Raw genomic sequence first — 57,671 nt, 5'->3', positions numbered from 1 at the left:
TCTTTGGGTAGCAGTCGGCGGAGAAGATTCTTCCAGGGCTGATGAAAACTTCCTCTTAGATGTAGCACTTTATGCTCAAGAGTGGGGTGCATCCCGCTTCCGCTTCTGCGACACAGTAGGAGTTCTCGACCCCTTCACCACCTACACCAAAGTCCAAAGGCTGGTTTCCGCGTTGACGATTCCCCTAGAAATCCACACGCATAATGATTTTGGTCTGGCAACTGCCAACGCCCTTGCGGGTATCAAAGCCGGAGCTTCATCAGTGAATACCACAGTCAACGGATTGGGTGAACGGGCAGGAAATGCAGCATTAGAAGAAGTAGTCATGGCGATCAAACGCATCTACGGCGTTGATTTGGGCATTGACACACCCAGCTTGCTGGAACTGTCTCAACTAGTTGCAGCCGCATCAGGAGCCGATGTACCACCCTGGAAAGCGATCGTTGGCGAAAATACCTTTGCTCACGAATCTGGCATCCATGCTCACGGGGTATTGCAAAATCCCATCACTTATGAACCATTTGCACCCGAAGAAGTCGGTTGGGAACGGCGTTTAGTAGTAGGTAAACATTCTGGACGGCATTTAGTTGCTAACTTGCTAGAACAGCATGGAATTTTCTTGAACTCTCAAGAAACCCAATCTGTTTTAGACGCAGTGCGCCATCAATCGGTACAGAAAAAACGCAGTTTGACGACAGAAGAACTGTTGAATTTGGTCAGAGAACAGAGGTACTCTCATGCAACGCGATGAATTAGAACTAAACTTGCCACCCGCTTTTGAAATTGGTGAAAAAGTCAGAGTTCGTAAACTGCTAAAAAACGATGGTACCTTTCCCGGTAAGGAAGTCGGCCAAGTTTTGGTAAACAAGGGAGATATCGGTTACATAGCGAGTATAGGCACATATTTGCAGACTTCCTATATATATGCTGTGCATTTCTTGGAAACAGGGTTTGTCGTCGGCTGCAAGAAAAAAGAACTAGAATCGGTTGAGGAATCTCATGAAAGTAATGCTACGGATGAATGATGCCGGCACTTTAGTAGTTTACGTTGCTAAAAAAGACCTAGAAGAAGAAGTCGTCAAACAAACTGATGGAAGTGATGGCAAGATTCTCACCCTAGCAAATGGTTGGGAATTAGAATTTCGTGATTTGCCAGATACAGCAAATTTACCTCAAACAGTAGAAGCTAAACGCCTCGCTTAAAAAATGGGGAGTAAAGAAGGGAATAGGTTATAGGTTACAGGGTACAGATTATTCCCTATAACCTGTTACCTGTTACCTGTTACCTGTCACCTCTCCCCTCTCCCCCAATCCCCAATAACTTTTTATCAATCATGGGTAATAAGTATTTAACGTTATCAGAATTGAATCTTGAGGGACAGTTACTAGGTTTTGTTGGTGGTGAACCAGGAAAATATAAATACTTGCAATTGGCAGTTCCATCTGGAGATGTGGAAATTAAACTGCCTAAAGAGTTACGTCGTTTACTAAGTTCATCCTTAGTTCCTGGTCAGCAACTTCGCATTTGTGGTCATAGTAAGATAGACTCACGCACAAGTAAAATAAAAATTAAAGCCTATCGAGTGACACCAATTGATGGGTGTCCAAAGCAAGATTTACTACCTCAAATTAAAGCGAGGATTATGGTATGTCAAAAGTCAGGTTGCCTGAAACGTGGTGGTAAAGGGTTATTATCAGAATTAGAAAAAACTTTGTGCGATCGCGGTTTGTTAGACAAAGTTACTATTGAACATACTGGTTGCCAAAAATGCTGTGGCAGCGCCCCCAACTGTGTTTTACACCTTGGTAAAAAGAAATACAAGAATATTCATCCTGATGCGATCGCATCTTTGCTAGAAAGTCATTTAACTTCAGAGTAATAAGCTTTTCTAGCTTTTCTTAAAATAATACACAAATTTGTAGGGGTAAAATTTTTACCCTTATTTTTTATTAGTATCCCTTGTCAAAACCTATAGCGGTTCCCACTCAGATGCGGTGTAAAACAATATCGCAAGGTGTAGTAGTCTGTCAAATTCATTTTGACGGTTAGAGAGACGCGATAAATCGCCGTCTCTACTCTTAATTTATCCATCAATTATTTATTGACGGACTAGTAGGGGCAATTCATGCCCCTACGGGTGTACCTCACGTGAACGAGAACCACTATAGATACTATGAAAATTATCAAATCCTTGAAATTAGAGCCAGCATTTCAATAAATGACTATGATGCTGAAATTTTATCCCCCGTCTGCTTGGAAAAATTAGGTTCCACAATGTTTGGAAAGTTCTCAAAATTACGTCGCACCCAATCCATGCCTACTTCATTATTGAGTTTAATTTTTTGAGGCATATTTGGATAAATTTTTCCTAATATATCTGCATCTTGATTTACTACCACCTCCCCAAACTTTAGATATTGGCTACCAAATATCTTAAATATAGGATGCTTGGCTTGACCAAATAATAAAATATAAGTCCGTGTACGATTAGCACCTTCTGGCACAAATATATGGCACTGTGCGGCTTTACCTAATGGCATTTCTCCATGAAAAATTATCAGAGATGGAAAGTGATTTTCTAGATGTGCTTGAATATTCTTGGGCAGTAATAGTAAATCAGGTTTTTTGAGCTTTTCTAGCAAGCTGTAAGGTGCTGTGGGCAAATCATAAAAAGCATGGGAATTATGACCGTTATCAATAAATTGATGAAATTCTATATCGGTAATCCGAAACAATTCTCGGTGAGTACCGTTTTGATGATTGTAGTCGTGCATATTCAGCAGCATCGTCAGCATTGAAGTATCTATAGTTCTATCTGCTGTATGTCCAATCAAGTAGTATGTTTTAGCAATCTCATTTAGGACTGTGGGAATAGGTATTTTTGGATCATATCCACCATAAGACCAAATAAAATCCCCTTGAATTATTAGCTCTAATGATTTGAGTTGCGGCAATGTTTTCTTGTTCGTTCCAGGTAAAACAGTGCAGCCTGAACCATCAAATTTCAAGGCATGAAACGGGCAGACCACGGCACTCTTACCATCAGTTTCTGTTTCGCACCAGCCTTCTGACAACATTGCTCCCATGTGTGGACAGGCATTGGGCAAAGCATATATAGCTTCGGTAGAATCTTTCCACATCACATAGTCATCACCATACAAGGAAATTTTTCGAGGTTGGTTAACTGCCAACATCGACTTGTGAAGCAACAGCCAGGGCGCACCAGGAAGCATAGATTCCATGATCTTCTCCGCTAGTTATAAAATTGTGAAAAATCCGTCGTCTTTTTAAGATATGACAGAAGATTCACATTCGTCAAGCAGTTTACGTCGTCAACCCAAACAACAACGAGGAAAAGAACGAGTTGAAAAAATCTTGGATGCGGCAGCAGCAGTGTTTGATCAAGTGGGTTATGAAGCTGCAACTACCCATTTAATTGCAGCAAAAGCAGGAACAGCAATCGGTTCTTTGTATCAGTTTTTTCCTGATAAAGCTGCTATTTTTCAGGCGATGGAGTTACGCCATGTTGAGCGGGTAAAGCAGATGTGGGCACAGGCGAACACACCAAAAATTGTCCAGTTACCACTGCGTCAAATGATTCATGCTCTTGTTAACTCTGTAGCACAAATATTTGAGCAGCCAGTTTCACGGGTTGTATTTGTGCAGTTTTTCATGGCACGAGAAATTTTCCAGTCCATTGATGAAAGCATGACCCAAGAAGCAATTAACTTTACGGCAAATATCTTGAAACAGCGAAACTCAAAATTAAGTGAAGCACAGTGCAGCTTGCTGGCAGAAGTTTGTGTTCACAGCAGCAATGCTGTCATGTTATCGGCACTTCGCAACCCAGATCAACAACATAGGCAACGACTGACCCAAGCTATTGAAGATTTGCTCGTTTCATATTTAGAACCCCATATTGGAGATAATCTGTTGGGAAATGTAATGAAAGTAATGAAATGCTTACATTGTCAATCACAGCGATTATCTAAAAATGGTTATCGCCGAGGGAAGCAGTGCTATCTTTGTAAGGACTGTGGAAAACAATTTGTGTAAACTTGTCGGTCATCGGTAGGCTAATTTTTTATTAAGATAAAAATAACTCTGCATTCTCGTAGTTGTTATGAGCCTTACCACTGCTAAACGCTTTACTGTAGCTGAATATCACCGTCTAGCTGAACTCGGCTTCTTTGAGGAGAATGACCGAGTAGAGCTAATTAAGGGTGAAATAATGCAGATGGAAGCAAAAGGTACACCGCACTCTGTTTGTGAAACACGCCTAGAACGAGAATTATATAAGCTAGTAGGCGATCGCGCAACCCTGCGAGGACAACAACCAATTACTTTATCTAACAACAGTGAGCCTGAACCAGATAGAGTAATTGCAAAAAATAGAGATGATGACTATCTAGCGAATCATCCCAGCCCATCTGATATTTTACTCTTAATTGAGATTGCCGATTCATCCTTAAAATATGACCAAGAGGAAAAGCTACCTATTTATGTAAAAGCAGGTATTTCTGATTATTGGATATTTAATTTAGTAGATAATTATCTTGAGTGCTACAGCGAACCTTATCAAAGTTTGCAAGTTAAATTTGGTTATCGTCGCAAGTTGATTTATCTACCAAATGAATCAGTTAATCTGCCCTTTTTTCCTGATTTAGTTGTGGATTTATTTAAGGTATTTCCAGGTTAAGATATAAGGTGCTAAGTCTAAGAAAAAGCAACTGCGGGTCTATCCTCTATTCCATTTATAATATGTAGCTTCTATCTGCCGGAGACTTCCCAAGGATTAATAATAGAAATATCACACCCTTCAAAGTCAGAGAAATTACGCGTTGCTATAGTTGCTGCATGAGTGTAACAAATAGCTGCAATCTGAGCATCAGCTTGGGAAATAGGAGTCCCATTGTGTCTTCTTTGAGACGCAATATTAGCAAAAGCTATAGCAGCAGCTTGATCAAAAGGAAGAACACGCCCAGCAAAATCTTCTGAGAACATCAGTTGTGCTGCTTGACTAAGTTTATCTCGTCGTTTTCCCGTAGGGAGTAAGGCAATACCATAGAGAATTTCTGCTTGAGTAATTGTTGTGGTAAATAGACTCATTAAAGATTGTTGAGCAGCCCAACTACGAACTATTTCAGACTTTTTAGGCTTCATTAATTCTGACAAAACGTTTGTATCAAGAATAATCATTCTTCAAACGTTGATACGGTGCGAATAGGTTCTCTAGGAATTTCCGGTAATTCAAAGTCTCCCAAATTTGCAAAACGCTGCTCAATCATATTAGCTAAGTTTAAGGGCTGTTCGTGATTTTCTATTAGAGCCATACGAAGAATTTCTCTGGCTTCTTCTTCGAGAGAACGACCATGTTTTTCGGCTCGTTTTTGTAGACGATAGTTGATGTCATCATCAAGGTTAGATATAGTAATATTGTTCATAATTAATTCCTCATCTTGTTTTTCAAATCAATCCTTCTAACGCGTGTTGTAAATCATTTGTCACATCAGCAACAGCTTGTCTAGCACCCAAACGATTTTCCTTATACGCCGAGTAACGCTCAGAAATTGATATGGGTTCACCCACAGTTATTTTTACTTTTTGCTTACCCAACTGTGGACGCTGTGCAGTTTTATTCCCTTTGATTTTAGCAATCATTTGCCATAAAATTAAAGTTGTCTCAGCAAACCTTTCTGCTGTAGGATTTTCACGAATATAATTACCAGAAACAGCCACAAAACTTTCTACTAAACGCATGTGCCACATCCGTGCATTCGCTTCTTCGGCAACGCGATCGCCTAAAGCTCTTTCAACAGCAGATACTCCTTTTACATCCTTAAATTCTTCTCTAAATATATAATTCCAACCTGCTTGTTCTACTCGCCGACAACGGTCACTCAAACTACCTTTTGACTGTAAATTAAAATACTGCTCAGATATTAACAACGCTGCATTCAACAAAGCTTGTAGACGAACTGCTAACGCCTCGTTTCTATCGGGAATTTGCCCGTTGACAATCTTCGCATCTGGCAGTTTTTGATGATAAAACCGGGTGTAAAATTCTTCCATTAGCAAAAGTAAATGTTCTGCCAAAGCCAACAACCGGGGATAAAGCGACTCTATAGAAGCATTTTCTGCTGAATTCACAGGTAAACCACTAGCCGCTTCCAATTCACTTAAAAGATTCGCGATCGCACCCCAAGGAGCATCAACGTAACTATATTTAATCCCAACTGGTACAATTAGAACCTGTTCGGGGCGTTCAGCTTTGTGCAAGTCTTCAGCACACCAGAAGCCTAATTGGGCAATTCCGGGTTCCAGCGGGCTAATATTCTCCGATAAACCATTGGTTGCACCCTCTGGCGCAGCCGCCATCGGGAATTTCCCATTGGCGAACAAGTCACGCGCCGAACGTAACCCCGTCCAATCAGCTTTACCTCGCTGAATTGGAGTCCCACCTAAATGAGAAGCAATCCAGCCAACATGGGAACCTGCCCATAGAGGAATGCCGCGATCGTAGATAAAATGAGCGTGAATGGGATGTTGTAGTGTTGTACCTTGCGATCGCGCTACCTTTGGTACAAGTTGAGATAGCAAGTAAGCTAAACAAAACGGATCGTCTGTTTTCGGATGGCGAAAAGCCAGCATAAAACGGATCTTACCCTCCTGAAACTGGCGATAGAGATCCACCAGAACCTCTACGTTGTCTGCTTCAATTTGGGTAATAGATGTTTTCCAGTTTATCCAACTGGGTAGCAATAGATTGACGACTCGTAGTAATAAAGGGTTAAACGCCGGAGGAATAAATTCTAAGGGTGCTTGTGCTTGATAAATTACATCTGCCAAGGTAGTTTCTCCTAAAGATGCTGTGATTTCTTTTAAGCTATCTTAGCTGCTGTAATATCTCCTGACGATTGAAGTCCCAGATACACAGACAAAACGTGCCTAAGTAGGTTCTTCTAATCAAGTACACCTACGCAGACTTATAGAGTATTTTCTGCTGCGATATGGAGATTTAGCAGCATTTGTAAATTTTAATAACAGGATAGACTCAAGCTAAATCCTGGCAATACATCTTCACCCGATAATTGTGTGGGCAGATTTCGCACTTCTACATCTTGGTTTTGGCGATAAATTTCCACTTGCTGCTGTTGGGGGTTAATTAACCATGCTAATTGCACCCCTGTATCCATATATTCCTGCATTTTGGAACGCAACATTTGCAAATCATCTGTTGCTGACCTTAATTTAATGACAAAATCGGGTGCAATGGGGGGAAATTTCCGTCTTTGTTCAGGTGTAAGTGCTTGCCAACGTTCTCGTTGAATCCAAGCGGCATCTGGGGAACGGTCAGCACCATTAGGTAATTTGAATTGTTGTAAGCTGTTACGCAGCTAGATTGTATAATATTAGATTAAGTAATTAATTTAGTATCAGCCATCTATGCCAGCAAAAAATCATCTTTCCCAAGAGCAGAAGGAAAGGCTACTAAAAACGCTAAAAGAGCATGAAAATCCCTACGTAAGAGAAAAGATTCTGATTTTATTATTAATGAATGATGGAAAAACTTATCAAGAGATTAGTAAGTTTTTAGATATTGCATATCCAACAGTAGCATATTGGGCAGTTCACGGCGATCCAGATAACCTAGAAAGTTTTTTAGATGGAAGAAGAGAAGGGAACTTCCGCAAAGTTACCAAAGAATATGAGGATTTATTATTAGAAATAATTGAAAAAGAGCCACTAGAGTATGGGTATGAATTTGGTCGTTGGACAGCAGCAAGACTAGCTACATACCTCGAAAAGATAACAGGAATTAAGTTAAGTGGTTCACAAGTTGGGAGAATATTAGAGCGAAAAAAAGTACGTTTACCTTTGGGCAAAATACAGCCTAGAGGACAAACAGAATCCTGAAATGCGTAAGGCATTTAAAGAAAAATTGTCAGAATACTTAAGAATAACAAAGGAAGCCCCAGAGCGTTTACAGGTATGGTTTTGGGATGAGAGTGGATTTAGTTTAAGAGTGATAAGAAGAAAAAACTGGGGTAAGAAAGGTACAAGGAAACAAATCACAGGTCAAAGAAGAAGAGGAAGAGTAAATATTATGGGAGGGTTACGTTATCACGACAAGAAGAGAATGAATTTTGTGATTAAAAAGGAAATGCCGATGTATTTTATGAGCAGCTTCAATCTTTGAATAATTTTCTATTGCAAGAATGGATAGAGCAAGGAAATAGAATTGAGACTTTCAATAAATGTTCTGCGAAAATAGTGATTATCTTAGATAATGCCAGCTTCCATAAAAGAAAAGATATTTTAGTTCGTATCAAGGCAGAAATGCCAAATATTATCCTGGAATTTCTACCACCTTATAGTCCAGATTATAATTTGATTGAATTGGTTTGGCATTCAGCAAAAGAATATATAGCTCATAGATTGTTCGAGTCAGTATCACAGCTAGAAGAGTTGTTAAATAAATTGTTAAATGAAGGAGGTCTTATTATTAAATGGGAACGCAAAATTAAAAATAAAGGTAATGCTGTTTATTAAATTTAGCTGCGTAACAGCTTAGAAGAACTGAAAGTATAACCCAGGCTAGTTTGCCGATTCCAGATTCCCAGATCGATAATTAAATCTGCTTCTCGATTGCCGCTTTCACCTCCAACGGGGGACATGATGATTAATTCTCCCTTGGCAGTGCGTTCAAATTTCAATTCGCGGTTATTTTGACATAAGTGATAAAATTGTTCGTCACTAAAGTGAACGGTGTCTAGTTTTAATGTCAAAGGACTCATAACCTAGACCTAAATTAGTTGGAAAGATTATATCACAATACAGTTCAGAATGAGCAACAAAACACTTGTAGAGACGGCGATTTATCGCGTCTCGAAAACCCAAAATTGTTATCAGTAGCCTTTAACTGAACCGTATTGGTTTATAAACAAATTAAAGATTCTAGAAAGGGAGTAAACGATGCGACTTTCACAAATGTTATTTGTTACACTGCGGGATGATCCAGCTGATGCTGAGATTCCCAGTCATAAATTATTACTCCGTGCAGGTTACATTCGTCGCATCGGTAGTGGTCTTTATGCTTATTTGCCGCTAATGTGGCGGGTATTGCAAAAAGTTTCCCAGATTGTGCGGGAAGAAATGAACGCTACAGGCGCACAAGAATGTCTTTTGCCACAATTACAACCGGCTGATTTATGGAAGGAATCAGGACGCTGGGACACTTACACCAAAGCTGAGGGGATTATGTTTTCCCTAATTGACCGCCGTGAGCAACAATTAGGATTAGGCCCAACTCATGAAGAAGTAATCACAGCGATCGCTCGTGATATGATTCGCTCTTATCGCCAGCTACCACTACACCTCTACCAAATTCAAACCAAGTTCCGCGATGAAATTCGTCCCCGCTTTGGTTTGATGCGCGGACGAGAATTTATCATGAAGGACGGCTACTCTTTCCATACCGATGAAGCCAGCCTCAAAGAAACTTACCAGGATATGTATAAAGCCTACAGCAATATTCTGCGACGTTCTGGTTTAGCTTTTCGCGCAGTGGAAGCCGATTCTGGTGCGATTGGTGGTTCTGGTTCCACTGAATTTATGATTTTAGCGGAAGCTGGTGAAGACGAAGTTCTCTACACTGAGGATGGTAAATACGCCGCTAACGTAGAAAAGGCTGTTTCTTTACCAATTGACGCTGAAACCTCACGGTTTACAACTTACGAAAAACGGGATACACCTGGAACAGAGACGATTGAAAAGGTCTGTCAACTCCTCAACTGTTCTCCCACTCAATTGCTGAAAAACGTCCTTTATCAAACCGTTTATGATAATGGTATAACGGTGTTAGTTCTGGTGAGCATCAGAGGCGATCAGGAAGTTAATGAAGTCAAGTTGCAAAATGAACTGACTAAATTAGCTTCTGAATATGGTGCTAAAACTATTATTAGTTTGAATGTACCAAATGTAGAAGCACAGCAAGCATGGACAGCTAAATCTCTACCTTTAGGCTACATTGCGCCAGACATCGCAGACGAGTATATTGCCGCCAATAAACAGATCCATCCCAAGTTTTTGCGCTTGGTGGATCAAACAGCCGTTGATTTAAAAAACTTTGTTACAGGGGCGAATGAAGCTGGCTATCACGTAGTTGGCGCTAATTGGGGTGAGCAATTTCCACTACCAAATGGTATAGTAGATATACGAAAGGCAAGACCAGGCGATCGCGCCATCCATAACCCAGAACAAACCTTACAAAGCGCCCGTGGAATTGAAGCAGGTCACATCTTCCAATTAGGCACTGAATATTCCCAAGCGATGGGTGCAACTTATACCAATGAACAGGGTGAAGAAAAGCCGCTATTTATGGGTTGTTTTGGTGTGGGTGTATCACGACTAGCACAAGCTGCCGTCGAGCAATCTTACGATAAAGATGGGATTATTTGGCCAGTTGCGATCGCACCTTATCACGCGATCATCACAATTCCCAACATAAAGGATGCTCAACAAATCGAAAGCGCTCAAAAACTTTACACAGAACTCAATCAAGCCGGAATTGAAACCCTACTTGATGACCGCGACGAACGGGCGGGAGTGAAATTTAAAGATGCTGACTTGATTGGCATACCTTATAGAATTGTAACCGGACGTGCGATCGCCAATGGCAAAGTTGAAGTTGTAGAAAGAGCAACCCGCAAATCTCAAGAAATAGTCATAGAGGAAGTGACAACTACACTCAAACAGTGGATTACTGCCGCCATCCAGGTAAAAAATTAAACGCTTAACCTACGCAGAGGACTCAATATTTTACTTTGCGTTCCTCTGCGTTGTAAATTTAATCTTCAATCATCTCCAAAAAGAATGAGATTTACATAATTTGGTAGGTGACGGATTAGAAATAGAAATCCTAAAATTGAATTAGGGACTTGCAGAATTGAAAGGCATAAAGTCTCCTCCAGGTAGTGGGAAACTCTTCAGTTATAAGTATCGTCCTTAACCAGGCTGCTCCTCACATAACTACCATATCAGCCCTAGTCAGGAAGGTTTTGAACATGAAAGACCAACAAGGATCTAATCGTATTTCTTCAGGCGTAATTGCAGCCGTCTCAGCGGTGGTTGTAGCGGTAGGTGGCGGTGTGGCTTGGTTTACTTCACAATCTGGCAATACTCCCACACCGTCAAACCCCTCTGGGCGAATCGCTCAACCAGCACAGCCATCAACTAGGCAGCCAGCTAACGAGCAAACCCCTAATGTTTATTGGCTCAGATCAAATGACAAAAATGTTGCTTTGGTTCCCCAACCTGTGAAAGTAGCTTCTATAAGACCAAATCAGCCTTTAGAATCAGCTTTTCAAAGTTTGTTAGCAGGCCCAACAGAAGGAACAGATTCAACAACCATCCCCAAAGGAACCAAGCTGTTGGGGTTGAAGACAGAAAATGATGAAGTTCACGTTAATTTATCTGAAGATTTTACCAGCGGTGGTGGTAGCACCTCAATGATGGGTCGCGTGGGACAAGTTGTTTACACTGCGACAAGTTTAAATCCCAAAGCCAAAGTATACATTGACGTAAACGGCAAACCGTTAGATGTTTTAGGCGGTGAGGGTGTAGAGTTACAACAACCACTAACTCGTGAAAGCTTTCAGAAAAATTATCCGCTTTAGTCATTGGTCATTAGTCATTGGTCATTGGTTTTTCACAAATGACAAATGACAACTGACAAAGGACAAAGGACAAAAGACCTAACGTTTGCTATTTAACACACGAAAATTACGGGCTTGCTCCTCTAACCTTGTGGCGAGGCGATCGCAAACCCGATTACACAACTCAAAAATCATTTGATCTTCCACCCGGTAATAGGCGCAAGTTCCTTCACTGCGGCGGCTAAGGATACCTGCTTGCCACATTACCTTCAGGTGTTTTGACACATTTGCCTGAGAAGTCTGTGTTGCCTCTACCAACTCTTGCACGCATTTTTCTTCATCCCGTAATAAGTGGAGCAGCCGCAGGCGCATTGGCTCACTTAACAGACTGAAGTATTCAGCTACTTGTTGCACCACTTCTGGTGGTAAAGGCAACGTTTGTTTCATCAGGATTAACCCGCAAAGACTGAAAGTTTTAACAATTACTCACTTGATATATACATTAATACTTAATCAGGGTTAATTCGCATCAAAGGTTGACCATATTCTACAGGGTCACCATTTTGGAGAAGAATTTCCATCACCTGTCCAGAGACTTCGGCTTCAATTTCATTCATCAGCTTCATGGCCTCAATGATACAGACTGTTTGACCTTTGCGGACGCGATCGCCCACTTCCACAAATGCTGCTTCCCCAGGTGCGGGAGCGCGATAAAACGTTCCCACCATTGGGGAAGGCACTTCTACTAATCTCTGGTCAATGGTTGAGGGAGGATTTACTGACAACTGCAATTGTGTGCTAGTACCAGTATTTTCAAACACGCGAGATGTGGACACCTCCGTTACCTGACTGGCGTTCAACTGGTTCCCCCCAGATGAACCCGATGTCAAGCCCGAACCTACCACACTGCCTAAAGTCCCTTGACCTACCGACAACATCTGATTGCTGAGGCTCACAGCCTTACGGACTGTTAGTTCAAAATCATCGCTTTTGAGCGTGACTTCTGCAATATCTGTTTGTGCGATAGTTGCCAGTAATTGGCGAATTTCATTAAAGTCCAATGGCACAGTTTTTATTACCTCGACCTATCCGTAAATGAGCATCTTAAGTGTGGCAGGGATTTAATCCCTATATAGGGATTTCAATCGGGACTTGCATCTCCGTAGAGATGAAAGTTATTCCCTGCTGATATATTTATCTTCCTGAGTGTCAACTTTGATGCGTTCTCCTTGAGAAATAAACAAAGGAACCATCACAATTGCACCAGTTTCCAGAGTTGCTGGTTTTGAGCCACCTGTAGCAGTGTCACCTTTTAAACCTGGATCTGTTTGTACAATTTCCAGAACCACAGACTTAGGCAATTCTACTCCTAGAACCTGCTCACCCCATTTAATAACTTCAGCTTCCATACCTTCCTTAAGGTACTTGACGCGATCGCCAATTTGCTCGCGGGTCAATCTGCCTTCTTCGTAGGTTTCCATATCCATAAAGACGAACTCATCGCCCTCTTTATAGGTATGCTGCATCGTGCTTTTTTCTAGAGTGGCTTGCGGCACTGTTTCCCCTGCGCGGAACGTTTTTTCCATAACGCTCCCACTCTGGACATTTTTTAGCTTAGTGCGTACAAAGGCAGAACCTTTACCTGGCTTGACGTGTAGGAATTCAAGCACTCGCCATACAGACCCATCCAATACAATTGAAACACCGGGTCGAAAGTCGTTACTGGAGATCATGAAACTTTCAAATTTTGGAAGACAATCGGCATTTATTGTACCCTTCTAGGGTCGTCATTGGGCATTTGTCATTAGTTAGTTGTCATTTGTCATTTGTCATTTGTCATTTATCCTCCGCCCTTAACGTGGGAAGATTATTTATGGGTTACGTCCAGTCAACAATTTAATGCTGCATTTGAGTTATCCCATGCTTAACTTATTAAAATCCTGGCTGAAGAACAGCCTAATAGCAATACTGCTGGTGACAATATTTTTAGGCATAACTACAGCTGGGTGGACTCCCTCCAGTAGCGCCGCACTGCCATCGGGCAATGCAATTACCGACGGTAAGGCTTTGTTGCGGTATGCACTCCCGATAGATAACAAACCTGTGCGGCAACTACAAGCCAGTTTAGAGGACATCTCTGCCCAACTGCGGGCGAATCGACGTTGGGGTGCTATTTCCAAAGACATTAGCCAAGCATCCCGCATTCTCGATAAACCTTCCCAAATCTTAACAAGCGTTCCCGAAGAACGCCAACCCCAAGCCGAAGCTTGGATTACCGAGTTGAAATCTGGGGTGGGTAAGTTGCAAGAATTGGCGAACAGCAAAGATAAAGAACAAATTCTGCAAGAGAGAACTAAACTGCTAAATCTCGTTACTCTTCTAGAAGAGTCAATGGTGAAACAATTCCCCTTTGAAGTGCCTGCCCAGTACAGCAACCTGCCGCAGCTTAAAGGTCGTGCCACTATAGAATTGAAAACTAACAAAGGCGATTTAACCTTTGTAGTAGACGGTTATAGCGCCCCTGTGACTGCCGGGAATTTTGTAGATTTGGTACAGAGGGGTTTTTATAATGGCTTAGAATTTACCCGTTCTGAAGAATCTTACTTTCTCCAAACTGGAGATCCTGCTGGAAAAGACGTAGGTTTCATTGATCCAAAAACGGGCAAATATCGCGCCATCCCCTTAGAAGTCTTAGTTGAGGGCGATAAAGAACCTACCTATGGCATTACTCTAGAAGAAGCTGGTCGTTACGTTGATATGCCAGTTCTGCCTTTTTCTGCCTTTGGTGCAGTGGTAATGGCTCGTCCCGAAAGTGAAGTAAATGGCGGTTCATCACAATTTTTCTTCTTTTTGTTTGAACCAGAACTCACTCCCGCCGGACGCAACCTATTGGATGGTCGTTATGCCGTTTTTGGCTATCTCACCGAAGGCAAAGAAGTTTTGGATAAACTGAAGGCTGGTGACAAAATCGAATCGGCAAAAGTGGTTAAGGGAATAGAAAATCTGGTTGAGCCGCAAGCTGCATAAAAAGACACAGGGGCAGGAGAAGAATCTTGTACAGACGCGATTAATCGCGTCTCCCCTGATTCAGATTCCCGGCAGTGAATATTTGATCAACTACGATCCTTAATTCTGGAAAAGTTCGTGATAAAATTTCTTGGTTGGCAGTAATAACTGTTTCTTCGTACAATCCATCTTCCAGTAGTAACACTGAAACTTTTGTTGCCAGTGGGTCTACAATCCAATATTCAGGAACCTCTAAGGCTGCATATTCTGAGCGTTTATAACGATAGTCCCGTTTTACCGACTCTGGACTGACTACCTCGACAATTAGTAACGGTGGTGACTCAAATACTGCTGAAGCATTCAACAATTCTCTAGCTTGTTCCAGTGTCACTACACACAAATCAGTTAACCTAGATTTATTTCTACCCGTTCTCACCCCACTTTCACGAAAACAAAGCCAAGTAGAGTTACAACGTTTGATTTCTGCTTTCAAGGCAGTATCCAAAAAATCGACAATCAGGAAATGTTCAATAGTAGGTGGATTCATTAACTCTAGCTTCCCATCCACCAATTCATAATGAAAATCGCTACCATCATCATAGGTTAAGTACTCCTCAAATGTGATGCTGGTTACTGGTGTTGTTACCATGCCAACTGACTCCTAGACGATACCCTTATCTTAAACAGTAAAGTAAATCATCAGTTTTCTTCGTAATTTTGCAACACGGAAAACCGATTGTGAACAGTGAGTTATCTTCTCAACAAGTAAAAGACATTGGCGAACAAGGTCTTTTAGAAAGATTACAGCGCTTCTGTCCTCCAGAAATTATCGGCGATGATGCAGCAGTACTTGAGACTGCACTAGGGCAATCTTTGGTAGTGACTACAGATGTACTGGTTGATGGCGTGCATTTTAGTAACCTCACCACTTCCCCAGAAGATGCTGGTTGGCGAGCTGCTGCTGCCAATTTATCAGATTTAGCAGCAATGGGTGCTTCTCCATTAGGAATCACTGTCGGGTTAGGACTACCCAGTGAACTTAGGGTTAGTTGGGTAGAACGCTTGTACCAGGGAATGACAGAATGCCTGCAAAAATACAATACTCCAATTGTCGGGGGTGATGTCGTGCGATCGCCTGTAACTACTCTGGCAATTACTGCTTTTGGTCAAGTTAACCCTAGTCAAATTATCCGCCGTTCTGCTGCCGTTATTGGAAATGCGATCGTCGTTACAGGCGTTCATGGAGCCTCCCACGCTGGCTTAGAACTCCTCTTGCATCCCGAATTAGAACAAAACCTCAAAGATGCAGAACGCACGGCTCTAATCCTCGCACACCAACGCCCACAGCCACGATTCGATGTCTTACCAATCCTCTGGAAAATCTTAACTCCTAACTCCCAACTCTCCATTGCTGGTATGGATAGCAGCGATGGTTTGGCAGATGCAATTATCCAAATTTGCCGCGCCAGTGGCGTTGGCGCTGTCTTAGAACGCAGACAAATTTCCGTACCAAAAACTTTTAACCATTGGTTGCCACCAGAGCAAGCGCTAAAATATGCTTTATACGGTGGCGAAGACTTTGAATTAGTGCTGTGCTTACCACAAGAATTAGCATCAGCCTTAGTGCAACATCTTGGAGAAGGTGCTGCGATCGTGGGCAGTATTACACCCGGATCAACAGTATTATTGCACGACGAACAAAAAAAATTCCCTGACCAAGTTCTGAATCTTAGTCAGGGATTTCAACATTTTGGTCAATAGTCCTTTGTCCTTTATCATTCTTCCAATGATTAATGACAAATGACCAATGACAAATGACAAATTATTGCCACTTCTGGGCTACTAATTCTGCCAAATCCAAGACTCGTTGGCTGTAACCCCATTCGTTGTCATACCACGCCATAACTTTTACTAAGTCATTGCCCATAACCAAAGTTAAGTTTGCATCAACAATCGAAGAAGCATCGCTACCTTGATAATCGGAAGATACCAATTCTAGTTCGCTATAGTCTAAAATGCCTTTAAGTGGGCCTTCGGCAGCGTCCTTGAGAGCTTGGTTAACTTCTTCAGTAATAGTACGCTTCTCAACCTGAACTACGAAATCTACCATTGAGACGTTCGGGGTAGGTACGCGCAAGGCAACGCCATTTAGCTTGCCTCTAAGGTCTGGGATAACCAGTGCCACTGCTTTTGCTGCACCAGTAGAGGTGGGTACAATGTTTATCGCTGCTGCCCTCGCCCGTCGCAAATCCCGGTGAGAAGCGTCTAGCAAGCGTTGATCACCTGTATAGCTGTGGGTGGTGGTCATCGTACCTTTAATGATGCCGAACTTATCGTTCAATACCTTGGCGATTGGTGCCAAGCAGTTGGTAGTACAGCTAGCGTTACTGATAATGTGGTGTTTGTTGTGGTCATAGTCATGATGATTCACACCAACCACAAAAGTACCATCCTCGTTTTTACCAGGAGCGGTAATCAGAACTTTCTTGGCTCCAGCATTTACGTGCTTGAGCGCTCCTTCTTTGCTAGTAAATACCCCGGTTGCTTCGATAATTAGGTCAATTCCCCAATCTTTCCAGGGCAAGTTTTCTGGGTTGCGATCGGATACGCACTTAATGGTCTTACCGTTAACGATGATAGAGTTATCATCGGCACTAATCTCAGCACCTTTAATCTTCCCTAGCATTGAGTCATACTTGAGCAGGTGAGCATTAGTTCTAGGGTCTGAAGTGTCATTAATAGCGACAAGATCGATTTGACTGTTCTCTCTACCCACCCAGCAACGCGCAAAGTTACGTCCAATCCGCCCGAAACCGTTGATTGCAACTCTAATCACAGTGTCTTGCCCTCTGTATTTATGCTTATATGTTGATATCGTTGACCCCAATCATATCGCAAAGGGGGGGGGCACTTTTAACCATAAAGTGTTAGATCAATAAAAAAACACATAATTTATTCAGATTTGTTCGAGTAGAGATTGTTGTTAGTGATATATGATCTGACCGATTCCGGTACTAAATAACGAATTGACTGGCGTTCGCGGCAAAATTTGCGAATTAGACTTGACGAAACTCCTACTAAAGGTATATTCAAGAGTTGCCAGTGAATGGTATGTAACTGCTCCCTGAGTTGCTCCTCCACTTGCTTGCAGATTAATTTGCTTTGAGTTATAGTCTCACCACCTAGCAGTCGGGGTGCGATTAACCAATCACACATTTGTGCTAGTTCGTGTCCACGGTACCAACGGGGTAAAGTTTGGAAGGTATCCAAGCCCACAATCCAGTACCAGTGAGTATTTGGGTAACAAGCAGATAAGTCAATCAGGGTGTTAATGGCATAGGAAGTCCCAGAGCGATTTGTCTCCACTAGTGAGACAGTAAACCCTGGGTTATCTTTTGTAGCTAATTGCAGCATTTGCACACGATGCTCAAACAAAGCTGCTTCTTTGTGAGGAGGATTTAGGGATGGTACCCAAATTACCTTTTCAAGGGATACTTGATGCAAAGCTGTCTCGGCTACGAGCAGGTGTCCCCAATGAATTGGATCAAATGTGCCACCAAAAATTGCGAGTTGCTGCATCCAGTTATGCCTGGGTTTTATGCAATTGAAAAATAGTTTCATTACCAATGTACTATTGTACTCAATTCACGCCTAGACTTGATGCAATTTCAAATCAGTTTCACTAAACAATGTATTATGTAGCCAATTCCAGTAAGATAGCCAAAAATATGTATTTGACATTACAAGAATTTCTTTCCCGATGCAGCCAAAATTTTCAGAATAATCTTAAGAACAGTTCAGAAATAGCAAAAACCTCTAACCAAGGTAAAATCATTCTGAACAAGGAAAACCAGAGCGGGAACATCATCTGGGCATCAAATATAAACATGATATAGGAGCAGTTACGGTAAAAATCAAATTCCTGTTATGATACGCGTGTCATTTGTGATTATGGTGTGGTGTGGTGTAAGAGGAGTAATAAATGACTAATTCTGTAGATTTTAGTGGTAGACCATTTCATTTCATTGGCATCGGTGGTATAGGTATGTCTGCTCTGGCATACGTTCTTGCAAAGCGTCAATTTCCAGTATCAGGTTCGGATCTTCGTCCTAACCACATTACGCACAAGTTGGAATCTATCGGTGCTCATATTTTTGGTAAACAAGAGGCAAGCAATCTTGAATTCTTTTACCCTCAGGTATTGGCTAATCCAGTAGTATTAAATTCACAAGAACCATTATCTGCTGATACTAAGTCAAAACTGCCTCAAGTCATTTGTTCAACAGCAATTAACACTAATAATTTAGAATACAAAGCAGCACTGGAATTAGGTTGTCCAGTTTTACATCGCTCAGATGTACTAGCAGCTTTAATTGCCGATTACTACAGTGTTGCAGTGGCAGGAACACACGGCAAAACTACAACCAGTAGCATGATTGGCTATATGCTTCTAGAAGCTGGTCTAGACCCGACGATTTTGGTCGGTGGCGAAGTCAATGCTTGGGAAGGTAATGCTCGATTGGGACAAAGCCAATATTTGGTAGCCGAAGCAGATGAATCAGATGGTTCTCTGGTAAAACACGCTCCCGAAATTGGGATCATCACCAATATTGAACTCGATCACCCTGACCACTACGATACATTAGAAGAAGTTATTGACATCTTCCAGACATTTGCTAAGGGTTGTAAAACGTTAATAGGTAGCATTGACTGTGCGACAGTGCGCGATCGCTTACAACCTACTATTACCTACAGCTTACATTCAGATACCGACGCTGATTACACCGTCACTAATATTGATTATCGTGCTGATGGCACCACAGCTTTAGTTTGGGAAAGAGGCAAAGCTTTGGGCGTGTTGAAGTTGCGGTTGCTTAGTCGGCACAATCTCAGTAATGCCTTAGCAGCGGTGGCTGTTGGTCGCGCTTTGGGCTTAGAATTTGGAGAAATTGCCAAAGGTATCGCCACCTTTGAAGGAGCAAGACGCCGCTTTGAATTCCGAGGTGAAGTCAATGGCATTACCTTCATCGATGACTATGCTCATCACCCCAGCGAGATTCGCGCTACTCTCGCCGCAGCACGTTTACAGGCAAGACCAGGGCAAAGAGTAGTTGCTATCTTTCAACCCCATCGCTATAGCCGGACACTGACCTTTTTAGAAGAATTTGCCGAGTCCTTTACCCATGCTGATTTGGTTGTACTGACTGATATTTACAGTGCAGGCGAACCCAATTTAGGGCAAATTAGTGGTGAACATCTAACAGCGGAAATTGCTAAACAGCATTCGCAGGTAATTTATCAACCAACTTTACCCTCAGTATGTGAGTACTTGCTACAAACACTACGCCCAGGAGATTTGGCGCTGTTTTTGGGCGCTGGGAACTTGAATCAGGTGATTCCTGAAGTAATTACGACACTTTGTGAGCCTGCTAAAGCCACATCCTAAATGGAGACTTTGCGAAGTTTTATTTCTGAGCAAAGTACCCCTTTAGCAACGGTTTCATTTGTGAACTCTATTACCGTATCTTTGCGGTAAATAAATGTAAAAATTTTACCAAAAAAAGTAAAGATGACCATTTCCCAGGCAGCTGGAAACGTCTGCACAGTTTCTGCTTTGAATACAAAGAAACACCAAACAGCTAATTCGGTGAACAGTGAAGTAATTTACTTACCCAGTACTGATTGTGCAATCAAGTCCCAGGCTTCTTTGTCAGCATTTACTTCTTACAGAGTTGGGGGAGCAGCTGATTTGTACGTTGCCCCCCGAAACTTGGAAGCACTGCAAGCAAGTCTTAAATACGCAAAAGAACGTGATTTAAAGGTGACAACACTGGGAGCAGGTTCTAACCTGTTGGTGAGTGATGGCGGTATATCAGGCTTAGTCATTGCTACTCGTCATCTCCGCTTCAGCAACTTTGACCCCCAAACAGGTCAATTAACCGTTGCTGCCGGAGAATCAATTCCCAGCTTGGCATGGGCAGCAGCAGAGTTAGGGTGGCAAGGATTGGAGTGGGCTGTTGGTATACCGGGAACAGCTGGAGGTGCCGTAGTGATGAATGCAGGGGCACATAATAGCTGTATCGCAGATATGTTAGTTAGTGCCCAGGTACTTTCACCCGATGGTACGCTAGAGACTCTTACCCCAGAACAGTTAGGTTATAGCTACCGGACTTCATTATTGCAAGGTGGCGATCGCATAGTCACCCAAGCCACTTTACAACTCGCACCAGGTGCAGACCCAGCAAAAGTTGTAGCAATCACCAAAGAACACAAAAAGCATCGGTTAAGCACCCAACCATATAACTTCCCCAGTTGTGGTAGTGTGTTCCGCAATCCTAAACCCTATAGTGCTGGCTGGTTAATTGAACAAACTGGTCTGAAAGGCTACCAAATTGGTGGAGCACAAGTAGCATTACTCCATGCTAATTTTATCGTTAACCGAGGTGGGGCAAAAGCTAGTGATATCTTCTGTCTCATTCGCCACATCCAACATCAAGTACAAGAACGTTGGTCTATTAATTTAGAGCCAGAAGTCAAAATGCTCGGAGAGTTTCAAGGTGCTTGTTGAAACTTTCAATTCAGAGAATTGGGAGTGGGCGGTGGGGATAAGGGAGCAGAGGTAGAAATAAATGATACCCTATTCCCTACTCCCTATTCCTTATTCCAGGATGCATTAATTATTGGTAAAAAAAGAGTCAAATTACTTACCGCATCTATAATTGAATTTGATTTGTTATTCAACGCACACGCGTACAAATAATTATGACAGGAAAAGGACAGGGATTTGGCTTTGGCTTAGGAAAAATGAAGGAACTGGCCGAAGCTTTTAAGAAAGCACAGCAAGTTCAAGAAGGCGCAAAGCGACTCCAAGAAGAATTGGAGCAAATGGAGATTCTGGGAGAATCTGGCGGTGGTCTAGTGAAGGTAATTGTCAGTGGAAACCAAGAACCCAAGCGGGTAGAAATTTCTCCAGATGCTTTAGGGGAAGGTGCAGAAGTACTTTCCGATCTCGTGACAGTGGCAATGAAAGAAGCCTACAACAAGTCCACAGCAACCATGCGGGAACGTATGGAAGAATTAACCAGTGGGTTGGAGTTACCTGGATTTTAGTCTATTGGTCATTAGTCATTGGTCATTGGTCATTCGACAAAGGACAAATGACTATTGACAAAGGACAAATAATATCTATGCCTTACAAGTTGCTGTTTGTCTGCTTAGGTAACATCTGCCGATCACCATCGGCAGAAAACATCATGAATCATCTAATTGAGCAGGCTGGCTTGAGCGAAGATATCCTCTGTGACTCTGCTGGTACATCTAGTTATCACATTGGTAGCCCACCTGACAGACGCATGAGTGCTGCGGCTGCTACAAAGTTGGGAATTAAACTGCGTGGTCGAGCACGCCAGTTTCAAAAGTCAGACTTTCAAGACTTTGATTTGATTTTGGCGATGGATCAAGAAAATTATGAGAACATCCTCACTCTTGATCAAACTGAGCAATATCACCATAAAGTGCGTTTGATGTGCGAGTTTTGCTCTCGACACACTCTAAAAGAAGTTCCAGATCCATATTACGGTGGTCAAGAGGGATTTAATCAGGTTATTGATTTACTGATTGATGCTTGTGAAGGTCTGCTCACAAGGGTTAAGAGTTAGGAGTTAGGAGTTAGGATTTAGGAGTTTTAATTCCTCATTCCTCACTTTTAACTCCTAACTTTTTATTCCACTAAACCATGCTTCATCGCAAAACGCACTAATTCCGCTCGGTTGCTGGTTGAGGTTTTTCTCAATAAACTGCTAACGTACTTTTCCACTGTGCGAGGACTCAAGTGTAGCTGATGACCCATATCGGCATTAGAAAGACCATGAGTTAATAACTCTAGGACTTCTTGTTCTCGATGAGTTAGGGATGAGTGCAGATGGGATTTCTGAATTTGAGTGGACAGAGAATTATGGGCATCCCCCGTTTTTGTTGAGGCGGGAATGCCCAAGTTCTCTTTATGAGAAAATCGATACTCCGATTGAATGATTTGCGATCGCTCCAAAAGATTGCGAATTGCTGCTGCTAACTCTTCCAGTTCAAAAGGCTTGGGTAAATATAAATCACACCCTGACTGGTAACCCATAATTCTTTCCTGGGTCTTAGTTCTGGCTGTTAATAAAATTACAGGCAATAAACGAAACACTGGCTGTTGACGCACCCGGCGCACCAGTTCATAGCCATTCATCTGTGGCATGACGATATCCGTGACAATCAAATCAGGATGATAGTCATCTACCATAACTAAAGCTTCTCGACCGTCATTAGCCGTGATCACCGAGTAGCCAGACAGTTCAAGATAGTCGCTAACAGACAGACGAGTGCCCAAATCATCATCCACTACAAGGATCGTCAAGGGCATGGATAGTACACCCCTAGCATTTTTTTACTCAGAAATTTGCTTCTACGTGCTCCATCAGTGAACACAGATAATAATAGTGTTCTTATGTTTCATACTATGACAGGATTACCAACTAATGACTGCCTTCAGGGTTTATTTATAAAGAAAATCTTAAATCTTTAGGATGAGTTAGCGAAGTGTAACTCACCTTTGACTCCCTCTGCTTGAGAGGCATAGAGAGCTTTGTAATTTGTAACAACTCATCAATAAGGCATAGTAAATGTTTATCATAGTATAAATTAATAACTTAATCAATATTGCCAAAAAACTCTTAATTGTGAACTTAGAAAAGCTAAATTAGTGATATACAGTTCATAATTTATAGCGGTTCTAAGATACACCCTATAATTCACAAGCCAATCCAAATAACTTTTTAGGTACATTTAAAGCACACAAAATTATCAATGAGCGACAAGAACGACGGTTACAAAGTTATTAGCGACAACCGCCAAGCCCGTTATTTGTATGAAATTCTAGAAACTTACGAAGCTGGAATTGAGTTGACAGGAACCGAGGTGAAGTCGATTCGTGCGGGTAAAGTCAATCTCCAAGATGGCTATGCTTTGCTTCGCAATGGCGAAGCATGGTTGATCAATATTCATATCTCGCCTTACAACGCTAGCGGACAGTATTTCAATCATGAGCCACGGCGTACACGCAAGCTACTGTTGCATCGTCAAGAACTCCGTAAGCTAATTGGCAAAGTAGAACAGCAGGGTTTAACTTTAATCCCTTTGAAAATGTATCTCAAACGAGGCTGGGTAAAAGTGAGTATAGCCCTTGGCAAAGGTAAAAAGCTCCACGATAAGCGAGAAGACTTGAAACGACGCCAAGACCAGCGTGACATTCAACGGGCAATGAAAAGCTATTAACGGTTAGTGTAAACTAACTACTACACCAGAGGGAGAAATAGATTGCTGTCAAAGTATGTTGTCTACCCATAGCGTTAGTTGTGAAAATGCCGAGTTTATAGCCACAGATTGATTTTGTTAAGGTTGGAACTCGATACAGTTGTGAGTAACTTCGGATGGCATCAGGAATTTTCACAACTTATGAAAAGTAATTTCATTAAAGCTGTTGGCGCTGGCGTTCTCACCTTGAGTATGGGAATTCTACCCTTAACTCTATCTGCACAAGCTCAGACAACTAATGATCCCGGAGTCAATAATGCTCCAACAACGACAACTTCTGATCGCAACGATTTTGATTGGGGTTGGCTAGGATTAATTGGTCTATTCGGTCTAGCTGGTTTAGCTGGCAAAAAGCGCGATAACGAACCGACCGCCTATCGTGACCCTAATGCGCCAAGTGCCACTAGCTATAGAGACTAATAGCATTTTAGATTTTGGATTTTAGATTTTGGATTCGGAATCCTCTATTGCATCTGGATTTTGGGAATCTATCTCTCGGAATAATTTTTAAAATTGGTGCAAGCAACTCAAAATAACCTTTGGCAGGTTGCTATCTGTCTACAAAATTCAAAAATGTGAGTTGTCAGTTGTGATCAGGAAAACAACTGACAATTTACTAATGTTAGTTTACCGTTGGTTCTGAGTGAGATGAATTTGTCTGGTTTTGAGCTAAAGGTGTCCAGTAGCTAGCAATTAAGGCAACGATGAGCCACCAGAGGGTATTGACTTCAGGACGATACCAGACAGTATCTACAGTGCCGTGAGCTAGCATACCCAACAAAGTAGCGATCGCTCCAATTAACCAAAATCCCTCTACACTTCTCAATTGTCGCAGTCGTTGGATTTGTAGAAATGCCGTATTAAATGTGACAATTATTAGCCAGAGAAAGCAGCCTAAACCAACAAAGCCAGTTTCTACAGCCACCTCAAAGAAAATCGAATAGGCACTCAGAGCAGTGTAACGAGGGCGTTGGTAGAGAGGATAAACTTTATTAAAAGAGTTGTGGCCGGGGCCAATGCCGAAAATCGGGCGATCGCGAATCATCTCAAAGACAGCATCCCACACATTTAGGCGAAAATTATTACTGCTATCTTTGCGGTCAGCAAAAATACTGAAGACTCGCTGGTTGAATGCGGGTATAAATATCACTGCTAGCACTAATACCCCGATCAAACCTCCTAAGACAATCGGCAGCGACCAAGTACGCCAAAAAGGAGGCATTTCTACGCTTTTCCAATAAACTAGTAATGGCATCACAGCTAAAATTGCTACTACTAGTCCAATCCAACCACCACGACTAAAAGTGAGGATCAGGCAGGCAGTATTAACAATTAACATTGTTAATGCGAGAGATTTTTTGAACCAGCTTTGCCATGCAAAAATTGCCACTAAGCTAAAAATTACTGCTGGTAAGAGGTATCCAGCCAATAAGTTGGGATTGCCTAAATAACTGTAGACCCTTGTAGTCTTAGATAGAGGAGATTCTGGGTCAACCCAAGTTGCTAGTGCTGTGGCTCCAAAAAACCATTGCTGCAACCCATATACACTAACAATTAACGATACATGCAGATAAAGGATGATAATCCAAGACCGGAGGCGAGGCGACCTTAATACCCTGGCACAAAGGGTAAATAGTAGCAAATACAAGGTCAAGGTTCCTAAGTCGTTAAGTGCCGCCTTTTTTACAGGGGATAATCCTGTTGCAATTGCGGCAACTCCCCAGTAGAGCAATACCAGCAGGTGAATGGGAGTAACTGACGAGACATTTGTTGATATTACTTCATCAGATAAAGTCAACAGCAGCCAAAATCCTGCACAAGCTACCAGCAACAAACCCACCAACGTACTCGAAGCAAAAGGTGCAAGGGCATATATTAAGCTGAGTAAAGCCGCTGCGATCGCATCTCCCCACTGGAGCAAGATGCTGGTTTGCCGCCAAGAACTCAACAGTCCCACCAGAGAGCGGTGTACGTAACTGGTAGCAAGATATTCTTTGAGCGGTAAAGATGATAAAGTAAATCGTTGCCAGACTAAATTCATAAAAAACATTGAGATCAATTAGCCTGCCGACGCAGAACTTGGAATTGATCATAATGCTTATAGCTATAAAAAGGTAATAACGGAGATTGCACATCGCATGATGGCGCTCTTATTCCTAGCCATCAGCTAATACAAAGTTAAGATAGGCTTTCATGTACTTAGTACAGCTTTACGTAGAATCATGGCGAATTGAGGGTTGAAAATTAAACGCATAGGTAAAGCGCAAAAGCACGCAGAGAATTCGTATTTAATGAAATATAGATATAGGACTCATATTTGATTTTTGAAAAAACACTGTACAACTCAAAAAGCCTTCTTGAGTATTGCCTATTGCTTATTGTCTGCCTATCGCGCTTGCGCTGCGCTTGTCTGCGACACGCTCCGCGAACGTGCACCACGCAAGTAAGTTCAAAAATCAAAGCGGATTCCTATAGAAAATACGTCTTTCCCAGTCTCCAATCCCCAATCCCCAAGATTAGACATCGCTAATTGCTTGTGAAGGAGTTACCAGTTGCAGTGGCAAAGAAAGCACATAACGATATCCTGATTCTGGTGAACCTTGAATCAAAATGTGTCCACCATGCAATTCTGCCAGTTGACAACTTAATAATAGACCCAAGCTTTCACGAGAAAGACTTCCATGTGATTTAGCTAAATTTATACCTGAACTACTAGCAAAGAAATTTGAGTGGGAATCACTAAATTTTTTTGAATTGTCTACTGCCACTGATAAATTATCTAGTTGCTCCTGGTTTTCTGCATGAGTATTGTAAGTTGCTACCTCACCTGTCAGTTCCAGCAGTGACAAAGAATTGAGACGGAAGTAAGGATCAACCTCAGTTATGCCGTCCCCTAGCCAGGGATGGGAAACCCAAATAGTAATATTGAGCGTATCTTCCTTGTAAGAAACATGAATGCGAACAATGCTACCTGTAGCCGCAAGTTGAATCACACTGAAAACCAGGTGATACAGCATTTGCCGCACCTTGTCTTTATCTAAAGGCCAAATGCGATTGCGTCCCGGTTCTATAGACAGGCGAATATCTTGCTCGCGGCGATTCGCTACTTCTTCTAGGGTATTGATAGCTTGTTGGCATAGCATTTCGATATCCACAGGAGCTAGATTTAGCACAGTTGAGTTTTCATCCATAGCTCCTAGTTCGGTAATTTCGTTTACTAGGGAAAGTAAGTACCGACCACTGTGTTGGATAATTTCTAAATATTCTCTCTGCTTAGTCGTCAAAGGCCCATATATCTCACGTCCTAAAACACTAGCCATACCAAGTACAGATGTTAAGGGCGTGCGTAACTCCTGAGTTAGCTGACCCAAAAGTTCTAGTTTTAGTTGCTTGGTAGAAACAGAGTCGTTATCTTTAGTGGGTGCGGTGATTTTAATCTCTGTGTTACGTTCGTCATTGAGTGAAAATATAGGAGCATTCTTGGGAGTGCTTGATTCGAGTTTTCCTTGCAAAAGTCGGTTACGTTCAAATTCACTCATGCTCCAACGAGCTATGATTTGTAAAAACTCAATGTCTCTGGTTGTAAAGTTGCGCGGTACTAAATCCATCACCGCCAATGCACCCAAACAATGTCCCTCAGCATCAATCAGTGGCGCTCCTAAGTAAGCACGAATACCATAATCTTGCACCAGCTTGCTGCTAGCAAGTACGGGATCTGCAATTTTATGTGTATCATTAATTACAAATATTTGATAACTATCTACTACCTGAGTGCAGAAGGATTCCCGGCGTGACAGTTGGCGGCTTTGTGCCAAATGATTCATTAATCCCAGCCTAGATAAGCCCACCGCCGACTTGAACCAGTGCCGTTCTTGATCCACAAATCCCAATATGGAAATTGGTGCTTCCAAAAAGTGGGCAGCAGTCTGTGTGGCTTCTTCAAAAACTGGAATCGTTTCTGGTTGCCGCAAACCTAAATCTGACAAAGCTTTGAGGCGTTGTTGTTCTCTTGATTCATGAGAATCCCAACCATCCTTTAGGGCAAATAATTTGTTTTCAGGCTCTATCATTGCCACTGCTACCTTAATAATTTCTCGATACTGTAATTGATATAAGCCCTATTACTGGGTTATCAATTGCTATTTTTAAGCATTCCCTAATTTTGCCTCTGACAAACAAATTTAGGGCAAAAATTTTTTATTCCTTCCATTAAGCCGACAACGTGGTATCTACCAGTTACTATTTACTGGTGCTGAATGTTCTTTATTTACCACTGGTGTAGTCTTTATTGCTTGAGATTTTGCAATCAGACTGCGTTAGATTTGGATTCAGCCAGGGTAACCTAATGCTAAGGATAGAATACAAAGGGACTATCATTCTTTATGTATATAAGAGAAAATTTTCATTGGTATATTAAAGGTAAATTTACTTAAAATGACTGCTATATTAGTGTGATTATTTGTAGCAAGCTTTACTGATGACAGCTAGCACCCAAGCCTGACAATCCTAGTAAAGGATGACATAAATAGAGCAACCATATCCCTACGAGTAAACAAGCTACAAAATTAGTTAAAAGCTTATCTTATCAGCTTTTTGAGTTTTGAAAGAAGTCGGAGTGGCGGCTGCAAAGAAGTCTGATGGCAACTTCGGACAATCAACTGAACAGGGTATGGTTTTGAATTACCCATAACATACTCGATAGTTGATATAAATCTCCATCCAATAGATTAAACCTATTACAATTTCACGCCGAAAGTTGTGTTGGCTTCTCTATTTTTTGCATACGAGGAAATATTTTTTAAGGACAATAGGTAATGAATAAAATGACTATTAGAGTTCCTTTTGTAGACCTGAAATTACAACACGAACCAATTCAAACCCAATTGCAAGATGCAATCCAATCTGTATTGGAACAGGGAGATTTTATTTTAGGACAAGCACTCTCAGATTTTGAAGCCGCATTTGCAAGAGTGTCTGGGGCAGAATATGGAGTTGGTGTTGCATCAGGAACAGATGCGATCGCTCTCGGATTGCAAGCGTGTAATATTGGTGCTGGCGATGAAGTGATTTTACCCGCAAATACTTTTGTCGCAACGTTGATTGGGGTGATACGTACTGGTGCCAAGCCAATTCTGGTAGATTGCGATCCCCAAACAGCTTTAATTGACTTAGAAGCCGCAGCAAAGGCAATTACGCCTCAGACTAAAGCAATTATTCCTGTACATCTCTATGGTCAGATGGTATCACCACGCGAACTAGTGAAATTTGCCGATACCTACAGACTATTAGTTTTTGAAGATGCAGCCCAAGCACACCTCGCCCAAAGAGATGGATATCACGCTGGTTCAGTAGGAATAGCAGCAGCTTTTAGTTTCTATCCCAGCAAAAATTTGGGCGCATTTGGGGATGGGGGAATGCTGCTGACACGAGATTCAGATGTAGCCCAGAAGATGGTGCGTTTGCGAAATTATGGTGCATCGCAAAAGTATTTTCATACTGAACCAGGTACAAATAGCCGCTTGGATACTTTACAAGCAGCAGTTTTGCTCCAGAAATTACCATATTTGCCACAGTGGAATCGCGATCGCCTGACTATTGCCCAGCAGTATGATAACGAACTAGCACCCTTGGCATCTGCTGGCATTATCCCTATGGAAAACCAAAGTGATACAGGACACGTTTATCATCTTTATGTCATTAAAGTTGATGATTCTTGCCCAATAGAACGCCAGCAACTCCAGGAAAAACTCACAGCGGCGGGAATTCAAACTGGCATTCACTACCCAATTCCTTGTCATCTCCAGCCAGCATTCACTAACTTAGGCTATCAGCCTGGAGATTTTCCCCAAGCAGAAAAACTGTCAAAGCAAATATTATCATTACCGATGTATCCTGGTTTAAGTAGTAGCCAAGTTAAAGAAGTTGTAGCAGCGATCGCTCATGCAGTCTCAACAATTTCTCAGGCAGATGAACCTTCTCCTGCTGACCTTAGCAGCGTGGTAGCCTAAAGTGAATTCATGCCTAATGTGCGTCTCATTTGTTCTTTGTCCTTTTTCTAATGACAAATGACCAATGGCCAATGACCAATAACCAATAACCAAAGTTTTTGAATTACTTAAAATCATGGCACTCCGGCAACAGGTTAAAAACATAAACGCATCAGGCTTGTTAAATCTAGCCGTATTAGGCGTTTTGCTGCTGCTTTATGCTCCTATATTGCTACACTGGTTGGATGGTTGGCTGCACAAAAATATTAGTACAGAACACGAATATTTCAGCCACGGGATTATTGGTCTACCATTTGCGGCTTATCTGGGCTGGATGAACCGGAAAAAGTGGAAACGTTTACCAGATACCATCCATCCTTTGGGCGCTGTTTTCTTATTATTAGGGGCAGTTTTTTATCTTAGTGGTGTTACAGAGTGGGTTAACCTTTCTTTGCCCGTTATATTGGTGGGATTATGCTTGTGGTTTAAGGGAATATCAGGTTTGCGATCGCAAGGATTCCCCCTACTATTAGTATTTTTGGCAACCCCAACAGCATTGCCCTATCTCATTGCTCCCTATACCTTGCCTCTCCAAAGCTTCATCGCTGGCACAGCAGGCTTCATACTGAATCAATTTGGTATGGAAGTAACCGTAGATGAAATAAATCTCTATGTGGGAGGACGGATTGTGGAAGTTGCTCCCTATTGTGCAGGGCTAAAAATGTTGTTTACGACTCTCTACGTTGGCTTAATGCTGCTGTACTGGACAGATGCTTTGTCTTCACGGCGCACAACTATATCGTTTTTATCTGTTGCTGCGATCGTTAGTACTACTGCCAATATCATTCGTAATACTTTACTAACTTTCTTTCATGGCACAGGTCAAGAAGGAGCTTTTAAATGGCTGCATGACGGTTGGGGCGGTGATCTCTACTCTGCTTGTATGCTGGTGTCATTAGTGCCCTTACTGAATTGGATTAATAGCTATTTTTCAGCATCTCTAGAAACTCAGCAAGAAGCAGAAAGTTAGAATCTGGGCATTGGGCATGGGGCATGGGGCATTGGTTCTTCTCCCCCTGCTTCCCCTGCCCCCTCATCTCCCCATTCCCTGCTCCCCATAAGTCCTAAATATTACTGAACTCACAATGTTATTTTATAAAGTAAAATTTTGCCTAAGTACTGCAAATTTTACTGATGACTTTCTTCTCCAAGTTTTTTAAAGAAAACCAATTGAGTCAAGTAACAGCACTTTTGTTATTGCTAGTGCTGCTGGCAATTGGAGGGGTTCCCGGATACCTGACAGGACAATGGCAATGGAAACAGCCGCCCCCTGTTACTACCCTCAACGAGTTAAGACAGATCCGCAAGACTGGGTTAACCCTTCCTGCTTGGCAAACTACTGAACAAGCAGAACAGCAAATTGGCGAACATAAATGGTCTTTGCAGGTAATAAAAAAAGAAGGTTCCGAATCTCAGGCAATCCTGCTTTTATTGCCCCAAAATGGGCCTATGGATCAACCAGAGGTGGAGTGGACAGACGTTAACGGATGGGGAAGATCACGCTGGGGAAAGTGGGATGTAGCTCAATCTCGTTCTGCTGAATTTACTGTGAAACCACCTGCAAAGTTGGCATCTAATCTCAAAACTCAAGTAAAAGCTAGGTTCTTTCGCGCCTCCACACCACAGCAAACCTTCGCTGTCTTGCAATGGTACGCTATGCCAGATGGCGGAAATCCATCACCTTTCCACTGGTTCTTGGCGGATCAATTGGCACAGTGGCGTCAGCAACGCATTCCTTGGGTGGGTGTGAGCATTCTCATGCCAATGGAACCTTTGGGGGAGGTAGAAACATCTTGGTCTTTAGCCCAGTCGATTGGGGAAACAGTACAAGCTGCATTGATGGCAGGGCCTTTGTAGAGTCTATTATCTATGCCTTCGGGCAAAACTTTATCAAAAGTATCTCTATAATTACGTTCACCCTAAAACTCAGCTAAAAGATGTTAACAATATGAAGTTAGAAAATAAATTTAGCAAAATTATTCTCTTTCTCTTAGTAAATACTTGTAGATAAAAGAGACATTTAGGACATTTTTAGAGTAGAATAACCACTCGGCGCGACTAATTTCTATATCAGTATTTTCTGCACCGATGTTTATAGATGCCAGTTATTATATGCGTGGATTCAGCGCCTTGTGTTGTGTCAGTCTTCAAGTAGGAGTTTTCTTAACAACACCTATCCAACTTGTTGTTGCCCAGCCCTTTCCACCTCAAGGACAATCACCAAGGCAACCCCCCTCGCCTGTTCCAGGTACTGAGTTTGTACCTCCAGGTGCAAATGACGAAATTTCTCCCCAACTTAGCCGCTACCTCTTGGGCCCAGGAGATATAATTGGCGTTGTGCTTCAGCGTCCTCCTGGCCCATACCGCTTAGGGATAGGAGATGGAATTAGCGTTTCGGTTCAGCGCTTTCCAGATTTGAGCTTTCAAGCTTTAATCAACCCAGAAGGTAATATTGTGGTGCCATTACTGGGAACAGTTTTCTTACAAGGTTTAACTTTGCAAGAAGCTCAAGAAAAAATTCGCTTGGGTTTAAATCGTTATGTAGTTGATCCAGTAATAGTTTTAGCTTTAGCAACGCAGCGTCAAGACTTCGGTTTTCAAGCTGTAATTAGTCCAGAAGGCAACATTGTAGTGCCGCAAGTGGGAACGGTATCATTACAGGGTTTAACCTTGGAAGAAGCTCAAGAAAAAATTCGCTTGGGTTTGAGTCGCATTTTCCCAGATCCAATCGTGGTAGTATCCTTGGCAGGAACGCGACCAGTTCAAGTTACCATTAGCGGGGAAATATTTAGACCAGGAATTTATCCGATTAATTCAACAACACCTCGTGTTGCTGATGCTTTGCTAATATCTGGTGGTTCAACGTTAAATGCAGACCTGCGACAAGTGCAAATACGTCGGAAGTTAATAGATGGTTCTGTGATTTCACAAACTATTGACTTATATGCAGCACTGCAAAATGGTGGTTCAATCCCTAATTTACGCTTACAAGACGGAGATGCAATACTCGTGCCCCGTCGTGAAGTTGGTAATGATGACGGTTATGACCGGAATTTGGTAGCACGTTCATCCTTGGCTGTCCCACAGATTAGAGTCAGGGTTTTAAACTATGCTGCGGGAGGTATTTCCATTCAAGCGCTGCCTAACGGCAGTACATTTGTAGATGCTTTGGGAGGAGTAAATCTGGACACTGCTAACCTCCGAGATATCGCTCTGGTTCGCTTTGATCCTGAACGAGGTAAAGCTGTTACTCAGAAACTTGATGCTAAAAAAGCTCTAGGCGGTGATGCGTCCCAAAATGTAGCACTTCAAGATAATGATGTTCTTGTTGTTGGTCGGAACCTCATCGGTAGAATTACTAATTTCCTGACTACCATTACCCAACCTTTCTTTAATGTTCAATCCTTTCTCCGATTTTTTGACAACTTCGGTGGTGGTGGTTCAAATTAGTGAGTCTCACTTTTTTGCTGATTGTTGCTAGATGGACAGAGAATTTGGGGTGAGAGAGATGGAGGAGATAATGGTGAAAAAATAACAAATAAAAATTGACTGCTGATAACTAAAATACCTGACAACTGATTACTGATTCTATATGCCCCTGCCATGACCCCACCAATTGTTAAGCGCTATCTTATTGCTTTTGATAAGTACAAGTGGATTGGACTAGCTAGTTTTGCTTTAGTTGTAGCAGGGTCAACTGTGGTGGCTATGCAACCAGAGCCACCTACTAGCTATATAGCATCTGCTGCACTTACTTATAGTGGCCCACCAGTTTCTTTCTCTGCAACTGGTAGTGAAATCCAACAGCAAGGAAAAGAACTGAATGAGGAAGTTTTACTATCAAACCAAATAATTGCAGCAGTGGCAGAAAAAGTTGGTGTCAAACCGCAAAAGCTCGGTGCCAGTGTTGTCCTTTCTGTACCTAAAAAAAATCCTAGGAGTGGAGAATTAGAATCTAGTATCTTGGAATTGAAATATGTCGATGGTGATGCCAAGCGAGCTATACAAGTCTTGACAGAATTGATGCAAGCAATGGTCAAGTTGAGCAGTGATATTAATACTGGGCGATTACAAGCAATTATTGAAAAGATTAACGATCGCACACCACAAACTAAACGGGAACTGCAAGTTGCTGAACAGAAGTTGGAACAGTACGATCGCATAGAGCGAACAGCAATATTAGCAGCGGAGAATGGCAGCTTGTTAAGCGCTATTACTGCCAGCCAAAATCTCCAACGGCAAATTCAATTAACTATTTCTGGGGTTGATGGGCAACTTCGTAGTTTACAAAATAAGTTAGGCTTAACAGTCGGACAGGCTTATATTTCTTCTGCTTTGAGTGCTGATCCCATAATTGGTAACTTGCGAGCGCAAATTTATCAAAGTGAGTCACAAATCGCCGTCCTCAGAAAAGATTTGCGACCGGAACACCCAACGATGGTTCAGTTGCTACGTCAGAAACAAGCTGCGGAAGAATTGCTGCAACAACGTGCCTCTGAGGTATTAGGTGGTGATGGTACGGCCGCTCCGCTTCAGGGTAGTGTTGCAGGTATTCGCACCCAAAGCAGCTTAGATCCAGCCCGCCAGCAATTGGCAAACCAAATGGTGTCTTTGCAAACCCAACAGGAAACGCTACAACAACAACTAACTCAAGAAATCCAACAAGAAGCGCGACTACGGCAAGAGTATTCTTTGATACCCAATAAGCAATTGGAGCGATCGCGTTTAGAACAAGAGGTTGCGCTCAAAAAAGCTATCTATGATCAAATGCAGGTGAAGCTAACCGATGCTAAAACCGCAGAGGCAGAAACTACCAGCAGTCTCAGCATTGCCAGACGCCCCACAGTCACCGTTGATCTCAAACCTCCGAAGAGTGTGCCTATTACCCTTGCTGTGGGTGGTTTCTTGGGTCTGGTGATTGGTGGCGGGGTAATATTTTTGTTGGGAGCGCTGGAAGGGACTTTCAAAACCAGAGAGGATATCCGCCAGAGTCTCAAGCAACGGGAAGTGGCAGTGTTGGGAGAATTGCCTTTAATGCCAGTTGATGATTTGGATCAAGATGCAGTGCCAGTGTTATTTTCCCAGGATTCTCCTTATTTAGAATTTTATGAGAAATTCCGTAGTAATCTGCGCCGGATTGGTGGTAAAAACTTAAAGGTGGTGTTGATTACTAGTACCAGTAGCCTAGAGGGTAAAACGACAAGTGCATATAACTTGGGTGTAGCTTCAGCCCGTGCAGGCAAAAGAACCTTAATTATCGAAACAGATTTGCGATCGCCTTCCCGTTGTACATCCCTGAATGTAATTCCTGATCCTGAAGCAACTATTGAACCCCTGCGTTATTACGCTAACTTGAGTGAATGTATTCGTTTAGTGCCTGATGTAGAAAATTTATACATTGTCCCCAGCCCTGGCCCTGTACGGCAATCCGCTGCTATTCTTGAATCTAGCGAAATGCGGCGGCTGATGGAGGATGTGCGCGAACGCTTCGATTTAGTAATTTTAGACACTAGCCCTCTCAGTATATCTAATGACCCTTTATTAATCCAACCCTACAGCGATGGGATCGTACTAGTAGCGCGACCACACTATACACAAGAGAACATGCTAGGTGAGGCTATTGATCAATTAGTGGAAGCTGAACTAGGGTTATTGGGAGCAATTATTAATGGTGCTGATATCATCGTTTCTGCACCTGAACAAGTTGCACCATCATCAACATCATCAACATTTACATCTGAGGTGGAAGAATCTGAAGAAGTTTCGGCGAGTGCCAACAAAAACTAATAGTTTCCAAATATGGAGATTTTAACGCAGAGGGACGCATTCGCGTTCGCTTTAGCGTCTCTGAAAGAGAAGCGTCTCGCAGAGAAGGTTAGCGCACAGAATACGCAGAGCTTTGATAGGCATTACGAGTTTTAGGAAATGCTGTATTTAGTCGCGCCTAAACAAGCCAAATAGGGGAGCGAGAATTACTCCAAAAACAAAACCACCGATGTGGGCCCAGTAGGCAACTCCACCAGTTTGCACAGCCATGTTAGCGGTTGTTTGCAGGGTAGCAAGACCAGATATTACATTTTGCACAACAAAAAGTCCAATTATTACTAATGCTGGAACTCTGATTGTGGTGATGAAAATCCCCAAAAATATTAAGGTCATGACTTTAGCATGGGGAAAGCGGATAATGTATGCACCCAAAACCCCAGAAATTGCACCACTTGCCCCCAAGGAAGGAATCTCAGAATTCATGCCAATAAACCATTGGCACAAGGCAGCTAAAGCACCACATGCCAAATAAAAAATCAGATATTTTAAATGACCCAATCGATCTTCAATATTGTTGCCAAAAACCCAGAGAAACACCATATTTGAGATTAAGTGCCACCAACCACCGTGTAAAAATTGCGACGTAAATAACGTTATCCATTCTTCACCCAAATTAGTGGTTAATTCTTGAGGTACTACCGCATATTGATTGAAAAACTGACTCAATTGTGCATTTGACAGACTCACCTCGTGAAGGAAAACTAAAATATTCATGCCAATTAACCCGTAGGTGAAATACGGGGTGATTCGCGTCGGATTTTCATCGTAGAGGGGAAACACAGGTGTTTTTCCTAAATTATTGACTAACTGCAATATAGCTTGTAAGGCTAGCAGTTGCGAAGGTTAGGCAATTTCACCTATTAAATTAATCAGTATGATTGAGGGGCACGGTAATAACATGAAGAGTTACTTATACCAAGATTCTTCCAGAGATTTATCGCTAAATAAACCCAACAGGGGACCGAGAATTGCCCCAAAGATAAATCCGCCTGCATGGGCCCAGTAGGCAATACCGCCGCTTTCCATGCCGATGTTGGTACGTGTTTCAAAACTAGCAAGTCCGTAAAAGGCTTGTTCGAGAAACCAGAATCCTAAAAAGAAATATGCGGGGACGCGGAAAGTCGGAAAGAAAAATCCTAAAGGTACAACGCCAAGAACTTCAGCATTGGGAAAGCGGAGAATGTATGCACCCATGACGCCTGCGATCGCACCACTCGCACCCAAAGAAGGAATGCTAGAATCTTGAGCGAAGAACCACTGAGTTAAGGATGCCAAAACACCGCAAGATAAATAAAAGAGTAAATATTTGGCATGACCTAACTTATCTTCAACGTTGTTACCAAAAATCCAGAGAAATAACATATTGCCACCTAAGTGCAACAATCCCCCATGCAAAAATTGTGAAGTAATCAAAGTTGCCCACTCTGGCACTGGTTGATGTACAGAAATACCAGCAAAGCTTAAGCTGAGTTCTCGTGGAACTACAGCCGCAAGGTGTAAAAACCCATTTAATGCTTGGGGGGGAAGACTGGCTTCATAAAGAAAAGCGAGGACGTTGGCAGCAATCAGTCCATAAGTAACATAAGGCGTGATTTTGGTCGGATTATTATCGCTAATTGGAACCACGGGCGTTTTTCCTGATTTGTTAAGACAGCGATTCTAGAATACTGAATTTTGCAAGTAGTTTCTTCTACCTCGTGGATAAATCTCGCTTTTAAACTTAAAAACCGAAAGCCAAAAATCCGCCATCGACGGTGATACATTGTCCAGTGATGAAAGATGCCGCAGGCATACAAAGAAATGCTACTAAACCCGCTACTTCTTCTGGTTGACCAACCCTTCCCATAGGTGTTTGTGATAGAACTAATTTGAGAAAATCTTGATTATCGAGTACAGACTCGGTTAGAGGTGTGCGAATAGCCCAAGGTGCTACGGTATTTACCCTAATATGATCGGAAGCCCATTCAACTGATAGCGATCGCGTCAGTTGATTTATAGCCGCTTTAGTCATACCATAAGGAGCGCCTGTACGGTTCGAGACTAAACCCGCCACAGAACTTATATTCACAATGCTGCTATTTTCCCCATTTTGCAGCAGAGGGTAAAATAGACGGCACATCTCAAAAATTGATATCTGGTTTGTCTGGATAATGAACTGATATTCAGCAGCCGTGTAGTCTAATACTTTTTTGCTGATATTGGTTCCCACATTATTAACCAGGATGTCTAATTTATCCCAGATTTTGCCAACCTGCTCAAAAATGGCTTGTCGCCCATCAGGGGTTGCAACATCTGCGGTAATCCCATAAGCAGGTAATCCTAATTCTCGCCAGATAATTAGTTGTTGTTCAACATCCTGAGAATTCCGTGCCACAATTGTGACTTCTGCACCTAGAGATAAAAACTCATTGGCAACAGCTAGTCCAATGCCTTTGGTAGCACCTGTAATCAGTGCTTTCTTTCCTGTCAGTGTCCAGCGTAGACTTAGCCTGCCGTAGGCATTACTCATTTGTAATTTTGCGGATTTTTTATTTTCAAGGTATCAGTTTAAGAGTTTATCTTGTAAGTGCCCAATGCGATCGCTTTTTATAGTAATGTAGGCGATCGCAATCCCTAAACCATTTACCGCATCTGATTCCAATTCAATAGCTGATCAAACCCATGTTTTTTTCAAATTCTCTGGAAAATCAACTCCAGCGCTGGAACGAAACCATTCGCAATCAGCCGAAAAATCCCAATGCTTACATTCGCCGAGGCATGGTTAACTTTCAAATGGCCAAGATTGATGAATCTATTCAAGATTTTGATATGGCGGAGCAATTGGATGAACGTATCAAAACTTACCTTTGGCAACGGGGATTATCGTACTATTATGCAGAAAGATTTGCTGAGGGCGCTGAACAATTTGAAATAGATTTGACTGTGAATGCTCAAGATGTAGAAGAAACAGTATGGCGATATCTCTGCATAGCTCGTTCGTTAGGTGTTGAAGAGGCACGTAATTCTTTACTAACTGTGAAAAATGATCCTCGACGTATTATGCAGCGCGTATATGATTTGTATTCTGGTAATTGTACACCAGATGATGTTTTAACTGTTGGTCAATCAGAAGGGATAAAGGGAAATTTTTACAGTCATCTTTACTTGGGATTATATTACGAAGTCGAGAATAATATCGGTTTAGCTCAGGAATATATAGTTAAAGCTGCTGATAATTACAAGATTGATGATTATATGTGGTATTTAGCGCAAGTACATAAAATACTGCGAGGATGGATATAGTGCTTATAGTGACAGATATGGCCCTCTTCGACGAATGTTTGCTATACCATGCACAATTCCTAGCATTGCACCGATGTAAAGTCCAATATGGATTCCCCAAACTAACATAAATCTGGAAACTTCTGGTGGCTGAACGACTGGCGTAATCTGATCGGCAAAGAAGGGAAATTGAAAATAATAAAATATGAATCCTGCGATCTGAGCAACTAGAATTGCCCAAATAATGGGATACCGTGCCATTTTAAGTAATTGGCGATAAGACAAAGGTAACTTTCGTCTCTGATTAACCAAGAGAAATATGCCGTAACTTAAAAAACCAGCAAAAAACCCCGCCTGAAATCCAACCTCACTGACTTCCCAGCGAAAACTAGAACCATAAGGAACATTTTTGAAGTAATAAAAGTAAGCGGGTGAGAGAGTACAGGTAATCTGATCGTTAACGATACCAAACCCAGCACCAATTAAACCGGACACGATTAAAAATGAATATTCCTGAAGTTTTGTCGGTTTTGTTGGATTACGCCAGTAGTCTACCACTACAACCAAACCCATCAGCGAAAACAAAATCAGCAGTCGGTATTGATATGGAATACTTTGCATAAGACAACTGGTTTAATCCAAAATTAGCTTTTCAGGAAGTGTAATTATTTACAACTTCTTCAGAATTTTCACCATTGTATGCGAAGCATCTGTGGAGATAGGATGAAATTCAAAAATTGGCTATCTATTAGGTCAATTTTCGGTTGCTTCAGTTTCAAACTGCACTTGGCGGTACAAATTAGCGATCGCTATTTTTACATCTACAGATTCCAGTCGCAATATATCGCCCAAATTATACTCCGACAGCACCCATTTTCCCTGTTCGTTGCGTCGAAACACTTCTACAACCGGTTGAGCTACTTGTACTAAGACATATTCTTGCAAGGTTGAAGATTGGCGATATTTAGCAAACTTTTTCCCTCTATCGGCTGCTTCAGTTGAAGGTGATAGCACTTCGATAATTAAGCAGGGAAATTGTATCAATTGTGGATCAGTATCTCGCTCATCGCAAGTCACCACCACATCTGGATAAAAATACTTTTGCCCCGGTTCTACCTGCATTTTTACATCTACAATGTATACTTCACAGGTGCGTAGGCGTAGCCCGTCGTAGACATCGGCTAGGGCATCATCTAGAAGCTTAAAGAAATTTAGACAAACACGATTATGGTTGCGTGTACCACCGCTCATCGCCACAACTTCACCATCCCAATACTCGTAGCGTTCCTCTTGAGTAGGTTCCCAAACCAGATATTCCTCTGCACTCATCAAAATGCGATCGGGTAAAGTAACCATCGGCGCGATCTCTTAATAATTGACTTAATCTAGGATAGCGAAAAAGACGTTCTCTTTATTGCTACCCTGACTAAGCAGTAATATTTCAGGATTTTATCTTGCTAATGTTTAATGCGGTCGCGCAATTTTGCTGCTTCTTCAAATTCTAGTTTTTAGGTTTTCTAACCGAGTCTTTTCTGTGTGAGCTTTACGAGATAAAACTTGAAGATTATCTAGCGTGGTTAAACCACCTTTTGACATCGGTATGATGTGATCAATTTGGAAATCCCTTCGCATCTGGCTCTTAAACTCACTCATAGCACAGTTAATAAATCCCTTTGTATTTGTATATTTAGCAAACACAGCATCCTTAATATCTCTATACTCGGCTGGATCTCTCTCCCTAATTTCAACGAGTGAGAGACTTTCTAGGGGTACTGTGTCAGGAATTACAATTGGTGGAGTAACTATCAGATCAGGATAAACTCCGAGCAGTTTATTAATCTCAATGTCTACTTGCTTCTTGAAATACAGATAGTTATATCCAAATAGAACTTGCCAAAAGGATTTAGTGTCATTCCATAGAGAAGTGAGATATTCAGTTACTTGTCTAAGGGTTAAATCATTTTCGTATATATGCCTCGCTACAATTGACAAATCACACTTTCTACGTTCACTAAATGCAATAAATTCTGGCTCCATCTGTTTTTGAGCGTAGAAACGTAGAATGTTCTCAACATCAGCATCTCTATAGCCAAGTAGGAATGAATGATCGGGAAAATAAAGTTTCTTTGTGAGTTGCAGCAGATATTTAAGTTCTTCGTCAGTTAATATCTCTCTGTTTTCGATATCAACGCTCTTAAATACACTCTCTAAATCATTGACAAAACTATCATAAGCCTCTTCAGTATCATTATATAGAAGTACATCATAGTTTCTAGATACAGGTTCATCTGATTCAGAAGGTTCAAGAATAGAGAAACAATAAATTCCAACGGGAACTCGTCTCAAAAAGTCTAATTTTTCCCAGTCAGTAGTATCGATAGAATCATCCATCATGCGGGTAAATTCTTCAATCTTTTCAATAGAGATAAGTCGAGCAATTCTCTTCATTGTCTCGATATCTTTATCGCGGAATTCCCCCTCTTCTTCAATCAACTTCTCAGGATTGACCCAGTTAATCTTGTCTTCCCAATTGTCAATAAAGCTTACAACATAAGCTTTTTCTGTACCACCTGCCTTCTGCCCACGTAAGGCTCTACCTATCATCTGTGTCATTAGAATCGTAGAAGTAGTTGGGCGAGTCAGAAAAACAGTTTGAATATTGGGTAAATCGGTTCCCTCAGTTAACATCTCTACATTAATGAGTACTTCAAGCTCTCCTCTTCTAAATCGCTTGATTTTCTCAGCATTTTCTTTTACAGAAACTGTAGCTCCTGTATTTGCATCTGATATTTTTGACGCTACAAAATCAGAGTTAATCCCTTGTTTCTGAAATAAGCTATTTAATGCGATCGCGTGTTGAATATCAACTGCAAAAACTAATAGTGGTTTATACTTCTCTTGATGATCAACGTAGTGATCAACAATCTGTCTGTTACGGATATTAGACATTGCGATCCTTTCGGCAACTTTTTTGGGAAGCTTGTCAAAATTTTCGATCGCTTTGATGTCTTTATCGGTCAATTCCCGATAAAAATCTAGTTCTGTTTCTAAGTTCTCGAAAATTGGTTCAGCAAGAATTCCTCTAGTAATGAGTGTTCTTAAGTGTTCTGAAAAGATAATGTCGTCAGGAAAGACTTTTTTAAGTAGACCTTGTTCACCTTTATCTGTTCTGAATGGAGTCGCTGTCAACCCCAACATTCTAAAACTATCTGCCTTGCCTCTATCTTTAAAGTTTTGCTTGATGTCGTCAATTAGTTTTCGATAAGTTTTTGCTGTTGAGTGGTGTGCTTCATCAACTACTAATAAAACTGCATCAGAATGTTTAACCCAATTGTCGAGGAGGTGGTTTAATCCACTATTTAGACTATCTTTACTAGCAATAATAATATCGTCAGTTGGTTGAATATTAACAGGACGATCATGTTTAGGATGACCGGAAATCACACGATATCTAAACTTTTCGACATTATTGAGCAATGAAGGATCGGCACTAAATTTCAACGTCTCAAAGGCTTGGTCAAGTAACTCATGCCGATGAGCAATCCACAAAACTTTTTTTCGTTTATCGATAAAGTTACGTAGTAACCAATTAATCGCTATCAAAGTTTTTCCACCACCAGTAGGCAAAACTAGTAAGCCTTCAAATGGAGACTTGTTTTTTTGATCCAGTGCTTTGATTGCCTCGTTCTGGTGAGCGTAAAGTTGTCTAGGATTTTTGCCTGCATTAACTTGGATCTGACCTGAATACTCAACTTCAACTGTTTGCATAGTAGTGGAAACCAAAGATAATTATGGATTTGGGTTTTGTTCAATTACTCACAACCTTGCAGCACCCTTAATCACAGTGTTCCCGATTTCAAGGCAATCAATAACAATCTCAGTGCAATTGCCCTACGCATAACGTCAAGGGAGATAAATACTAGACAATCTCCAGAAATTAAATATGCGTTACCTAGAACCCTTATAGAGACGTAGCACTGCTACGTCTCTTTTTCGGAGATGTCTACTTGATACCAATAGATAAGCTTTCGGCTGCGCCGCCTCATCTGGGCACATCTACGCATCTTCATCGCTAGTTTCGGTTTCAAACTGCACTTAACGGTACAAATCAGCGTAAGGGTAGCCCTTCGTAGACATCGCTATTTCCACATTCACCGAATTAATATCCTAACTAAGCACTAATGCTCTAGCATTTTATCTCGTAGATGCTTTGTGACGATCGCTTCCTAGATTTTTCGCAATAATTCCCGAATAGCGATCGCACAATCAGGGAAAGCTAAAGGTGAAATTGTCACGTCCTCTGCAAGTATGCTCTCACTGTGATATCCGTCTGGACTAGGGAGACGATACATATACAACTTGCGTCCATTCACATCTAAAATCCAGTACTCAATAATACCTGACTTAGAGTATGAGTTCGCTTTTACTTCTCGATCATATTTGAGACTGGAATCAGCTATTTCAATCAGTAAAAATACTTCGGAAGCATTGGGATGGTGATCCTCATAATCTAATGGATTCAGCTTCACCACTGAAATATCTGGTTCTGGTTCCGAATAATCATCAAGTTGCACTGGTGACTGGATTCTTAATAAAACTTTGTCCCCCAAACGTTGACGTAATAACCTTTCTGTGCGGGTAATCGCTGATTCGTGAGCAGTTCCTTTTGCTGACATTCTGATGATTTGTCCCGCGATTAATTCTAAGCGTTCTTCAGGATGAAAAATACCCATTTCCGCCATTTGGTGATATTCTCGAACACTAATTAGGCGAATATTGGTAAGCATAAGATTTACGTTAACTTCCTAACATTTTATCTCGCAGATGTTTAATGCGATCGCTTCAGCAAGTCATTAAAGGCTCAAATCAGCTGCGGTCGGCTCCAACGCATTGTTAACCCGCATTTTGGTATCAATAATTTATACTTTGCCGTCATAACAACGGCTAGCTTCATCTGCGACAGATAAAATATAAATGAAGCTAGCGTGTTTGTCCGGTACAAGCGTTTCTTAGGCATTCAAAGGACTAGGATTGTTGGCTTTCGTTTCAGACCTCATCTAGTCTACTAAGTGACTTAATTGCACTAAAAGGAAAGTGGCGATGAAAAAAGTAGCGGTGTTTGGCAATACTGGAGGCGGTAAATCAACTCTAAGCAAAAGATTATCGGAAATTACTGGTTTACCACTTCACATCTTAGACAAGATTCAATATCAATCAGGCGGCACTGAGGTTCCACAAGAAGAATATAAGCACACCCATGAGAAAATTTTGGTTACTGACCGTTGGATTATTGACGGGTTTGGTTCCATAGAAACTGTCTGGCTAAGACTGAACAAGGCGGATACTCTAATTTTTATCGATTTACCGCTATATGTGCATTTCTGGTGGGTGACTAAACGACTAATTACAGGCTTTTTTAAACCGCCAGAAGGCTGGCCGGAAAAGAGTCCAATATTTAAGAGTTCGCTTACTAGCTATCGCGTGCTTTGGTTATGTCACAAATATTTGACCCCAAAATATCGTGAGTACATCAAGCAAGCTCAAAGTACTAAAAGTGTTTATCACATTCGCTCAACTGAACAGATTTCGCAATTTTTTGAATTAATTAAAAATGAGACTAAGATTTCAAGATGATGCATCAGCCTAATGCCGGAGTTGCATCACACCTCCGGCTAAACCTAATTCATAATTATTGGCGAATATTGGTCAGCAGAAGATTCACGTTAACGTCCCAACATTTTATCCCGGAGATGTTTAATGCGATGTACAAGCCGTTTGTTATGCCGCCGCGATCGCCGCAATATGCAACAATAGCAAGTAAAGCAGTAAGAGCAGTTCTCACTAACCATCATCCCCTATGCAAGTCAAAGACATGACCATCGAAGAACTCAAGCTTCTTATTCAAGAAACTGTTGCCGAAACGATTCACTCTCTATTGGTTGATCCCGATGAAGGCAAACAAATAAAGCCAGAAGTGAAACAGCAACTACTCGACTCCCTACAACGTACTCAATCTGGAGAACGTGGAATCCCTGCTGAGGAAGTAGCAAAAAACCTGGGATTGTCCTGGTAATGAGCTACGAGATCGAATTTAAATCAGAGGCGACTATCGGGTTTGAAACTCTCACCTCAACTATTCAAGAGCGCATCCTGCGTAAAATTCGCTGGTTGTCTGAGAACTTTGAGGACTTAACCCCTCAACCTTTGAGTGCTGATTTAAGCGGTTTGTTCAAACTCAGAATTGGGGACTACCGAGTTATTTATTCTTTTGATACTGAAGCACAACTCATCACAATTCATCAAGTTGGGCATCGCCGTGATATTTACAATTAACAATCGGTCATCAGTGTGCCCTCAATCACACTCCAATTGAGTACTCAGTAGATTCACGTTAACGTCCTAGCATTTTATCCCGCAGATGTTTAATGCGATCGCGCAATTTCCCCGCCTCTTCAAATTCCAGTTTCTTCGCCGCCTCTTTCATCTGCGCTTCTAACAGAGTAATCAACCCTGGAATCTGTTCTAATGGCAGTTCATCTAGATGTTCATCTACAACTTTCAAGTCAGTTGCATTTAACCGCCGAGATACATCTAAAAAAGCCAAAATCGCATTACTTGATTTTTTCACAATTGGTTGTGGTGTAATTCCATGCAGTCGATTATGTGCCGTTTGAATCCCACGCCGTCTATCTGTTTCATCAATGGCTTTAATCATACTCCCCGTCATATTATCGGCGTACAAAATCGCTTGTCCCTGGACGTGACGCGCAGCTCTACCAATAGTTTGAATTAAGGAACGCTCTGTTCGTAGGAAACCTTCTTTATCTGCATCCATAATTGCTACTAAGGAAACTTCCGGTAAATCCAAACCTTCCCGCAGCAAATTCACACCAACTAAAACATCAAATTTTCCCTCGCGCAAGTTCTGCAAAATCTCAATCCGCTCAATAGAAGTAATCTCGGAATGTAAATACCGTACCCTGATACTGCGGTCTTGCAAATATTCTGTTAAATCTTCCGCCATCCGCTTGGTTAATGTGGTAATTAACACTCGTTCTTGGCGATCGGCTCTATCTTTAATTTCTCCCAATAAATCATCAATTTGTCCTTCTGTAGGACGCACAGAAATTTCTGGATCAACTACCCCAGTTGGTCGAATCACTTGCTCAATTACATTATCTTCTGAAATTTCTAATTCCCAATTTCCAGGAGTTGCTGAAACAAAAATACACTGATTTACCTTTTGCCAAAATTCTTCGGCTTTCAAAGGACGGTTATCAGCAGCACTTGGAAGCCGAAATCCATGTTCAATTAAAACTTTTTTTCTCGCTTGATCGCCGTTATACATACCGCGAATTTGGGGTACGGTTACGTGAGATTCATCAATAATTAATAGCCAATCTTTGGGAAAATAATCAATTAAACATTCTGGTGATTCTCCAGCTTGTCTTCCTGCTAAGTGACGGGAATAGTTCTCGACACCGTTGCAGTAACCTACTTCGCGCAGCATTTCTAGGTCATAGCGTGTACGTTGATCTATGCGTTGCGCTTCTAATAGTTTCCCAGCTTGTTCTAAGTCTAGTTTTTGCTGTTTTAACTCGGCGGCGATGTCGTGACAAGCTCCTTCTAAGCGTTCTTCTGGGGTGACAAAGTGACGCGCCGGGTAAACATTCACCGCTTCCAAGCTTTTGATAATTTCCCCTGTCACCGGGTCAATATAACGAATCGCGTCAATTTCATCACCAAAGAATTCGACGCGAATAATTCGGTCTTCATAGGCTGGGCCAATTTCTAAGACATCACCTCGGACACGAAATTTTCCCCGGCCCATTTCGATGTCGTTGCGGCTATATTGAACATTTGCCAAATCCCGTAAAATTTGGCGTTGATTTACTTCCATACCTATCTGAAGAGGGATGGCAGCTTTCAGATATTCTGCTGGCATTCCCAAACCGTAGATGCAGCTGATGGAAGCAACGACAATGACATCACGGCGTTCAAACAGCGATCGCGTCGCTGAATGCCGCAACATATCTATTTCATCATTAATCGCCGCCGTTTTTTCAATATAAGTATCGGTAACGGGAATATACGCTTCTGGCTGATAGTAATCGTAGTAGCTGACAAAATACTCGACTGCGTTGTTGGGGAAGAAATCCCGCAACTCGTTACAAAGCTGTGCAGCCAGGGTTTTGTTATGCGCCAAGACTAGGGTTGGCTTGCCAATTTTCTCAATAACTGCTGCTACTGAAAATGTCTTGCCAGTTCCAGTGGCTCCTAGTAAAGTTTGATAACGGTTGCCTGATTGGATACTAGCGGTTAGTTGTGCGATCGCTTGTGGTTGATCGCCTGTGGGACTAAAGGGAGCTTGAAGACAAAATTCTGTCATACAGTTTTGCTGGAAATACCCTATCTCATGGTGACAATTTCGCCCTGTATCCATTGTAGCTGGCTTATCAGACCATATAAATGGCAATAATTTTTTACAAAACTTATTAATTAAAATTTACTTATGTATCAGTTTTAAAGATACTTATATCTATGTGAGGTTTTTTAAGGTTAAACTTTAATATATATGGGAAAAAATTTCATCTTTCCTTAATTATTGTAAAATTCAATTAACAAACCAGAGGTCTTCGTTTATGACTATTAGCAGCGCTGGCAAAGCAATCAATTCTCGGCAAAAGCCTGCCAAGTCTCCAGGGGAAACTACAGAGGAAGTTGAAAATCAACAAGACCAGGGCTTGAATGCAGATAAAGTCGAGGAAGTTACTGAACTGCCAGTGGGAGCTTCTGGAACACTCGCCATTTCTGGAATTCGTCCCATAGGCGCTAGCGACTTAGAAGTTGCTGAACACCTGTCAATTGCTGGAGTGCGTCCTGTTAGCATTAGTACCTTGGAAGTAGTTGAAACCTATAACTCAATGGGTATTCGTCCAATTGGCGCTAATACATTCCAAGTCGTTGAAAGTATAAATCTCTCTGGGATTCGTCCAATTGCCTCAAGTTCATTGGTGATTTCTGACGGCTATTCATCATTCGGTAATCGTCCCATAGCACCAAATGAGATTGACAATTCTGAAACCCTGATGGGTTTTCTAGATTAGACAAAGAATATCACCATATACTTTATTAACCCAGTTTCTATACGAAACTGGTTTTTTTATTTAAACATTCAAAAGTAGAAATTACTATATTTGCATTTATTCTATGTCTTTTAGCATAGGTAACTACTTTATTTTATATTCAACCAACAGCCAGAACACTTACTACAACTACCTTTCTTAATTACGAATTACGAATTACGAATTACAAATTATTTAATATGTCTTGTGGTGGAAGGCTTTAGCAAAAAGTTTAAGCTACTGTGTAAAGGTAATCACAAAGGATTTCAAAGTTGGTTTATAGCTTTGAAATGAATTTTTAATTAAATCAGGAGTACAAAATGAGCATAGAAGATCGCGCTAAAGCTGCTGCTAAAAATGTTGAAGGTAAAGCCCAAGAAGCATTAGGAAATGTCACTGGAGATCCAGAAGATAAAGCCAAAGGTAAAGCAAAGCAAGCTGAAAGCGAAGTACGTCATGGAATTGAAGACGTAAAAGATAATGTGAAGAAAAATATTGACTAACAATTCATAACATTTTTGCAGAAACTCTAGGGATATCAATGGGATGGATTCCATTTTTGCAAAAAAGCATGGAGTGTTAGAAAATCAATGCTATACACCTTTATTCTCATCTTAGAAAGTCTGGAAAATAAAGGATTGGCTTGATTTCTTGAACTCTTGTAGAGGCGTAATTAAATACGTCTCTACTATTAGTATTATTCTTACAAAATTAAGACTGTACGAACTCAGATTCCCCAACTTCTTTCAAAAATGAGCTTTAGAAAATCCTCACTTTTTAATTTTAAGCTTCTAGAAAGTTAGATAATCTATTTCTATAAATTCAAAATTTATATATAAATTCAATTAGTTGAATTTGTGAAGCTAAGTAGATTGGCAAAATAAAACCGTACTATCTAAAGATTGGGGTGGGCATTGCCCGCCTTGATTTTTTTAACTACTATTTAGTAGAGATTATGTATAATACATTATTTATATTAGCGTGAGTTCGACGAGTTTGATTTGACGCCTCTCCAAACCTTTCCCCGAAGCAGAGAGGCTTAAGAAGTTATATTTTTGCGTTACTCCTCTTTTTGCGCTTTGGAGAGAAAACCGGGGAAAGGGAGGTCTGTTGAATTCACGCTAGATTATTTATTTTTAATCAAATAAAATTCACATAAATCTTACATACTTACATATATATTTTTTCCTTAAACTGTAAAATAACTTTATTCTTTATAGCTTTTAGCTACATTTTAAAATATTTTAATCAAAAAAATATCTTAAAGTTTTCATAAATACAGGAAATGATTTGTTGAAAATATATTCTTGTGTAGCGATATTAAGTTAGAGATTTACGAAAAAACACGTAATTCTTCCTAAGAATATCAAATACCCATAACAAGTGTCATGAGTAGATTTCAGGTAAGACAGAAGTTACAGAAATATTTGCCTGCTGACATACGCAAAGCTACTTTGAGTACATTTGCAGTGCTTGGTGTCAGTTTTGGGTTTGCTGCCTTAAGTTCGCCAGCATCCGCAGCTTTGTTGTTTCGTGAGAGCTTCGACAATGCAGCACTTTCTATAGATGCTTTTGGTAGCACCAGTAACAATGGCACATTGCAAACAGACGTACCTGTAGGTGCAACTGTTCTCAAAGCCTACCTTTATGCCTCTTCTGTTTGGGAGGATTTTAATGGCCCTGTAAGTGATGTCAAACTGAACGGTAATTTGTTGAAGGTTGCTGATGCCTTTGTACTCGCACCTAACGAAAACCCAGCAACTACTGTACGTTGGGATGTTACCAGCCTTCTTAGCTCTTTAGGAGGTTTGCAAAACCATACTATTGAAGAGCTAGGAGATAATGACGGTGAAACTTTAGTTGTGTCTTATCAAGATGCCACAACCGTCGGCTTATCGTCTTTTATCTTAGACGGCGAGCTATCTCCCACAGGTGACACAACCAGGTTGAATTTTGATCAACCTTATAGCGGTGGCGATTTTATATTATCTTTTGCCGATACCTATAGCATTCAGCCAAGTGGTCAATTGACTATTGTGGACGTGACAACAGACTCTACTAGCTCTCGACGCTTAACTAGCTCTGCTGGCGGTCAGGATGATGGAGAAGGAGCTAATGGTGCTCTAATCACTGCTGGCGGTATTGGTGATAGTTTGACTAACCCAGATCCGTTTGCCTCTGATTCTGACGGTTTTAGGACTGATGATGAACTTTATAATCTAGCTCTTGGTAATAGCGCTGATCCTAATCCTTTTATCCAGGCAGGTGATACGTTCGTCGAGTTAAATACTGTAAACCCAAGTAATGATGATAATGTGTATAGTCTGTTTATTACCAGCAAATTCAAAACTAAAGTGTCTGTGCCCGAACCTTTAACTACACTGGGTTTATTAATGGTCGGTGGTTTTGGTCTAGCTTTCTGCCGCAAGTACAAGCAGCAACGAAAAGATACGGCAAGAGCTTAGGTCAACAACTTCTAAATAGGTACGATAGAGCGTGTTAAGTGTGTAGTTAAAAATTTATAATTTCACACTTAACATTCTGTTTAATGTATTCTTTGGTAAAAGATGGTGCAATATTACCTAAAAATTAGTTTAATTTTTGCTCCTGCACCAATACCTGCCTTTTTAATGGCAATGTCTACGACGGGCGTAGCTACGGCAACTTTCCCCTGAAAATTATTCAAAATCTCAAAAAATTGTAGTAACATACCACAGGCATTAACTATCTTCAGCAACATCTGATTGTTAGCGCTCTTAAATTTACAATTGATGGGAATATACCGTGAGCCTAACTCTTTATCTCCTCCGTCACGGACAGACAGAATGTAGTCGCAATAATTCCTTTTGCGGTTCCATAGACTCAGAACTTACCCCAGAAGGGTTGGATATGGCAAAGGCTTTTGCTGACGCATATAGTTCTATGGATTGGACAGCAATATTTTGTAGTCCAATGCGGCGAACTGTATTGACAGCAAAACCCTTATGTGCTGCGATAGGGATGGAACCACAACTTAGGGATGGTTTAAAGGAAATCAACTATGGCAAGTGGGAAGGAAAAACGCCAGAAATAATTAGCCGTGAATATCACGATGATTATATTCGCTGGTCAGCAGATCCGGCTTGGAATGCTCCAACTGGTGGAGAAATGGCGGTTACAATTGCTTCTCGTGCCTTGCAGGTAATTGAAGAAATTAAACAAAGTTACAGTAATGGTAATGTTTTAGTTGTTGCACACAAGGCAACCATCAGAATTCTTCTGTGTAGTTTTCTGGGGGTTGACGTGGGACGCTTCCGTTTTCGTTTAGGATGTCCTGTTGCTTCGGTCAGTATTGTAGAATTTAGCTCACATGGGCCGTTGTTAAAGGTTTTGGCAGACCGTAGTCATTTGGACGAGCAGTTGCTAAATTTACCAGGGACGTGAAGGGAGTTAGGAGAGACGCGATTAATCGCGTCTGTACAATAATATTTTTACCCTTACTCTGGCTGGCTATCTGGCTCAGTGTATTTGCAGTAAACGTTTATTCCAATTTTTAAAATATATAATACGACAATTGTTGCGATCGCAGCATCCATCGGTATTCCATTTACTGCTGCAACTGCCACCAGTGAGCCAATGATACTATTGAGCAGAGAAGCACTACCAGGATTCTTGGTGTATTCTTTAATTTTGCCCTGTAAACCATCATCACCACAGATTTCCGCGCGGATTTCATTGAGGGTCAGCTGTAAAAGAGATTTTTTGCCCTTACTATAATCTGTTTTGCCGACTTTCTCTTGCCAAAGTGCATCAAAACTCGCTTCTAGATTGCCATTGTGTTGTTGCAGAGTAGTAAGCGCTTGTTGGGCTGGGGTGTCGTTTGGCAGAAGTTGCTGAAGTTCTTGGATTTCGACAGGGGTTAGTTGGGCATTCATATATATTTGACTTAATTATTTATAGAGTATTTGTTAGTTCCTGAATCAACTCTTCAGGTGTCATAATTCTGGGAGTAGCAACTGGAAAATCTCTAGGGTTGCGGGTAATAATAGCATCTAAGTGATTGAGTGCCGCAGTGCTGTATTGAATAGCGTCTTCAAAATCTCTGAAGTTAACGGTTAATGCCATGTTGATTGTGGCACTGTCTACCGTGGTAACATGGCAAAAAGTAACTATTTCCCTCAAAAATTCAAGAGCTAAATTTCGACCTTTTTCTTTACGGATGATGTAGTAAAGGTCACTAAAGGAAGATGCACAGATGTAGCCTTCTATCTGCCCCTCTTCAACAAATGATACAACTGTGTCGCTATTGCCAAAAAAAGGTTGTCGCTCAAGAGCAACATCCAAAATAACATTGTTGTCTAAGAGGACTTTCACAGATTATGTTTCTCCTTTAAAGCTTCCCATCTAGCTTGGTCTGGGTCAAAATCAGCAGGAGCAGGTTGTGTCTTCTCAAACCAGTCTTGCAAAGCTTTGATTTTTGTTGTTTGTCTCTTAGGCTTATCTGGCTGCGACTCAGTAGTGGTTTCTGTAGAGCTTTCCAAGGATGGAACTGGCTGCAAAATAATGACTTCTACTGTCCCAGGAGCAATATTTAAAGGTTCGTGAATAATTAAATTACCGGATTCATCAATTGTTGCGTTTAGCTTGTAGGCTTGCATATTGGTTTTCCTCATCTATATATCATTAAATTATATTTCAGGCAATTTCACAGATTATGTTTCTCCTTTAAAGCTTCCCATTGGGCTTGATTTGGATCAAAGTCTGGTGGTGTCGGTGGGGCATTTTCAAATAAACCTTCAAATGCTTTTAATTTAGACTTTCTTCTCGGCTTTTCTGGCTGTGACTCAGTAGAAGTTTCCAAGGATGGAACTGGCTGCAAAATAATCACTTCCACTTTTCCAGGAGCAATATTTAGAGGTTCGTCAATAATTAAATGACCTGATTCGTCAATTATGGCGTTCAGCTTGTAGGCTTGCATATTGGTTAGTTCTTGAATCAACGATCGCAGTTAATCGCAGTTAGAAGTGAATGTCTTGTCGTCACCAACATTACAACATTAAGGCTTAACGCTATAACATTAAGGCTTAATGCTATAACCTTAAGGCTTAATGCTATAACCTTAAGGCTTAACGCTATAACCTTAAGGCTTAACGTTACAACATTAACCACCAGCATCATAAGATTAAGGCTTAAGGTTACGACATTAAGCCTTAAGGTTACAACTTTTTGACAAAAGCTTATGCGATCTCTCTTTAGGGTAGTGTGCTGTGTGCGTAGGCGTAGCCCGTCGTAGACATCGTAACCAATGCTTAAATAAAACTTATGAATGATTTGACGTTGGCAATAAATCTTGCACTGTAACCTACGACTCTGTTTCTAGCCTATCTCGCGCTGCCCAAATTGCCTTGCGATACTCTCCAGCACACTCTTCATCCGTCGCCTCGCGCCAAATATCTTGAAACTGGCTTTCACCTAACTGCTTGAGTATACAGGCTAAAGCATTGATATAGAAACCAATCCAATCTTTATTATGCTTTAGTTCAATAGTTAAACCATTGATGTAAATTTGCAAAGCCTCAGCGTAATTTTCTTGAGCTTCTAAAACCCTTCCCCACTTACCCAATGTTGCTGAAGCCTTACGCCAATCACGGAATTGCTCAAAAACTTTATAGGTTTTTTGATAGTAATCAACAGCCACATCAAACTGCCGTTGCTCTTGGGCTACCATGCCTAATTGGTGATAGTCACTAGCAGCACTGTACAAATCCCCGGCATCTTCGAATATCTTCAGCGCCTTGTTGTAGTAATCAACAGCCACATCAAACTGCCGTTGCTCTTGGGCTACCATGCCCAGGTGGTGATATTCTCTAGCAGCACTGTACAAATCACCAGCATCTTCATATATTTTCAGCGCCTTGTTGTAGTAATCAACAGCCACATCAAACTGCCGTTGCTCTTGGGCTACCCTGCCCAAATGGTGATAGTCACTAGCAGCACGGTACAAATCCCCGGCATCTTCGAATATCTTCAGCGCCTTGTTGTAGTAATCAACAGCCACATCAAACTGCCGTTGCTCTTGGGCTACCCTGCCCAAATGGTGATAGTCACTAGCAGCACGGTACAAATCACCAGCATCTTCATATATTTTCAGCGCCTTGTTGTAGTAATCAACAGCCACATCAAACTGCCGTTGCTCTTCGGCAATAGTGCCTAAATTATGATTAGCACTGGCAATTTTGACATTCACTGAGGAGTCATTTACAGCTATCAGTTCATCCAGAATTTCTTGATCAACTTTCCTTGCCCCTTTCAAGTCAGCACTTTGAGCTGCTTCATTAGCATCTGCACCCCGCAGATACATCCAAAAATCCAAAGCATTTTTACCCTTTGCTTTTGCATCTGCCAAGTGAATGCCTATTTGTTTCAGCGCACGTTGCCGCAGTGACTTAAATTCGGGTTTGCGCCCTATCCGCTCATACACTTCTCCCAAGGCTTGCAGAATTGATTGTGCATAAGCCCATTCCTGCTGCTGTTCAGCAAGGCGCAGATTTTGCAACAGATTTGGTTCTTCGACCCGCAGCACAAAAGTTGCTAGTTTTGCCTTGCTGATGAGTTGCTTATAATACTTGTCAGCCAACGCTGCGTAGAAAATCAGCAACTTTTTTTCGAGTTCGTTAATCACCTCCTGGGAAGTAATTGTGTTTAACTGCTGGCGCAAATACCAAGGCAATGCAGGGTGAATTTTGTAGATAGTCTCACCCAAATATTCCAAAACACCTGCGGCGGCGGCTTCATTGAGAATCCTTAACCAATCTGGTTTTTGCAAGTTCTCCCCAAACACAGCCCGATAAGCTTGTCCAAATTCATTATCAGCATTTTCTGAAAACAGATGCAGCCAATGTGCATCAACCCGTTCCGAAAACAGTGCCAAAAATGGTAAATGCTGACGTGTTCGTTCTGACAACCTAGCAAAGGAATAATCCAACGACACAGTGAGAGATTTTTCTCTCCCTTCTTCCTCTTGTCCCCTAAAAGTATCCAACCCCCGTCGCAGCGCTTCAATTAATTGCACAGGTGTCTGTGTCTTTAAATGCGGCAACACCACCCGCAAAGACAACGGATGTCCCCCCAACAATTTCAACAATTCCAAATACTCTGCTGGTAGGTTCTTTCTCTCCACACCCACCGTTTGCAAAATCTTCGCGGCTAACTCTTGGGCATCCGCTTGAGACAACCCCCGCAAATTGATTAAACTATACCCACAATCCAACCAAAGTTCTTCGTGGCGACTGGTAATTAATACCCAAGATTGACCACCCCGCAATTCTTTAAGAAACCGCTTCAGCTTGTTTCTTTCTTCCCCACTTAATAATGGTTCATTCCCCGTAGGAAAACCGTTGACAGGTTCAAAGTTATCCCAAATCAACAAGCAAGGATTAGTTTGCAAATATCCTTGCACCACATCTTCTTGCTTATCTGGCATCATTTGGGAAAATCTCTCACCGCCTAACGCCCTACCAATTTGGTTAATTACCTGACTCAACCCCGCACCCTGTTCAAAGGAGGTGAAGAACATACCGCCTGTACGTCCTTGAGTGTCATCCAACCACCGGGCGAAACCTGCGGCTAACTCAGTTTTACCAACGCCGCCCATTCCCTGCACTAACACAACATGATTTTGCCGAAATGCTCTCTCTAAACGCAAAATCTCATAATCCCGCCCAATAAAACCATAAGCACTTTCATCAGGTAAACCTACAGCTTTGCTACTTTCTGGGGTGTTGTCTGCTTGCGCCATCAAATCGGCAAAACTGGGTGCTGTCTTTTTAGGAACAAAAGGCGTATAGGGTTCTTGCTGATACAGAACCGGCACAAGCCAATCTTGTAAAGGTAAATTTCCTTTGGGACTGGGGCGCATTTTGTCAATAGACATAGACTTTCGCCCTGCTGCAACTGCTGTGGCGATACACTCTCCCCTGACTAATTCCCCATACAACCGCCTAATAAAGTGTTCTGCACCTTTGGCGTAAACTGAATACGCCATCGCTACCACACCCTTAGCCCCCAATTTCACCAACTGTCCCGCTACAGAAGAAAAAGCTTCTTCGCCTACTTGTCCAGACTTGCAAGCATTCAGCACAAAAATTGGCACACGGCAATCTGTTAAATATTGGGCAATTTCTCTAGCGCTGACAGCTTGCTCATTTCCCTGTTCATCCTCAAAGACTAAAACTCCCTGAGTCTCGCTGTCAAAATTTCCATGTCCATCAAAATGGACGATATGATAAAAACCCTTATTCCCTTGCAGTTCCGCTTCAAATGCTTTCAAGCTAGGGGGACGCAATACCTTAAGATTGACTCGCTGTCGTATCGGTTGCAGCGCCGCCAGCAGTGGACGGGCAATGGTTTTAAATCCAACATCTTGCTGATCGTAAGGACGGGCAATAACTAGTAAAATATTCAGTTGGTCATCGGGCATTGTTGGCAATGGTGCTTTTACGCCCTGACTGCTGAGACTGCGATACATCCCCGCCAGTGAAGGTGCAAGAAATTGATAATCGGGGGAATATAGCAACTCCCAAGGCAAGTTCAGCACTTCGGCGTTATCAGAAATGATGCCCAGTTCACATTTATCTAGCCCTTCCCGTGTCGCTTCCTGAAAAAACTCTCTTCCTTTCTCTGTACTGCGAAATACTAGCTCAAATAGCTGTTGTCCCCAATGCTGTAATTTTTGTTCAATTTTTACAGCGTTATCTGGAAAAATACCGTAAGGAAAGCTCAGATAATCTTCTAAATACCAGCGCAATTCAGCTGCGTTTTCTTCATTGAAGGGTTGCTGGAAGGCGACTTCTGGCGCAAGGCGACGAATTTCATATCCGCGTTGCCAAGAAAGTTGGATTTTGTCGTTTTGATGCGTAATCTGCAACCAATTCTGCGCCATAGCTATTGCCAACACTGGTTAATGTGATGCTACCTTATCTTAGTAATTCACGCAGAGGTTAGCTGATTACTTGTTAAACCTGAAGAACTCCACCCCGCCACGCAAGCCGTGTGTCGAATTACCCCCCTTAATCCCCCCTTATAAAGGCTACCGTGTATACACAAGTCGGGTTGAGAATCAAATAGAGGGAAAAGAACGGAAAATTATTTTTAAAATCCTTGATTTTCCGTTAAACCTCTATCAATAAGCTAACACTATTGATAATCAGCTTGATAAGCTCAAAAACTTGCCTACTAAGGCTTGCATCTTACCAGGCAAGGATTTTAGGACTTGTGTATACACCGTAGCTTATAAAGGGGGGAAACCGAAAAATCTAGTTCCCTCCCCTTTCCAAGGGGAGGGTTAGGGTGGGGTAAAACTCTGGTTAATCAGCAAATTCTATTGGACTAAGCTTTTAATTCAGTACAGATACAG

General features: G+C 41.6%; 57 protein-coding genes and 3 pseudogenes (1 of these 60 cut by a window edge). 30 read left to right on the top strand and 30 right to left on the bottom strand.

What is annotated here, in order from left to right; all coding sequences use genetic code 11:
- The 4 genes from nifV to HUN01_RS22755 form a co-directional block, all read left to right on the top strand.
- Positions 1-751: the 3' portion of a homocitrate synthase gene (nifV, locus tag HUN01_RS22770; RefSeq protein WP_181928103.1), read on the top strand. 383 nt of this gene lie to the left of the window's left edge; 751 of the gene's 1,134 nt are visible here — the last part of the coding sequence; its start codon lies off the left edge, out of view; its stop codon occupies positions 749-751.
- Complete coding sequence (locus HUN01_RS22765; protein WP_069070441.1) at positions 738-1,025, top strand: nitrogen fixation protein NifZ; 288 nt, start codon at positions 738-740, stop codon at positions 1,023-1,025. The genes nifV and HUN01_RS22765 overlap by 14 nt, the downstream gene beginning before the upstream one ends.
- The gene (gene nifT, locus HUN01_RS22760; RefSeq protein ID WP_181928102.1) at positions 1,000-1,203 is read left to right on the top strand and encodes a putative nitrogen fixation protein NifT; all 204 of its coding nucleotides are present in this window, start codon (positions 1,000-1,002) and stop codon (positions 1,201-1,203) included. The genes HUN01_RS22765 and nifT overlap by 26 nt, the downstream gene beginning before the upstream one ends.
- Before the next feature lie 131 nt (positions 1,204-1,334).
- Positions 1,335-1,880, top strand: a complete 546-nt coding sequence (locus tag HUN01_RS22755) for a (2Fe-2S) ferredoxin domain-containing protein (protein WP_181928101.1) — start codon at positions 1,335-1,337, stop codon at positions 1,878-1,880.
- A gap of 343 nt (positions 1,881-2,223) precedes the next feature.
- Here HUN01_RS22755 and HUN01_RS22750 read toward each other — a convergent pair whose 3' ends face one another.
- Complete coding sequence (locus HUN01_RS22750; protein WP_203219559.1) at positions 2,224-3,234, bottom strand: Rieske 2Fe-2S domain-containing protein; 1,011 nt, start codon at positions 3,232-3,234, stop codon at positions 2,224-2,226.
- Between the two features lie 61 nt (positions 3,235-3,295).
- Between HUN01_RS22750 and HUN01_RS22745 the strand changes: the two genes are divergently transcribed.
- Together HUN01_RS22745 and HUN01_RS22740 are read left to right on the top strand one after the other, a co-directional pair.
- Positions 3,296-4,057: a TetR/AcrR family transcriptional regulator gene (locus tag HUN01_RS22745; protein ID WP_181928099.1), complete on the top strand. Its 762-nt coding sequence runs from the start codon at positions 3,296-3,298 to the stop codon at positions 4,055-4,057.
- Between the two features lie 67 nt (positions 4,058-4,124).
- On the top strand, positions 4,125-4,700 hold the full coding sequence (locus HUN01_RS22740; protein WP_181928098.1) for a Uma2 family endonuclease: 576 nt from the start codon (positions 4,125-4,127) through the stop codon (positions 4,698-4,700).
- Between the two features lie 71 nt (positions 4,701-4,771).
- On the opposite strand, the gene HUN01_RS22735 is transcribed toward HUN01_RS22740, so the two are convergent.
- From HUN01_RS22735 to HUN01_RS22720, 4 genes and pseudogenes are all read right to left on the bottom strand, one after another.
- Positions 4,772-5,200 (bottom strand): type II toxin-antitoxin system VapC family toxin, encoded by a 429-nt coding sequence (locus HUN01_RS22735; RefSeq protein ID WP_181928097.1) that lies wholly within the window; start codon positions 5,198-5,200, stop codon positions 4,772-4,774.
- The gene (locus tag HUN01_RS22730; RefSeq protein WP_181928096.1) at positions 5,197-5,445 is read right to left on the bottom strand and encodes a FitA-like ribbon-helix-helix domain-containing protein; all 249 of its coding nucleotides are present in this window, start codon (positions 5,443-5,445) and stop codon (positions 5,197-5,199) included. Before HUN01_RS22730 ends, HUN01_RS22735 begins: the two co-directional genes overlap by 4 nt.
- A gap of 22 nt (positions 5,446-5,467) precedes the next feature.
- The gene (locus HUN01_RS22725) at positions 5,468-6,850 is read right to left on the bottom strand and encodes a lysophospholipid acyltransferase family protein (RefSeq protein ID WP_181928095.1); all 1,383 of its coding nucleotides are present in this window, start codon (positions 6,848-6,850) and stop codon (positions 5,468-5,470) included.
- Between the two features lie 188 nt (positions 6,851-7,038).
- Positions 7,039-7,377 (bottom strand): annotated as a pseudogene (locus HUN01_RS22720) (Uma2 family endonuclease); the annotation flags it as partial.
- A 70-nt stretch (positions 7,378-7,447) separates the two neighbouring features.
- On the opposite strand from HUN01_RS22720, the pseudogene HUN01_RS22715 reads away from it, so the two are divergent.
- Positions 7,448-8,554 (top strand): annotated as a pseudogene (locus HUN01_RS22715) (IS630 family transposase).
- 8 nt (positions 8,555-8,562) lie between these two features.
- Here the strand turns inward: HUN01_RS22715 and HUN01_RS22710 are convergent.
- Positions 8,563-8,799, bottom strand: a pseudogene (locus HUN01_RS22710) (Uma2 family endonuclease); the annotation flags it as partial.
- Positions 8,800-8,977: 178 nt separating this feature from the next.
- On the opposite strand from HUN01_RS22710, the gene HUN01_RS22705 reads away from it, so the two are divergent.
- Positions 8,978-10,792, top strand: coding sequence for a proline--tRNA ligase (locus HUN01_RS22705; RefSeq protein WP_181928094.1), 1,815 nt, complete (start codon positions 8,978-8,980; stop codon positions 10,790-10,792).
- A 275-nt stretch (positions 10,793-11,067) separates the two neighbouring features.
- A complete protein-coding gene (locus HUN01_RS22700; protein ID WP_181928093.1) occupies positions 11,068-11,679 on the top strand; it encodes a GerMN domain-containing protein in 612 nt (203 codons plus the stop codon).
- A 78-nt stretch (positions 11,680-11,757) separates the two neighbouring features.
- On the opposite strand, the gene HUN01_RS22695 is transcribed toward HUN01_RS22700, so the two are convergent.
- From HUN01_RS22695 to efp, 3 genes are all read right to left on the bottom strand, one after another.
- Positions 11,758-12,105 carry an ArsR/SmtB family transcription factor gene (locus tag HUN01_RS22695; RefSeq protein ID WP_069070430.1) on the bottom strand — a complete coding sequence of 116 codons (348 nt, stop codon included), beginning with the start codon at positions 12,103-12,105 and terminating at the stop codon, positions 11,758-11,760.
- Between the two features lie 62 nt (positions 12,106-12,167).
- Entirely contained in the window at positions 12,168-12,725 is a 558-nt protein-coding gene (gene accB, locus HUN01_RS22690; protein WP_181928092.1) for an acetyl-CoA carboxylase biotin carboxyl carrier protein, read from the bottom strand.
- 108 nt (positions 12,726-12,833) lie between these two features.
- Positions 12,834-13,391 (bottom strand): elongation factor P, encoded by a 558-nt coding sequence (efp, locus tag HUN01_RS22685; RefSeq protein WP_069070428.1) that lies wholly within the window; start codon positions 13,389-13,391, stop codon positions 12,834-12,836.
- Positions 13,392-13,578: 187 nt separating this feature from the next.
- Between efp and HUN01_RS22680 the strand changes: the two genes are divergently transcribed.
- Complete coding sequence (locus HUN01_RS22680) at positions 13,579-14,685, top strand: peptidylprolyl isomerase (RefSeq protein ID WP_181928091.1); 1,107 nt, start codon at positions 13,579-13,581, stop codon at positions 14,683-14,685.
- A gap of 40 nt (positions 14,686-14,725) precedes the next feature.
- On the opposite strand, the gene HUN01_RS22675 is transcribed toward HUN01_RS22680, so the two are convergent.
- Positions 14,726-15,313: a Uma2 family endonuclease gene (locus HUN01_RS22675; RefSeq protein ID WP_181928090.1), complete on the bottom strand. Its 588-nt coding sequence runs from the start codon at positions 15,311-15,313 to the stop codon at positions 14,726-14,728.
- Between the two features lie 89 nt (positions 15,314-15,402).
- On the opposite strand from HUN01_RS22675, the gene thiL reads away from it, so the two are divergent.
- A complete protein-coding gene (thiL, locus tag HUN01_RS22670) occupies positions 15,403-16,425 on the top strand; it encodes a thiamine-phosphate kinase (protein WP_181928089.1) in 1,023 nt (340 codons plus the stop codon).
- A 61-nt stretch (positions 16,426-16,486) separates the two neighbouring features.
- On the opposite strand, the gene HUN01_RS22665 is transcribed toward thiL, so the two are convergent.
- Together HUN01_RS22665 and nadD are read right to left on the bottom strand one after the other, a co-directional pair.
- On the bottom strand, positions 16,487-17,500 hold the full coding sequence (locus tag HUN01_RS22665) for a type I glyceraldehyde-3-phosphate dehydrogenase (protein WP_181928088.1): 1,014 nt from the start codon (positions 17,498-17,500) through the stop codon (positions 16,487-16,489).
- A gap of 116 nt (positions 17,501-17,616) precedes the next feature.
- The gene (nadD, locus tag HUN01_RS22660; RefSeq protein ID WP_181928087.1) at positions 17,617-18,243 is read right to left on the bottom strand and encodes a nicotinate (nicotinamide) nucleotide adenylyltransferase; all 627 of its coding nucleotides are present in this window, start codon (positions 18,241-18,243) and stop codon (positions 17,617-17,619) included.
- 403 nt (positions 18,244-18,646) lie between these two features.
- On the opposite strand from nadD, the gene murC reads away from it, so the two are divergent.
- The 4 genes from murC (at position 18,647) to HUN01_RS22640 (ending at position 22,322) form a co-directional block, all read left to right on the top strand.
- Complete coding sequence (gene murC, locus HUN01_RS22655; protein WP_181928086.1) at positions 18,647-20,110, top strand: UDP-N-acetylmuramate--L-alanine ligase; 1,464 nt, start codon at positions 18,647-18,649, stop codon at positions 20,108-20,110.
- Between the two features lie 123 nt (positions 20,111-20,233).
- Positions 20,234-21,232 carry a UDP-N-acetylmuramate dehydrogenase gene (murB, locus tag HUN01_RS22650; protein WP_181928085.1) on the top strand — a complete coding sequence of 333 codons (999 nt, stop codon included), beginning with the start codon at positions 20,234-20,236 and terminating at the stop codon, positions 21,230-21,232.
- Positions 21,233-21,426: 194 nt separating this feature from the next.
- Positions 21,427-21,774 (top strand): YbaB/EbfC family nucleoid-associated protein, encoded by a 348-nt coding sequence (locus HUN01_RS22645; RefSeq protein WP_069070420.1) that lies wholly within the window; start codon positions 21,427-21,429, stop codon positions 21,772-21,774.
- Between the two features lie 77 nt (positions 21,775-21,851).
- Positions 21,852-22,322 carry a low molecular weight protein-tyrosine-phosphatase gene (locus HUN01_RS22640; protein WP_181932785.1) on the top strand — a complete coding sequence of 157 codons (471 nt, stop codon included), beginning with the start codon at positions 21,852-21,854 and terminating at the stop codon, positions 22,320-22,322.
- A gap of 62 nt (positions 22,323-22,384) precedes the next feature.
- Here the strand turns inward: HUN01_RS22640 and HUN01_RS22635 are convergent, their stop codons facing one another.
- Complete coding sequence (locus tag HUN01_RS22635) at positions 22,385-23,068, bottom strand: response regulator transcription factor (RefSeq protein ID WP_181928084.1); 684 nt, start codon at positions 23,066-23,068, stop codon at positions 22,385-22,387.
- Between the two features lie 443 nt (positions 23,069-23,511).
- On the opposite strand from HUN01_RS22635, the gene smpB reads away from it, so the two are divergent.
- Positions 23,512-23,979, top strand: a complete 468-nt coding sequence (gene smpB, locus HUN01_RS22630) for an SsrA-binding protein SmpB (protein ID WP_069070417.1) — start codon at positions 23,512-23,514, stop codon at positions 23,977-23,979.
- A gap of 180 nt (positions 23,980-24,159) precedes the next feature.
- Positions 24,160-24,438, top strand: a complete 279-nt coding sequence (locus HUN01_RS22625) for a WGxxGxxG family protein (protein ID WP_181928083.1) — start codon at positions 24,160-24,162, stop codon at positions 24,436-24,438.
- 202 nt (positions 24,439-24,640) lie between these two features.
- Here the strand turns inward: HUN01_RS22625 and HUN01_RS22620 are convergent, their stop codons facing one another.
- Positions 24,641-26,059: an IctB family putative bicarbonate transporter gene (locus HUN01_RS22620; RefSeq protein WP_181928082.1), complete on the bottom strand. Its 1,419-nt coding sequence runs from the start codon at positions 26,057-26,059 to the stop codon at positions 24,641-24,643.
- Between the two features lie 475 nt (positions 26,060-26,534).
- Positions 26,535-28,088 (bottom strand): GAF domain-containing sensor histidine kinase, encoded by a 1,554-nt coding sequence (locus HUN01_RS22615; protein ID WP_181928081.1) that lies wholly within the window; start codon positions 28,086-28,088, stop codon positions 26,535-26,537.
- A 744-nt stretch (positions 28,089-28,832) separates the two neighbouring features.
- Between HUN01_RS22615 and HUN01_RS22610 the strand changes: the two genes are divergently transcribed.
- The 5 genes from HUN01_RS22610 to HUN01_RS22590 all read left to right on the top strand — a co-directional run bounded on the left by HUN01_RS22610 (position 28,833) and on the right by HUN01_RS22590 (position 35,852).
- On the top strand, positions 28,833-30,026 hold the full coding sequence (locus HUN01_RS22610; protein WP_181928080.1) for a DegT/DnrJ/EryC1/StrS family aminotransferase: 1,194 nt from the start codon (positions 28,833-28,835) through the stop codon (positions 30,024-30,026).
- Positions 30,027-30,141: 115 nt separating this feature from the next.
- The gene (gene crtB / locus HUN01_RS22605; RefSeq protein ID WP_181928079.1) at positions 30,142-31,035 is read left to right on the top strand and encodes a cyanoexosortase B; all 894 of its coding nucleotides are present in this window, start codon (positions 30,142-30,144) and stop codon (positions 31,033-31,035) included.
- Positions 31,036-31,199: 164 nt separating this feature from the next.
- Positions 31,200-31,922: a cyanoexosortase B system-associated protein gene (locus HUN01_RS22600; protein WP_181928078.1), complete on the top strand. Its 723-nt coding sequence runs from the start codon at positions 31,200-31,202 to the stop codon at positions 31,920-31,922.
- A 255-nt stretch (positions 31,923-32,177) separates the two neighbouring features.
- Positions 32,178-33,515: a polysaccharide biosynthesis/export family protein gene (locus HUN01_RS22595; protein ID WP_420832738.1), complete on the top strand. Its 1,338-nt coding sequence runs from the start codon at positions 32,178-32,180 to the stop codon at positions 33,513-33,515.
- Positions 33,516-33,668: 153 nt separating this feature from the next.
- Positions 33,669-35,852, top strand: a complete 2,184-nt coding sequence (locus HUN01_RS22590; protein WP_181928076.1) for a GumC family protein — start codon at positions 33,669-33,671, stop codon at positions 35,850-35,852.
- 147 nt (positions 35,853-35,999) lie between these two features.
- Here HUN01_RS22590 and HUN01_RS22585 read toward each other — a convergent pair whose 3' ends face one another.
- The 3 genes from HUN01_RS22585 to HUN01_RS22575 form a co-directional block, all read right to left on the bottom strand.
- The gene (locus tag HUN01_RS22585; protein ID WP_181932784.1) at positions 36,000-36,671 is read right to left on the bottom strand and encodes a rhomboid family intramembrane serine protease; all 672 of its coding nucleotides are present in this window, start codon (positions 36,669-36,671) and stop codon (positions 36,000-36,002) included.
- 126 nt (positions 36,672-36,797) lie between these two features.
- On the bottom strand, positions 36,798-37,517 hold the full coding sequence (locus HUN01_RS22580; protein ID WP_181928075.1) for a rhomboid family intramembrane serine protease: 720 nt from the start codon (positions 37,515-37,517) through the stop codon (positions 36,798-36,800).
- Positions 37,518-37,611: 94 nt separating this feature from the next.
- Positions 37,612-38,400, bottom strand: coding sequence for an SDR family oxidoreductase (locus tag HUN01_RS22575; RefSeq protein ID WP_181928074.1), 789 nt, complete (start codon positions 38,398-38,400; stop codon positions 37,612-37,614).
- 152 nt (positions 38,401-38,552) lie between these two features.
- Here HUN01_RS22575 and HUN01_RS22570 point away from each other — a divergent pair, with 152 nt between their 5' ends.
- Positions 38,553-39,173 (top strand): tetratricopeptide repeat protein, encoded by a 621-nt coding sequence (locus tag HUN01_RS22570; protein WP_181928073.1) that lies wholly within the window; start codon positions 38,553-38,555, stop codon positions 39,171-39,173.
- Positions 39,174-39,176: 3 nt separating this feature from the next.
- On the opposite strand, the gene HUN01_RS22565 is transcribed toward HUN01_RS22570, so the two are convergent.
- From HUN01_RS22565 to HUN01_RS22545, 4 genes are all read right to left on the bottom strand, one after another.
- Positions 39,177-39,773 (bottom strand): hypothetical protein, encoded by a 597-nt coding sequence (locus HUN01_RS22565; protein ID WP_181928072.1) that lies wholly within the window; start codon positions 39,771-39,773, stop codon positions 39,177-39,179.
- A 132-nt stretch (positions 39,774-39,905) separates the two neighbouring features.
- Positions 39,906-40,508, bottom strand: coding sequence for a Uma2 family endonuclease (locus tag HUN01_RS22560; RefSeq protein ID WP_181928071.1), 603 nt, complete (start codon positions 40,506-40,508; stop codon positions 39,906-39,908).
- Between the two features lie 138 nt (positions 40,509-40,646).
- Positions 40,647-42,920: a DEAD/DEAH box helicase family protein gene (locus HUN01_RS22550; protein ID WP_181928070.1), complete on the bottom strand. Its 2,274-nt coding sequence runs from the start codon at positions 42,918-42,920 to the stop codon at positions 40,647-40,649.
- A 458-nt stretch (positions 42,921-43,378) separates the two neighbouring features.
- Positions 43,379-43,939, bottom strand: coding sequence for a Uma2 family endonuclease (locus tag HUN01_RS22545; RefSeq protein WP_181928069.1), 561 nt, complete (start codon positions 43,937-43,939; stop codon positions 43,379-43,381).
- A 313-nt stretch (positions 43,940-44,252) separates the two neighbouring features.
- Here HUN01_RS22545 and HUN01_RS22540 point away from each other — a divergent pair, with 313 nt between their 5' ends.
- Positions 44,253-44,786 (top strand): P-loop NTPase family protein, encoded by a 534-nt coding sequence (locus HUN01_RS22540; RefSeq protein WP_181928068.1) that lies wholly within the window; start codon positions 44,253-44,255, stop codon positions 44,784-44,786.
- A 55-nt stretch (positions 44,787-44,841) separates the two neighbouring features.
- Here the strand turns inward: HUN01_RS22540 and HUN01_RS22535 are convergent, their stop codons facing one another.
- Positions 44,842-44,994 carry a hypothetical protein gene (locus tag HUN01_RS22535; RefSeq protein WP_181928067.1) on the bottom strand — a complete coding sequence of 51 codons (153 nt, stop codon included), beginning with the start codon at positions 44,992-44,994 and terminating at the stop codon, positions 44,842-44,844.
- A gap of 15 nt (positions 44,995-45,009) precedes the next feature.
- Here HUN01_RS22535 and HUN01_RS22530 point away from each other — a divergent pair, with 15 nt between their 5' ends.
- Together HUN01_RS22530 and HUN01_RS22525 are read left to right on the top strand one after the other, a co-directional pair.
- On the top strand, positions 45,010-45,225 hold the full coding sequence (locus HUN01_RS22530; RefSeq protein WP_181928066.1) for a hypothetical protein: 216 nt from the start codon (positions 45,010-45,012) through the stop codon (positions 45,223-45,225).
- Positions 45,225-45,485: a type II toxin-antitoxin system RelE family toxin gene (locus HUN01_RS22525; RefSeq protein ID WP_181928065.1), complete on the top strand. Its 261-nt coding sequence runs from the start codon at positions 45,225-45,227 to the stop codon at positions 45,483-45,485. Before HUN01_RS22530 ends, HUN01_RS22525 begins: the two co-directional genes overlap by 1 nt.
- A 58-nt stretch (positions 45,486-45,543) precedes the next feature.
- Here HUN01_RS22525 and uvrB read toward each other — a convergent pair whose 3' ends face one another.
- On the bottom strand, positions 45,544-47,541 hold the full coding sequence (uvrB, locus tag HUN01_RS22520; protein ID WP_181928064.1) for an excinuclease ABC subunit UvrB: 1,998 nt from the start codon (positions 47,539-47,541) through the stop codon (positions 45,544-45,546).
- Between the two features lie 253 nt (positions 47,542-47,794).
- Between uvrB and HUN01_RS22515 the strand changes: the two genes are divergently transcribed.
- The 3 genes from HUN01_RS22515 (at position 47,795) to HUN01_RS22505 (ending at position 50,742) form a co-directional block, all read left to right on the top strand.
- The gene (locus HUN01_RS22515) at positions 47,795-48,259 is read left to right on the top strand and encodes a hypothetical protein (protein WP_181928063.1); all 465 of its coding nucleotides are present in this window, start codon (positions 47,795-47,797) and stop codon (positions 48,257-48,259) included.
- Between the two features lie 338 nt (positions 48,260-48,597).
- Positions 48,598-48,780 carry a CsbD family protein gene (locus HUN01_RS22510; protein WP_099103871.1) on the top strand — a complete coding sequence of 61 codons (183 nt, stop codon included), beginning with the start codon at positions 48,598-48,600 and terminating at the stop codon, positions 48,778-48,780.
- 885 nt (positions 48,781-49,665) lie between these two features.
- Complete coding sequence (locus tag HUN01_RS22505) at positions 49,666-50,742, top strand: PEP-CTERM sorting domain-containing protein (RefSeq protein ID WP_181928062.1); 1,077 nt, start codon at positions 49,666-49,668, stop codon at positions 50,740-50,742.
- 113 nt (positions 50,743-50,855) lie between these two features.
- On the opposite strand, the gene HUN01_RS22500 is transcribed toward HUN01_RS22505, so the two are convergent.
- Positions 50,856-51,017 carry a hypothetical protein gene (locus HUN01_RS22500; protein WP_181928061.1) on the bottom strand — a complete coding sequence of 54 codons (162 nt, stop codon included), beginning with the start codon at positions 51,015-51,017 and terminating at the stop codon, positions 50,856-50,858.
- A 44-nt stretch (positions 51,018-51,061) separates the two neighbouring features.
- On the opposite strand from HUN01_RS22500, the gene HUN01_RS22495 reads away from it, so the two are divergent.
- Positions 51,062-51,700, top strand: coding sequence for a histidine phosphatase family protein (locus tag HUN01_RS22495; RefSeq protein ID WP_181928060.1), 639 nt, complete (start codon positions 51,062-51,064; stop codon positions 51,698-51,700).
- Positions 51,701-51,753: 53 nt separating this feature from the next.
- Here the strand turns inward: HUN01_RS22495 and HUN01_RS22490 are convergent, their stop codons facing one another.
- From HUN01_RS22490 to HUN01_RS22470, 5 genes are all read right to left on the bottom strand, one after another.
- Positions 51,754-52,191 (bottom strand): CUE domain-containing protein, encoded by a 438-nt coding sequence (locus tag HUN01_RS22490; protein WP_181928059.1) that lies wholly within the window; start codon positions 52,189-52,191, stop codon positions 51,754-51,756.
- A 19-nt stretch (positions 52,192-52,210) separates the two neighbouring features.
- Entirely contained in the window at positions 52,211-52,630 is a 420-nt protein-coding gene (locus HUN01_RS22485) for a type II toxin-antitoxin system VapC family toxin (protein WP_181928058.1), read from the bottom strand.
- Positions 52,627-52,914, bottom strand: coding sequence for a hypothetical protein (locus tag HUN01_RS22480; RefSeq protein ID WP_181928057.1), 288 nt, complete (start codon positions 52,912-52,914; stop codon positions 52,627-52,629). The genes HUN01_RS22485 and HUN01_RS22480 overlap by 4 nt, the downstream gene beginning before the upstream one ends.
- A gap of 47 nt (positions 52,915-52,961) precedes the next feature.
- Positions 52,962-53,234: a hypothetical protein gene (locus HUN01_RS22475; RefSeq protein WP_181928056.1), complete on the bottom strand. Its 273-nt coding sequence runs from the start codon at positions 53,232-53,234 to the stop codon at positions 52,962-52,964.
- Positions 53,235-53,618: 384 nt separating this feature from the next.
- The gene (locus HUN01_RS22470) at positions 53,619-57,197 is read right to left on the bottom strand and encodes a tetratricopeptide repeat protein (RefSeq protein ID WP_181928055.1); all 3,579 of its coding nucleotides are present in this window, start codon (positions 57,195-57,197) and stop codon (positions 53,619-53,621) included.
- Between the last annotated feature and the right edge of the window lie 474 nt (positions 57,198-57,671).

Source organism: Nostoc edaphicum CCNP1411 (genome assembly GCF_014023275.1).
GTDB classification, from domain to species: Bacteria; Cyanobacteriota; Cyanobacteriia; order Cyanobacteriales; family Nostocaceae; genus Nostoc; species Nostoc edaphicum_A.
The sequence above is the reverse complement of the archived record's forward strand: the minus strand, read 5'-3'. Positions and strand labels throughout refer to the sequence as shown.

Bases quoted from the DNA above. Each gene is read 5' to 3' on its own strand.
- HUN01_RS22765 (WP_069070441.1), top strand. From the start codon at position 738: ATGCAACGCGATGAATTAGAACTAAACTTGCCACCCGCTTTTGAAATT.
- nifT (WP_181928102.1), top strand. From the start codon at position 1,000: ATGAAAGTAATGCTACGGATGAATGATGCCGGCACTTTAGTAGTTTAC.
- HUN01_RS22755 (WP_181928101.1), top strand. From the start codon at position 1,335: ATGGGTAATAAGTATTTAACGTTATCAGAATTGAATCTTGAGGGACAG.
- HUN01_RS22750 (WP_203219559.1), bottom strand. From the start codon at position 3,234: ATGCTTCCTGGTGCGCCCTGGCTGTTGCTTCACAAGTCGATGTTGGCA.
- HUN01_RS22745 (WP_181928099.1), top strand. From the start codon at position 3,296: ATGACAGAAGATTCACATTCGTCAAGCAGTTTACGTCGTCAACCCAAA.
- HUN01_RS22740 (WP_181928098.1), top strand. From the start codon at position 4,125: ATGAGCCTTACCACTGCTAAACGCTTTACTGTAGCTGAATATCACCGT.
- HUN01_RS22735 (WP_181928097.1), bottom strand. From the start codon at position 5,200: ATGATTATTCTTGATACAAACGTTTTGTCAGAATTAATGAAGCCTAAA.
- HUN01_RS22730 (WP_181928096.1), bottom strand. From the start codon at position 5,445: ATGAACAATATTACTATATCTAACCTTGATGATGACATCAACTATCGT.
- HUN01_RS22705 (WP_181928094.1), top strand. From the start codon at position 8,978: ATGCGACTTTCACAAATGTTATTTGTTACACTGCGGGATGATCCAGCT.
- HUN01_RS22700 (WP_181928093.1), top strand. From the start codon at position 11,068: ATGAAAGACCAACAAGGATCTAATCGTATTTCTTCAGGCGTAATTGCA.
- HUN01_RS22695 (WP_069070430.1), bottom strand. From the start codon at position 12,105: ATGAAACAAACGTTGCCTTTACCACCAGAAGTGGTGCAACAAGTAGCT.
- efp (WP_069070428.1), bottom strand. From the start codon at position 13,391: ATGATCTCCAGTAACGACTTTCGACCCGGTGTTTCAATTGTATTGGAT.
- HUN01_RS22680 (WP_181928091.1), top strand. From the start codon at position 13,579: ATGCTTAACTTATTAAAATCCTGGCTGAAGAACAGCCTAATAGCAATA.
- HUN01_RS22675 (WP_181928090.1), bottom strand. From the start codon at position 15,313: ATGGTAACAACACCAGTAACCAGCATCACATTTGAGGAGTACTTAACC.
- nadD (WP_181928087.1), bottom strand. From the start codon at position 18,243: ATGCAGCAACTCGCAATTTTTGGTGGCACATTTGATCCAATTCATTGG.
- murC (WP_181928086.1), top strand. From the start codon at position 18,647: ATGACTAATTCTGTAGATTTTAGTGGTAGACCATTTCATTTCATTGGC.
- murB (WP_181928085.1), top strand. From the start codon at position 20,234: ATGACCATTTCCCAGGCAGCTGGAAACGTCTGCACAGTTTCTGCTTTG.
- HUN01_RS22645 (WP_069070420.1), top strand. From the start codon at position 21,427: ATGACAGGAAAAGGACAGGGATTTGGCTTTGGCTTAGGAAAAATGAAG.
- HUN01_RS22640 (WP_181932785.1), top strand. From the start codon at position 21,852: ATGCCTTACAAGTTGCTGTTTGTCTGCTTAGGTAACATCTGCCGATCA.
- HUN01_RS22635 (WP_181928084.1), bottom strand. From the start codon at position 23,068: ATGCCCTTGACGATCCTTGTAGTGGATGATGATTTGGGCACTCGTCTG.
- smpB (WP_069070417.1), top strand. From the start codon at position 23,512: ATGAGCGACAAGAACGACGGTTACAAAGTTATTAGCGACAACCGCCAA.
- HUN01_RS22625 (WP_181928083.1), top strand. From the start codon at position 24,160: ATGAAAAGTAATTTCATTAAAGCTGTTGGCGCTGGCGTTCTCACCTTG.
- HUN01_RS22620 (WP_181928082.1), bottom strand. From the start codon at position 26,059: ATGAATTTAGTCTGGCAACGATTTACTTTATCATCTTTACCGCTCAAA.
- HUN01_RS22615 (WP_181928081.1), bottom strand. From the start codon at position 28,088: ATGATAGAGCCTGAAAACAAATTATTTGCCCTAAAGGATGGTTGGGAT.
- HUN01_RS22610 (WP_181928080.1), top strand. From the start codon at position 28,833: ATGAATAAAATGACTATTAGAGTTCCTTTTGTAGACCTGAAATTACAA.
- crtB (WP_181928079.1), top strand. From the start codon at position 30,142: ATGGCACTCCGGCAACAGGTTAAAAACATAAACGCATCAGGCTTGTTA.
- HUN01_RS22600 (WP_181928078.1), top strand. From the start codon at position 31,200: ATGACTTTCTTCTCCAAGTTTTTTAAAGAAAACCAATTGAGTCAAGTA.
- HUN01_RS22595 (WP_420832738.1), top strand. From the start codon at position 32,178: ATGCGTGGATTCAGCGCCTTGTGTTGTGTCAGTCTTCAAGTAGGAGTT.
- HUN01_RS22590 (WP_181928076.1), top strand. From the start codon at position 33,669: ATGACCCCACCAATTGTTAAGCGCTATCTTATTGCTTTTGATAAGTAC.
- HUN01_RS22575 (WP_181928074.1), bottom strand. From the start codon at position 38,400: ATGAGTAATGCCTACGGCAGGCTAAGTCTACGCTGGACACTGACAGGA.
- HUN01_RS22570 (WP_181928073.1), top strand. From the start codon at position 38,553: ATGTTTTTTTCAAATTCTCTGGAAAATCAACTCCAGCGCTGGAACGAA.
- HUN01_RS22565 (WP_181928072.1), bottom strand. From the start codon at position 39,773: ATGCAAAGTATTCCATATCAATACCGACTGCTGATTTTGTTTTCGCTG.
- HUN01_RS22560 (WP_181928071.1), bottom strand. From the start codon at position 40,508: ATGGTTACTTTACCCGATCGCATTTTGATGAGTGCAGAGGAATATCTG.
- HUN01_RS22550 (WP_181928070.1), bottom strand. From the start codon at position 42,920: ATGCAAACAGTTGAAGTTGAGTATTCAGGTCAGATCCAAGTTAATGCA.
- HUN01_RS22545 (WP_181928069.1), bottom strand. From the start codon at position 43,939: ATGCTTACCAATATTCGCCTAATTAGTGTTCGAGAATATCACCAAATG.
- HUN01_RS22540 (WP_181928068.1), top strand. From the start codon at position 44,253: ATGAAAAAAGTAGCGGTGTTTGGCAATACTGGAGGCGGTAAATCAACT.
- HUN01_RS22530 (WP_181928066.1), top strand. From the start codon at position 45,010: ATGCAAGTCAAAGACATGACCATCGAAGAACTCAAGCTTCTTATTCAA.
- HUN01_RS22525 (WP_181928065.1), top strand. From the start codon at position 45,225: ATGAGCTACGAGATCGAATTTAAATCAGAGGCGACTATCGGGTTTGAA.
- uvrB (WP_181928064.1), bottom strand. From the start codon at position 47,541: ATGACAGAATTTTGTCTTCAAGCTCCCTTTAGTCCCACAGGCGATCAA.
- HUN01_RS22515 (WP_181928063.1), top strand. From the start codon at position 47,795: ATGACTATTAGCAGCGCTGGCAAAGCAATCAATTCTCGGCAAAAGCCT.
- HUN01_RS22510 (WP_099103871.1), top strand. From the start codon at position 48,598: ATGAGCATAGAAGATCGCGCTAAAGCTGCTGCTAAAAATGTTGAAGGT.
- HUN01_RS22505 (WP_181928062.1), top strand. From the start codon at position 49,666: ATGAGTAGATTTCAGGTAAGACAGAAGTTACAGAAATATTTGCCTGCT.
- HUN01_RS22500 (WP_181928061.1), bottom strand. From the start codon at position 51,017: ATGTTGCTGAAGATAGTTAATGCCTGTGGTATGTTACTACAATTTTTT.
- HUN01_RS22490 (WP_181928059.1), bottom strand. From the start codon at position 52,191: ATGAATGCCCAACTAACCCCTGTCGAAATCCAAGAACTTCAGCAACTT.
- HUN01_RS22480 (WP_181928057.1), bottom strand. From the start codon at position 52,914: ATGCAAGCCTACAAGCTAAACGCAACAATTGATGAATCCGGTAATTTA.
- HUN01_RS22475 (WP_181928056.1), bottom strand. From the start codon at position 53,234: ATGCAAGCCTACAAGCTGAACGCCATAATTGACGAATCAGGTCATTTA.
- HUN01_RS22470 (WP_181928055.1), bottom strand. From the start codon at position 57,197: ATGGCGCAGAATTGGTTGCAGATTACGCATCAAAACGACAAAATCCAA.